Origin of the sequence: Bacillus sp. ILBB4 (assembly GCF_035064545.1) — a bacterium.
Classification (GTDB): domain Bacteria; phylum Bacillota; class Bacilli; order Bacillales; family Bacillaceae_H; genus Priestia.
The window spans coordinates 56,803-113,665 of record NZ_JAIQVD010000010.1; the positions used below are offsets into that span (position 1 = coordinate 56,803).

The 56,863-nt window shown below is 33.1% G+C and carries 65 protein-coding genes and 2 pseudogenes (1 of these 67 cut by a window edge); 29 read left to right on the top strand and 38 right to left on the bottom strand.

Annotation, left to right across the window (positions count from 1 at the left end; translation table 11 throughout):
* Positions 1-166: the 5' end (the start) of a hypothetical protein gene (locus LAV82_RS26410; RefSeq protein WP_499717284.1), read on the bottom strand. Its footprint begins 179 nt before the window's first position; the window shows 166 of its 345 coding nt (coding positions 1-166); it begins with the start codon at positions 164-166; its stop codon lies beyond the left edge, outside the window.
* Positions 167-674: 508 nt separating this feature from the next.
* Between LAV82_RS26410 and LAV82_RS26415 the strand changes: the two genes are divergently transcribed.
* The 3 genes from LAV82_RS26415 (at position 675) to LAV82_RS26425 (ending at position 3,056) form a co-directional block, all read left to right on the top strand.
* Positions 675-1,523, top strand: coding sequence for a ComEC/Rec2 family competence protein (locus LAV82_RS26415; protein WP_211079260.1), 849 nt, complete (start codon positions 675-677; stop codon positions 1,521-1,523).
* Positions 1,524-1,525: 2 nt separating this feature from the next.
* Positions 1,526-1,747 carry a DUF3006 domain-containing protein gene (locus LAV82_RS26420; protein WP_211079259.1) on the top strand — a complete coding sequence of 74 codons (222 nt, stop codon included), beginning with the start codon at positions 1,526-1,528 and terminating at the stop codon, positions 1,745-1,747.
* 229 nt (positions 1,748-1,976) lie between these two features.
* Positions 1,977-3,056: a lysozyme inhibitor LprI family protein gene (locus LAV82_RS26425; protein ID WP_499717285.1), complete on the top strand. Its 1,080-nt coding sequence runs from the start codon at positions 1,977-1,979 to the stop codon at positions 3,054-3,056.
* Between the two features lie 226 nt (positions 3,057-3,282).
* On the opposite strand, the gene LAV82_RS26430 is transcribed toward LAV82_RS26425, so the two are convergent.
* Complete coding sequence (locus LAV82_RS26430) at positions 3,283-4,512, bottom strand: NAD(P)/FAD-dependent oxidoreductase (RefSeq protein ID WP_499717286.1); 1,230 nt, start codon at positions 4,510-4,512, stop codon at positions 3,283-3,285.
* A 506-nt stretch (positions 4,513-5,018) separates the two neighbouring features.
* On the opposite strand from LAV82_RS26430, the gene LAV82_RS26435 reads away from it, so the two are divergent.
* Positions 5,019-5,201 (top strand): YolD-like family protein, encoded by a 183-nt coding sequence (locus tag LAV82_RS26435; RefSeq protein ID WP_499717287.1) that lies wholly within the window; start codon positions 5,019-5,021, stop codon positions 5,199-5,201.
* A gap of 399 nt (positions 5,202-5,600) precedes the next feature.
* On the opposite strand, the gene LAV82_RS26440 is transcribed toward LAV82_RS26435, so the two are convergent.
* Complete coding sequence (locus LAV82_RS26440) at positions 5,601-6,041, bottom strand: cell wall hydrolase (RefSeq protein WP_499717288.1); 441 nt, start codon at positions 6,039-6,041, stop codon at positions 5,601-5,603.
* Positions 6,042-6,448: 407 nt separating this feature from the next.
* Between LAV82_RS26440 and LAV82_RS26445 the strand changes: the two genes are divergently transcribed.
* Complete coding sequence (locus tag LAV82_RS26445; RefSeq protein ID WP_499717289.1) at positions 6,449-6,634, top strand: hypothetical protein; 186 nt, start codon at positions 6,449-6,451, stop codon at positions 6,632-6,634.
* 148 nt (positions 6,635-6,782) lie between these two features.
* Here LAV82_RS26445 and LAV82_RS26450 read toward each other — a convergent pair whose 3' ends face one another.
* Both LAV82_RS26450 and pdxR read right to left on the bottom strand, forming a co-directional pair.
* Positions 6,783-6,929 carry a hypothetical protein gene (locus tag LAV82_RS26450; protein ID WP_499717290.1) on the bottom strand — a complete coding sequence of 49 codons (147 nt, stop codon included), beginning with the start codon at positions 6,927-6,929 and terminating at the stop codon, positions 6,783-6,785.
* Positions 6,930-7,152: 223 nt separating this feature from the next.
* Positions 7,153-8,565 (bottom strand): MocR-like pyridoxine biosynthesis transcription factor PdxR, encoded by a 1,413-nt coding sequence (gene pdxR, locus LAV82_RS26455; RefSeq protein ID WP_499717291.1) that lies wholly within the window; start codon positions 8,563-8,565, stop codon positions 7,153-7,155.
* Positions 8,566-8,694: 129 nt separating this feature from the next.
* Between pdxR and pdxS the strand changes: the two genes are divergently transcribed.
* Positions 8,695-9,582 carry a pyridoxal 5'-phosphate synthase lyase subunit PdxS gene (pdxS, locus tag LAV82_RS26460; protein ID WP_499717292.1) on the top strand — a complete coding sequence of 296 codons (888 nt, stop codon included), beginning with the start codon at positions 8,695-8,697 and terminating at the stop codon, positions 9,580-9,582.
* 467 nt (positions 9,583-10,049) lie between these two features.
* On the opposite strand, the gene LAV82_RS26465 is transcribed toward pdxS, so the two are convergent.
* The 3 genes and pseudogenes from LAV82_RS26465 to LAV82_RS26475 form a co-directional block, all read right to left on the bottom strand.
* Positions 10,050-10,226: a DUF8096 family protein gene (locus LAV82_RS26465; protein ID WP_499717319.1), complete on the bottom strand. Its 177-nt coding sequence runs from the start codon at positions 10,224-10,226 to the stop codon at positions 10,050-10,052.
* Between the two features lie 100 nt (positions 10,227-10,326).
* On the bottom strand, positions 10,327-10,449 hold the full coding sequence (locus tag LAV82_RS26470; RefSeq protein WP_499717293.1) for a hypothetical protein: 123 nt from the start codon (positions 10,447-10,449) through the stop codon (positions 10,327-10,329).
* Positions 10,450-10,500: 51 nt separating this feature from the next.
* A pseudogene (locus LAV82_RS26475) lies at positions 10,501-10,719 on the bottom strand (YolD-like family protein); the annotation flags it as partial.
* A gap of 1,064 nt (positions 10,720-11,783) precedes the next feature.
* Here LAV82_RS26475 and LAV82_RS26480 point away from each other — a divergent pair.
* Both LAV82_RS26480 and aspA read left to right on the top strand, forming a co-directional pair.
* Positions 11,784-13,055 carry a cation:dicarboxylate symporter family transporter gene (locus LAV82_RS26480; protein ID WP_098598880.1) on the top strand — a complete coding sequence of 424 codons (1,272 nt, stop codon included), beginning with the start codon at positions 11,784-11,786 and terminating at the stop codon, positions 13,053-13,055.
* Positions 13,056-13,092: 37 nt separating this feature from the next.
* Positions 13,093-14,535 carry an aspartate ammonia-lyase gene (aspA, locus tag LAV82_RS26485; RefSeq protein ID WP_499717294.1) on the top strand — a complete coding sequence of 481 codons (1,443 nt, stop codon included), beginning with the start codon at positions 13,093-13,095 and terminating at the stop codon, positions 14,533-14,535.
* A 99-nt stretch (positions 14,536-14,634) separates the two neighbouring features.
* Here the strand turns inward: aspA and LAV82_RS26490 are convergent, their stop codons facing one another.
* The gene (locus LAV82_RS26490) at positions 14,635-14,787 is read right to left on the bottom strand and encodes a DUF8096 family protein (protein WP_098240108.1); all 153 of its coding nucleotides are present in this window, start codon (positions 14,785-14,787) and stop codon (positions 14,635-14,637) included.
* Positions 14,788-14,896: 109 nt separating this feature from the next.
* Positions 14,897-16,102, bottom strand: coding sequence for a hypothetical protein (locus LAV82_RS26495; RefSeq protein ID WP_499717295.1), 1,206 nt, complete (start codon positions 16,100-16,102; stop codon positions 14,897-14,899).
* Between the two features lie 500 nt (positions 16,103-16,602).
* Here LAV82_RS26495 and LAV82_RS26500 point away from each other — a divergent pair, with 500 nt between their 5' ends.
* From LAV82_RS26500 to LAV82_RS26510, 3 genes are all read left to right on the top strand, one after another.
* Positions 16,603-17,193, top strand: a complete 591-nt coding sequence (locus LAV82_RS26500; RefSeq protein ID WP_499717296.1) for a TetR/AcrR family transcriptional regulator — start codon at positions 16,603-16,605, stop codon at positions 17,191-17,193.
* Positions 17,194-17,260: 67 nt separating this feature from the next.
* A complete protein-coding gene (locus LAV82_RS26505; protein WP_499717297.1) occupies positions 17,261-17,617 on the top strand; it encodes an MmcQ/YjbR family DNA-binding protein in 357 nt (118 codons plus the stop codon).
* Positions 17,598-18,575, top strand: coding sequence for an NAD(P)H-dependent flavin oxidoreductase (locus LAV82_RS26510; RefSeq protein ID WP_499717298.1), 978 nt, complete (start codon positions 17,598-17,600; stop codon positions 18,573-18,575). The genes LAV82_RS26505 and LAV82_RS26510 overlap by 20 nt, the downstream gene beginning before the upstream one ends.
* 307 nt (positions 18,576-18,882) lie before the next feature.
* Here LAV82_RS26510 and LAV82_RS26515 read toward each other — a convergent pair whose 3' ends face one another.
* From LAV82_RS26515 to LAV82_RS26550, 8 genes are all read right to left on the bottom strand, one after another.
* Positions 18,883-19,086 (bottom strand): twin-arginine translocase TatA/TatE family subunit, encoded by a 204-nt coding sequence (locus LAV82_RS26515; RefSeq protein ID WP_499717299.1) that lies wholly within the window; start codon positions 19,084-19,086, stop codon positions 18,883-18,885.
* Positions 19,087-19,167: 81 nt separating this feature from the next.
* Entirely contained in the window at positions 19,168-20,370 is a 1,203-nt protein-coding gene (efeB, locus tag LAV82_RS26520) for an iron uptake transporter deferrochelatase/peroxidase subunit (RefSeq protein ID WP_499717320.1), read from the bottom strand.
* Positions 20,371-20,427: 57 nt separating this feature from the next.
* Positions 20,428-21,591: an iron uptake system protein EfeO gene (efeO, locus tag LAV82_RS26525; protein ID WP_499717321.1), complete on the bottom strand. Its 1,164-nt coding sequence runs from the start codon at positions 21,589-21,591 to the stop codon at positions 20,428-20,430.
* Between the two features lie 19 nt (positions 21,592-21,610).
* Complete coding sequence (locus tag LAV82_RS26530) at positions 21,611-23,098, bottom strand: FTR1 family iron permease (RefSeq protein WP_499717300.1); 1,488 nt, start codon at positions 23,096-23,098, stop codon at positions 21,611-21,613.
* Between the two features lie 514 nt (positions 23,099-23,612).
* Positions 23,613-23,768, bottom strand: coding sequence for a DUF1540 domain-containing protein (locus tag LAV82_RS26535; protein ID WP_075422865.1), 156 nt, complete (start codon positions 23,766-23,768; stop codon positions 23,613-23,615).
* Positions 23,769-23,916: 148 nt separating this feature from the next.
* Positions 23,917-24,426: a DoxX family protein gene (locus LAV82_RS26540; RefSeq protein WP_499717301.1), complete on the bottom strand. Its 510-nt coding sequence runs from the start codon at positions 24,424-24,426 to the stop codon at positions 23,917-23,919.
* 436 nt (positions 24,427-24,862) lie between these two features.
* Positions 24,863-25,093, bottom strand: coding sequence for a cold-shock protein (locus LAV82_RS26545; protein WP_140457151.1), 231 nt, complete (start codon positions 25,091-25,093; stop codon positions 24,863-24,865).
* An 85-nt stretch (positions 25,094-25,178) separates the two neighbouring features.
* A complete protein-coding gene (locus tag LAV82_RS26550; RefSeq protein ID WP_499717302.1) occupies positions 25,179-25,490 on the bottom strand; it encodes a YesK family protein in 312 nt (103 codons plus the stop codon).
* Positions 25,491-25,672: 182 nt separating this feature from the next.
* Between LAV82_RS26550 and LAV82_RS26555 the strand changes: the two genes are divergently transcribed.
* Entirely contained in the window at positions 25,673-26,140 is a 468-nt protein-coding gene (locus LAV82_RS26555; RefSeq protein ID WP_211079240.1) for a hypothetical protein, read from the top strand.
* 132 nt (positions 26,141-26,272) lie between these two features.
* Here the strand turns inward: LAV82_RS26555 and LAV82_RS26560 are convergent, their stop codons facing one another.
* The 7 genes from LAV82_RS26560 to LAV82_RS26590 all read right to left on the bottom strand — a co-directional run bounded on the left by LAV82_RS26560 (position 26,273) and on the right by LAV82_RS26590 (position 33,689).
* Positions 26,273-26,839, bottom strand: coding sequence for an RBBP9/YdeN family alpha/beta hydrolase (locus tag LAV82_RS26560; protein ID WP_074683640.1), 567 nt, complete (start codon positions 26,837-26,839; stop codon positions 26,273-26,275).
* A 278-nt stretch (positions 26,840-27,117) separates the two neighbouring features.
* Positions 27,118-28,122, bottom strand: a complete 1,005-nt coding sequence (locus LAV82_RS26565; RefSeq protein WP_499717303.1) for a DUF3231 family protein — start codon at positions 28,120-28,122, stop codon at positions 27,118-27,120.
* Positions 28,123-28,714: 592 nt separating this feature from the next.
* Complete coding sequence (locus tag LAV82_RS26570) at positions 28,715-29,359, bottom strand: LysE family translocator (RefSeq protein WP_499717304.1); 645 nt, start codon at positions 29,357-29,359, stop codon at positions 28,715-28,717.
* 53 nt (positions 29,360-29,412) lie between these two features.
* A complete protein-coding gene (locus LAV82_RS26575) occupies positions 29,413-29,790 on the bottom strand; it encodes a RidA family protein (protein WP_057242745.1) in 378 nt (125 codons plus the stop codon).
* A 146-nt stretch (positions 29,791-29,936) separates the two neighbouring features.
* Positions 29,937-30,791 carry an alpha/beta fold hydrolase gene (locus LAV82_RS26580; protein WP_499717305.1) on the bottom strand — a complete coding sequence of 285 codons (855 nt, stop codon included), beginning with the start codon at positions 30,789-30,791 and terminating at the stop codon, positions 29,937-29,939.
* A gap of 427 nt (positions 30,792-31,218) precedes the next feature.
* The gene (locus LAV82_RS26585) at positions 31,219-32,412 is read right to left on the bottom strand and encodes a YbfB/YjiJ family MFS transporter (protein ID WP_499717306.1); all 1,194 of its coding nucleotides are present in this window, start codon (positions 32,410-32,412) and stop codon (positions 31,219-31,221) included.
* 398 nt (positions 32,413-32,810) lie between these two features.
* Positions 32,811-33,689, bottom strand: coding sequence for a LysR family transcriptional regulator (locus tag LAV82_RS26590; protein ID WP_211079234.1), 879 nt, complete (start codon positions 33,687-33,689; stop codon positions 32,811-32,813).
* A 221-nt stretch (positions 33,690-33,910) separates the two neighbouring features.
* On the opposite strand from LAV82_RS26590, the gene LAV82_RS26595 reads away from it, so the two are divergent.
* Together LAV82_RS26595 and murI are read left to right on the top strand one after the other, a co-directional pair.
* Positions 33,911-34,996 (top strand): NAD(P)H-dependent flavin oxidoreductase, encoded by a 1,086-nt coding sequence (locus LAV82_RS26595; protein WP_074898578.1) that lies wholly within the window; start codon positions 33,911-33,913, stop codon positions 34,994-34,996.
* 131 nt (positions 34,997-35,127) lie between these two features.
* Entirely contained in the window at positions 35,128-35,919 is a 792-nt protein-coding gene (gene murI / locus LAV82_RS26600; protein ID WP_211079232.1) for a glutamate racemase, read from the top strand.
* 674 nt (positions 35,920-36,593) lie between these two features.
* On the opposite strand, the gene LAV82_RS26605 is transcribed toward murI, so the two are convergent.
* Together LAV82_RS26605 and LAV82_RS26610 are read right to left on the bottom strand one after the other, a co-directional pair.
* Entirely contained in the window at positions 36,594-37,409 is an 816-nt protein-coding gene (locus LAV82_RS26605) for a MerR family transcriptional regulator (protein WP_499717307.1), read from the bottom strand.
* A 176-nt stretch (positions 37,410-37,585) separates the two neighbouring features.
* Positions 37,586-38,671, bottom strand: a complete 1,086-nt coding sequence (locus LAV82_RS26610; protein WP_499717308.1) for a cytochrome P450 family protein — start codon at positions 38,669-38,671, stop codon at positions 37,586-37,588.
* Between the two features lie 546 nt (positions 38,672-39,217).
* On the opposite strand from LAV82_RS26610, the gene LAV82_RS26615 reads away from it, so the two are divergent.
* The gene (locus LAV82_RS26615) at positions 39,218-39,427 is read left to right on the top strand and encodes a cold-shock protein (RefSeq protein WP_074898582.1); all 210 of its coding nucleotides are present in this window, start codon (positions 39,218-39,220) and stop codon (positions 39,425-39,427) included.
* 407 nt (positions 39,428-39,834) lie between these two features.
* Complete coding sequence (locus LAV82_RS26620; RefSeq protein WP_499717309.1) at positions 39,835-40,209, top strand: DUF5412 family protein; 375 nt, start codon at positions 39,835-39,837, stop codon at positions 40,207-40,209.
* A gap of 160 nt (positions 40,210-40,369) precedes the next feature.
* Here LAV82_RS26620 and LAV82_RS26625 read toward each other — a convergent pair whose 3' ends face one another.
* Entirely contained in the window at positions 40,370-40,837 is a 468-nt protein-coding gene (locus LAV82_RS26625) for a hypothetical protein (protein WP_211079226.1), read from the bottom strand.
* A gap of 65 nt (positions 40,838-40,902) precedes the next feature.
* Positions 40,903-41,907 carry a DUF3231 family protein gene (locus LAV82_RS26630; protein ID WP_211079225.1) on the bottom strand — a complete coding sequence of 335 codons (1,005 nt, stop codon included), beginning with the start codon at positions 41,905-41,907 and terminating at the stop codon, positions 40,903-40,905.
* A gap of 277 nt (positions 41,908-42,184) precedes the next feature.
* Here LAV82_RS26630 and LAV82_RS26635 point away from each other — a divergent pair, with 277 nt between their 5' ends.
* Both LAV82_RS26635 and LAV82_RS26640 read left to right on the top strand, forming a co-directional pair.
* Complete coding sequence (locus tag LAV82_RS26635) at positions 42,185-42,649, top strand: GNAT family N-acetyltransferase (protein WP_499717310.1); 465 nt, start codon at positions 42,185-42,187, stop codon at positions 42,647-42,649.
* Positions 42,650-42,986: 337 nt separating this feature from the next.
* On the top strand, positions 42,987-43,631 hold the full coding sequence (locus LAV82_RS26640) for a DUF7010 family protein (protein ID WP_499717311.1): 645 nt from the start codon (positions 42,987-42,989) through the stop codon (positions 43,629-43,631).
* 484 nt (positions 43,632-44,115) lie between these two features.
* On the opposite strand, the gene LAV82_RS26645 is transcribed toward LAV82_RS26640, so the two are convergent.
* Positions 44,116-44,409, bottom strand: a complete 294-nt coding sequence (locus tag LAV82_RS26645; protein ID WP_141524708.1) for a hypothetical protein — start codon at positions 44,407-44,409, stop codon at positions 44,116-44,118.
* 464 nt (positions 44,410-44,873) lie between these two features.
* Positions 44,874-45,056, bottom strand: a complete 183-nt coding sequence (locus LAV82_RS26650; RefSeq protein WP_211079222.1) for a hypothetical protein — start codon at positions 45,054-45,056, stop codon at positions 44,874-44,876.
* Between the two features lie 245 nt (positions 45,057-45,301).
* Here LAV82_RS26650 and LAV82_RS26655 point away from each other — a divergent pair, with 245 nt between their 5' ends.
* Together LAV82_RS26655 and LAV82_RS26660 are read left to right on the top strand one after the other, a co-directional pair.
* Entirely contained in the window at positions 45,302-45,487 is a 186-nt protein-coding gene (locus LAV82_RS26655; protein WP_211079221.1) for a hypothetical protein, read from the top strand.
* Positions 45,488-45,658: 171 nt separating this feature from the next.
* Positions 45,659-45,829, top strand: a complete 171-nt coding sequence (locus LAV82_RS26660) for an aspartyl-phosphate phosphatase Spo0E family protein (protein ID WP_164795350.1) — start codon at positions 45,659-45,661, stop codon at positions 45,827-45,829.
* A 433-nt stretch (positions 45,830-46,262) separates the two neighbouring features.
* Here LAV82_RS26660 and LAV82_RS26665 read toward each other — a convergent pair whose 3' ends face one another.
* On the bottom strand, positions 46,263-46,736 hold the full coding sequence (locus tag LAV82_RS26665) for a hypothetical protein (RefSeq protein WP_057245202.1): 474 nt from the start codon (positions 46,734-46,736) through the stop codon (positions 46,263-46,265).
* A gap of 1,736 nt (positions 46,737-48,472) precedes the next feature.
* Here LAV82_RS26665 and sigH point away from each other — a divergent pair.
* Positions 48,473-49,120, top strand: coding sequence for an RNA polymerase sporulation sigma factor SigH (gene sigH, locus LAV82_RS26670; protein ID WP_499717312.1), 648 nt, complete (start codon positions 48,473-48,475; stop codon positions 49,118-49,120).
* Between the two features lie 200 nt (positions 49,121-49,320).
* Here sigH and LAV82_RS26675 read toward each other — a convergent pair whose 3' ends face one another.
* The 3 genes from LAV82_RS26675 to LAV82_RS26685 form a co-directional block, all read right to left on the bottom strand.
* Entirely contained in the window at positions 49,321-49,476 is a 156-nt protein-coding gene (locus LAV82_RS26675) for a hypothetical protein (RefSeq protein ID WP_164795353.1), read from the bottom strand.
* 67 nt (positions 49,477-49,543) lie between these two features.
* Complete coding sequence (locus LAV82_RS26680) at positions 49,544-49,774, bottom strand: hypothetical protein (RefSeq protein WP_499717313.1); 231 nt, start codon at positions 49,772-49,774, stop codon at positions 49,544-49,546.
* Entirely contained in the window at positions 49,774-50,097 is a 324-nt protein-coding gene (locus tag LAV82_RS26685) for a YbjQ family protein (RefSeq protein ID WP_057245205.1), read from the bottom strand. The genes LAV82_RS26680 and LAV82_RS26685 overlap by 1 nt, the downstream gene beginning before the upstream one ends.
* 519 nt (positions 50,098-50,616) lie before the next feature.
* On the opposite strand from LAV82_RS26685, the gene LAV82_RS26690 reads away from it, so the two are divergent.
* From LAV82_RS26690 to LAV82_RS26705, 4 genes and pseudogenes are all read left to right on the top strand, one after another.
* A complete protein-coding gene (locus tag LAV82_RS26690; protein WP_274588516.1) occupies positions 50,617-50,745 on the top strand; it encodes a hypothetical protein in 129 nt (42 codons plus the stop codon).
* 440 nt (positions 50,746-51,185) lie between these two features.
* Positions 51,186-51,326, top strand: a complete 141-nt coding sequence (locus LAV82_RS26695) for a hypothetical protein (RefSeq protein WP_179866274.1) — start codon at positions 51,186-51,188, stop codon at positions 51,324-51,326.
* Between the two features lie 611 nt (positions 51,327-51,937).
* A pseudogene (locus LAV82_RS26700) lies at positions 51,938-52,087 on the top strand (stress protein); the annotation flags it as partial.
* Between the two features lie 280 nt (positions 52,088-52,367).
* On the top strand, positions 52,368-52,727 hold the full coding sequence (locus LAV82_RS26705) for a hypothetical protein (RefSeq protein WP_499717314.1): 360 nt from the start codon (positions 52,368-52,370) through the stop codon (positions 52,725-52,727).
* A 159-nt stretch (positions 52,728-52,886) separates the two neighbouring features.
* Here LAV82_RS26705 and LAV82_RS26710 read toward each other — a convergent pair whose 3' ends face one another.
* On the bottom strand, positions 52,887-53,132 hold the full coding sequence (locus LAV82_RS26710) for a hypothetical protein (protein WP_499717315.1): 246 nt from the start codon (positions 53,130-53,132) through the stop codon (positions 52,887-52,889).
* A gap of 318 nt (positions 53,133-53,450) precedes the next feature.
* Between LAV82_RS26710 and LAV82_RS26715 the strand changes: the two genes are divergently transcribed.
* Positions 53,451-53,741, top strand: coding sequence for a hypothetical protein (locus tag LAV82_RS26715; protein WP_211079217.1), 291 nt, complete (start codon positions 53,451-53,453; stop codon positions 53,739-53,741).
* A gap of 191 nt (positions 53,742-53,932) precedes the next feature.
* Here LAV82_RS26715 and LAV82_RS26720 read toward each other — a convergent pair whose 3' ends face one another.
* Positions 53,933-54,370, bottom strand: a complete 438-nt coding sequence (locus LAV82_RS26720) for a hypothetical protein (RefSeq protein WP_211079216.1) — start codon at positions 54,368-54,370, stop codon at positions 53,933-53,935.
* Between the two features lie 628 nt (positions 54,371-54,998).
* Positions 54,999-55,133 (bottom strand): hypothetical protein, encoded by a 135-nt coding sequence (locus LAV82_RS26725; RefSeq protein ID WP_274609615.1) that lies wholly within the window; start codon positions 55,131-55,133, stop codon positions 54,999-55,001.
* A 482-nt stretch (positions 55,134-55,615) separates the two neighbouring features.
* Here LAV82_RS26725 and LAV82_RS26730 point away from each other — a divergent pair, with 482 nt between their 5' ends.
* The 3 genes from LAV82_RS26730 to LAV82_RS26740 all read left to right on the top strand — a co-directional run bounded on the left by LAV82_RS26730 (position 55,616) and on the right by LAV82_RS26740 (position 56,708).
* Positions 55,616-55,891 carry a hypothetical protein gene (locus tag LAV82_RS26730; protein ID WP_211079215.1) on the top strand — a complete coding sequence of 92 codons (276 nt, stop codon included), beginning with the start codon at positions 55,616-55,618 and terminating at the stop codon, positions 55,889-55,891.
* 216 nt (positions 55,892-56,107) lie between these two features.
* Positions 56,108-56,455 carry a hypothetical protein gene (locus LAV82_RS26735; RefSeq protein WP_211079214.1) on the top strand — a complete coding sequence of 116 codons (348 nt, stop codon included), beginning with the start codon at positions 56,108-56,110 and terminating at the stop codon, positions 56,453-56,455.
* A 46-nt stretch (positions 56,456-56,501) separates the two neighbouring features.
* Positions 56,502-56,708 (top strand): hypothetical protein, encoded by a 207-nt coding sequence (locus LAV82_RS26740; RefSeq protein ID WP_211079213.1) that lies wholly within the window; start codon positions 56,502-56,504, stop codon positions 56,706-56,708.
* Positions 56,709-56,863: the final 155 nt, after the last annotated feature.

A 56,863-nucleotide genomic window follows, 5' to 3' on the forward strand; every position in this document is an offset into this window, starting at 1 on the left:
ATAGTAGTGGGAGATTGTCATATAGGTCAGTTCCACACTTAACAAAAAAAAGTTGTCGCCATAATCGTCCATATTGTGTGATCATCTCGTGTTCGATGATGTTTACTAGTGCTATTTCAATTTCAAACAGTAACATATAAGACTTAAACATGAGCTCTTTTTCCATTTGCATTCCTCCTTTTATAGGACTTTTAAAATAAGTTAAATTATATCCTACGGTCTACTGTGCCTGCCTAGGTATACATCGAAGGCATAGATGCGTTTCTTGGTACTTTTTCATCACCACTACCCATCTCTATTTGACCATCGTTGATTCCTTATCACCTATTAGTGCAATCATTTGAGAAAGGCAAACAACTCTTTGTTTTGAGTTTCGGTCTCAATATAAAAAAAAGCTAAGAATGACTGTTTGAAACTAATGTTTCTGTATCTTATAGATAAAAAGATAAGGTCATTTTAAAATGTCAATCTACTAAAATTCCTAAAACAGTACATTTCATTACTATTTACCTCCATTTTACTACTAATTCTTATATATAACATGACTTTTTACACTTTTATAAGTAAAAATATTCAATTTATTTTATATTAAAGTATGGTTTCGTGTAGTAAAATTAATTTTGCTATAAATGAACAATACAAATGAAAGTATATTTATAAAAGGGGATAAAACAATGAAAAGTCGTCTTATTAAGGTTGTCTCTTCTCTAGCCATAGGAATAGGGATCACTGTAGCTCCAGCTTCATCTTACGCAGCAACACCTAAAACCATGAAAGTACACTACATTGATGTTGGTCAAGGAGATAGTATCTATATTAAGGCTCCTAATGGTGAGGACATTGTAATTGATGGGGGAAACAAAGGCAAAGGAAATGCCGTTGTAAGTTATTTAAAAAAACAAAAGGTCGATGATATTGAAGTATTGATCTCTACTCATCCTGACGCTGATCACATTGGTGGGTTAGATGAAGTCATTAATGCTTTTAAAGTAGAAAATGTTTATGCACCGAAAGTAAGTAATAACACGCAAGCTTATAAAGACTTTTTAAATGCAGTTAAGAAGAAAAAATTAACGATTAAAACAGCACAAGCAGGCGTAAAACTCCCTGTTAAAGATGTAAATGCTCAAATTGTAGGGCCTACTAAAACATATGCCAACAGTGATTTAAATGACTGGAGTGCTGTTATACACATGGCTTATAAGAAGAATACATTTTTATTTACAGGTGATGCTGAAACAAAAGCAGAAGCAGACATGATTAAGGCGAAGAAAACATTGCGTGCAGATGTACTTAAAGTAGGCCATCATGGAGCTAAAACGTCTACAAGTAAAAACTTCTTAGATGTTGTAAAGCCTAAGTATGCAGTCATTAGCGTGGGTAAAAATAGTTATGGACACCCTACTTCACAGGTTGTGAACTTATTAAAAAATTCGAAAGCAAGTATTCTGCGAACAGACCAAAGTGGTACGATTATTATCACTGGCGATGGAACAACTTATTCTGTTAAAAAATCGAGGTAATTATGAAAAAGATAAAAGGAATTATTGATCGATTTGAAGAGGGATTTGCGGTTGTTGAAATTGAAGGCATAACAAAAGATTATCCAAAAGATATCTTCCCTGAGGATGCACAGGTTGGAGATGTTGTTTACATTACAGGAAATAAAGTAACGGTTGATAGGCAAGAAACTAAGAAAAGAGAAGAAGAAATTGAAGACTTGATGAATGAGCTGTGGGAAGATTAAAAACTAGTTCCTATTCATGAAGTATTCTTGCTCTAACATAAGGAATAAGATGACAGTCTCTTACTTTGAGACTGTTTTTTACGAGTTAATTATTAATAAACTGTTTCGAAAAATTTATAATATGTCACTATTAAATAATATCCTTATTAAGGAATAAAACATTGTTATACCATCTTTTATTATTGGTAAAATACACATAAAATTAACAACTTTTAGAGGGGGAACAACTATGTATAAAAAAGGTGTTTTTTTATTAATAACAATAACTTCTTTACTGGTTTCTGGCTGTCAACAAGAAGAAAAAGTCGATTCAAAACCAGTAAAAACTGGAGAGGTTAGTAGGCAGGAGACCAGTGATAATAGTGCTACTAAAACAAATCAAGATAGTAATAATGCTAAAGAAAACAATACTGGGGAATCTTCAACTATAAAAGGTAGCGATCACGCGAGTGCTGTTCACAAAAATAGTAATCAGCAAAACGCAACTAATTCAAATACAGTCTCAAATGACGATTTTGTTACTAAAGATACGGCAGCTCTAGTAATGGCTGACTACATAAATGGACTAACCACTGCAATTAATACTGGACAGTTCAGTAACGTTTCACATGTTTTAAGAGGTTCATTATATAATGACCAACAATCATTGGTAAGCAACTTATATAAGAAGGGTATTAAAGAGAACTGGGTAGATTATTCTGTAGTGAATTTTACGAAAGCAGGTAACTCTTCGGATGGGCCTCTTTATAAAATACAAACTCTAGAGACTGTATCTGTTATACAACCAGATGGATCTCAAAAAACAAATAAATACAATTGGATGTACACAGCAGTGCTTATCAATAATCAATTATACTTAACTGATATAGCTAAAAATGGGCCAATTACTACTGTTTCAAAGACTGGGCCAACTACAAGCACTCCATCAACAAATAGTTCAGGTACAACTATAACTAATAGCAAAAAAGCTTATTATTTAGATTTACTAGAGCAAACTAGAGCTAGTGAAGTACAGCCAGTTAATGATCAGATTGATGGTGACAGAAGACAAGCTTCTGGAGCCAATTATCAAATGTGGGATCAGGTGTTGAACGATATCTATGGTGAATTAAAAAAACAATTAACTGCATCAGAAATGAATGATCTAAAAATCAAACAACGTCAATGGATTAAAGATAGAGATGCTGCTTCTCAAAAAGAGTTGAAAGAAGCTGGAGGAGGAACTTTAGCCTATGCTGAAGAAGCTCGTATTTTACACGAGATGACTAGAGAACGTTGCTACGAGCTAGTTACTTATTATATGAAATAATGAGAAAGTACTATATTTACATGTAGGAATGATTTAATGTATTCAACGTAACAAAGAGCCACTTGTATGAAACAAGTGGCTTTTTATATTGAGTATGTTTTAGATAAAATGTACTAATCGTAACAGAATAAAATCTTTGTTTTTGATATATCCCTTCCTACCCTCTGTTTACCTTCCCCCTCATTGCTAATTCTTGAAAACTCTTAGGTCAATTTCAAAATTATTACTAGATTGACTGCATAATTCGTGTGAGTTCTTTTTCTAAAGCATCGGGCTCGTTTGAGTAATTATAAATCCCTAAAAACTTCTCTATAGCCTCTGGATGGGAACTGATTAGCTTATAGACAGCATTCTGTTGTTCAGAGATGCGTTCATTCTGCGAAATTTGACATCCCATGTGAAACCGAACCATAAACTCGTCTTCTATTGCCTTTTGATATTCTTCAGACATTTGATTTGATTGATTGGATTGTCCCTTATATTTTGAGAGAATATTGGATAATATACGTGCTCCACATATAGCATCATGGATACCTTGTGCCATGCCAGGATCTTTAAAACAAACTGCATCTCCAACCAACGCCCACCCTTTTCCCATTCCTTTATACCAGTAATTATCATATCTGAGAATGCCTTTAACCGGTTCTACTAATTTCGCATTTTTTAAACGCGTCCCTATTGTTGTGTTCGGAAAGTTATCTGTTAAGAAATTGCGTAGACAGCTTTCCGGATTTAATTTCAATCGTCCTATCAATTCCTTATTTTCTAACGGGAAAATGCCGGCGATAACATATAAATTATCATTCGTTGGAAAGAGAATGGCTGTGTTATCTTTTATCTTGTATACTTCAAATTTAGGGACATTGTCATGGCGAAATTCAGAGAAGTACCCGAAATAGATGCCGACTTTAGCCGAAACGCTTATTTTGAGTTCACTTTTTACCAGCTTGCGAATAATTGAGGATCGGCCGTCTGCCCCGACTACCAGGCGAGCTAAAAATTCTTGTTTCTCGTTATTGCCATCTAGACCCTCCACCCCTACTACTGTATCGTCAGCATGAATAACATCCGTCACACGAAACCTTTCTAGAACGGTTACATTCATTTGTGATTTGGCTTGTTCAAGTAGGATCTGATCGAGATAAGTTCTTCTAATGCAGTAACAACTTTCTTCTCCGTCAACCTTTGGGATGAGTCCTTCTATCGCGGTATCTTCAAATTGAAATTTAATATCCTGTACCGGTGGGGCGTTTGTTTCCAATAATTTGTCCATGACACCGATTTCTCGAAGAAGAGCGACAGTATTATTGAAAAAAGTATGGGTTGATAATGTGTCCTTTGGAAAGGTCGCTTGGTCTACTAACAACACATGGAAACCTGCCTTCCCAAGATAAATAGCAAGGGTAGAGCCGGCAACTCTAGCACCGGTAATGATGACATCATACGTCTTATTCATCGTATCGCTCCGTTTCCAAGTACAATTATTAATTTGCGTATCCATTAGAAGGATTCCAAAACTAATGCTCTTACGAGTTAAAGCAATGAGGTAAATTGATAAGGGGATGCTACATACATAAAGTAAGGAAGTTAAAACGAATTAAGTACAGGGAATTTCCACCTGTTAAACAATCAAAAAGAATTTGCGCTAAAAATCGGAATGATATTTTAAGCATTAAATAAAAGCTCATTTACAAGAAGGTACAATAGATGGATTGAAACATAGATATAGATTCTAGACATATATTCCTTTTCCTCTTTTATTCTTTGAGCTTCCTTCCTGTTGAAAGTTCACAAAGTTTAAACAATAAAATGTAAGCGCTTCCATCAGGGGTGTTGTATACTAAATAATATAAAACAATATAACTTTTAACTTGTATGATTTTCTCACAAATTCTGCATGATAATTACTTATTTGAATAACAAATTCCTACATTAGTTATTAGGAAGAAAGGAGAACCGATCGTGATATTGAAAGCATTAAGAAAGAAAGGTGTCATTACCATTAACTATTATCAAAACGCTTTTTTACAAACATGTAAGGGACGTGTAAATGGTCTTAATCTTCATGATCAAACTCTTTCTCTAGAGGATGAACAACACAATATATTCTCTATTCGTTTATCAGGTATTACTGAAATTCATTAAGTCTATCATCATGTAGTTACATTATTTAATATGCTTATTACAGGGAATGTTAATGATAACGCTATAAAAAAGAGGAAGAGAACTCTCTTCCTCTTTTTTATGATTTATTTCCCTTATTAGTACTATTTCTTGTTTCATTTGATTAACTTATTATGCGAAACAAGGGAACACCTACTAACCAGGAAGTTCCCTTGTTATTTCGCTAGATAAAAATTCATCAAAATAAAGATTAAAGAAATAGGCTACAGTGGGGAGAAAGTTTTTTTAAACGGACTACTGTCACATGATCTATAGGAGTTGCATTGAATAAATAGCGCTAGCTACCAGCACTTACGACTAAAATGTTGTATTCGCAGCTCCCCCATACTACTCCAGAATTAATCATAACTCCTCAATAATCTAACCTCTATAAACACTAGCACATGTATCAGGTTTTGGTTCATAATAACAATGATTTTTAAATTGACCAGATGCAGGTTGATCGTACCATGTTGGAGGGCACGGAGCATGTGGATTAAAATACCAAAGAGCAAATTTCGCTGGGTGTTGTCTCCAATAATCCAAATTCTGCTTTGCTAATCTTTTTTCAACACCTCTCGCTCTTTGATAAAAAACATTGCCTTTTTGAACAGCTTCAAACGAAAAGTTCCCCCCCTGTACTTGATAAATGACTTGTGAAACAGTTCTTAAATTTTTAAAGTCTATACAATTTGCTGCAAGACGATTAACAATTACATTTCCGACATATAACATCCCTAGTCTTCCTTCACCTTCAGCTTCTGCTCGCATCATCCTTGCCATTAAGTTTATATCTGCATTTCGGTAACTTACTCTTGCCATTTACTCACCCCAAAAATATAGTATGGAAAAAAGCCTATATTGATGTCATTGTTTATAAGATAGCAATGCTTAGTTTTTATATATTATCGCGCATATTTAAGCATTCCCATTAAATAACTAGATACTGATTACCAAACGAAGTAGTTATTCTTTTGATACTAAGTGGCTACCGTAGTAAGCTTACCTGTCCACTCGAAAAATAAAAAAGAACCCCTTACTACAGTGGGGTAAGATGTTCTAGGCTTTTAGCTACCAGGAGTTGTCCCAAGCGTTTGTTCTTTTTACAAAGCTTACATAGCGTAGATAGCCCTAACATATTTGAATAATAAGGAATACCGTTTTCTTCTTGAATAAAATGGGAATTAGTTAAAAGAAAGTTTTAATCATTTTGAATAGGAGGGAATGTCATGTTTAATGATCATAAAGAAGAAATTCAGGCCTATTTAATTAAAGAGGGTTATAGTGTTAGTAAGTTTTTAAGAAAAGATAGGAATTGTTATTACTTCAGGGTCAATAATATTTGGTTAGGTGATCATATAGTCAAAGTTCAAAATGGATTTCTAGGCTTTTTAAAAGAAAGGGTTAGTGGATAAAGAATAAATGGTCTAGACGCAAAGAGTATATTAAAAAGAATGGTAAAGGAGCAGCCATTTTCGTTGTTATCTCTGTTGATAAAATTAAAATTTTATCAACAGAAAAAGCATTCCTTTTTGAGGAATGCTTTTTCTTAATGTTGAGAAATTATAAATAACCTTTTTCGACCATTTGCGCTTCTGTTAAAACAGGTTGAGCTAGTTCTGCTTGCTTATTTATCATTTCCTTTAATCTTATGTATTGCTCTGGCATTGTAGCAAAAGGGCACCATTTTTTCATTCCTGTATGTTCCATATCTTTATCCTTCTTAGGATTTATGGCCACCTATACCTGAATGCTGGTATTTGATAATGAAATGCCAATGGAGCGAATCGGCATGTCACTATCGTATGTATGTAAGATGGTTAAGCAATACGAAGACTCAGTATCTTAAAAGAGCTTTTTCGCCTTTTTGGAAATTTTATATCATTTTACTAATATTTAAAATAATACTAAATACGAATAACTTATATTTATTTTATGAACTAATATTAAATCCCCAGCATTTTAACAATAATTGAACAGCATCTTCTAACTCACCTTCAGGAATTCCAGCAAAACCAAAAACAATATTAGGAGGTTTTTCTTGTTCTTTTTCAAATGAGTAAGTAGATAATGGATATACCTTTATAGCTTCATCACCTGCTCTTCGAACCAATTCTTTTTCGTCCATCCCATTATTAACCATAAGAACGATATGAAGGCCAGAATGCCCACCAATAATAGAGAGCTTATCTTGATATGGTTTTAATAATTCTAATACTCTTTCAAGCTTACGACGGTAAACCTTTCGCATTCTGTTTAAATGTCTCTCAAAATCACCTTCTTTTAAAAATTGAGCTAAAATATGTTGGTCAATTCTTGAGACAGAAGAGGAGTTATAGAAAGATGGTTTTTCTTTATATTGTCGTAGAAGAGGCCTTGGTAGCACCATATAGCTAATCCTAATAGATGGCATTAGAGATTTTGAAAAAGCGCCCAAATAAATTACTTTTTCGCCAAGATCCATGCTCTGCAAGGCGGGAATGGATTTTCCACTATAACGAAATTCACTATCATAATCATCTTCTATTATATAACGGTTCTTATCTTCTGCAGCCCATTTTAATAGCTTAGTCCGTCGATTTATTGATAACACAGTGCCATACGGAAAGTGGTGGGAAGGGGCTAGATAAACGACATTAATATTTTTTCGATAAACATCTTCTACTTTTACACCCTCTTCATCTACTCCAAGAGGATAAACTTCATTTTGAAAAATCTTGAGCATCTTTAAAATTAAATGGTAACCTGGGTCCTCTACACCATAAATCGTTTCTTTGTTAAAAAGGAGCAAGAGTTGGTGTAATAAGTTTTCAATCCCGGCCCCAACAATAATTTGATTAGGTGAACATTGTACTCCTCTAGCGTGGTACAAATAATGAGCAATTTCCTCCCGTAATTCTATTTCTCCTTGTGAGTCTCCAAGTAATAATAAGGACTGATTATCCTTGTGAATTGTGTCTTTGGCATACTTACGCCAAATGGAAAAAGGGAAATTCTCAGTATCAATGGAGCTTGGATGAAAGTTGTATTTTATGTCTTTCTTAGTTATTTCAATATTCTCTCGCAAATGGTGGTTTACTTGTATATATTCTAAGTCGTCATAGGCCATAACAAAGTATCCTTTACGGGGAGATGCCTCTACATATCCTTCTGCAGCCAGTTGCTCATAAGCTGTCTCAACAGTATTCCGACCTATTTTTAGAAAACTAGATAGCTTCCGTTTGGACGGTAATTTTGTTCCGTAAGAAAGGCGTCCTTCTATGATTTCTTTTTTTATATGCGAATATAATTGTTCATATAATGGTATACCATTTAGTCTATTTAATTGACATGATAACATTTCCACTTCTAACAACCTCCCTGTAACTGGACCTATTGTTTTTTGAAAAACTGGCACTTCCAATAAAGTCAATTACTTTTTATACTATTTCATATATTCGTAAAATACAAGAGTTAGTGAAATGGAGTGTATGAAATGAAGAAATCATTAGGTACTGATCGTGTAAAACGAGGAATGGCAGAAATGCAAAAAGGTGGCGTTATCATGGACGTTATCAATGCAGAGCAAGCAAAAATTGCAGAAGCAGCAGGTGCTGTTGCTGTTATGGCATTAGAACGCGTTCCAGCTGATATTCGAGCAGCAGGTGGCGTGTCTCGTATGGCAGATCCGACAATTGTAGAGGAAGTAATGAATGCTGTATCTATTCCGGTTATGGCAAAAGCGAGAATTGGGCACATTGTAGAAGCACGTGTACTAGAAGCAATGGGTGTAGACTATATTGATGAAAGTGAAGTACTTACACCTGCGGATGAGGAATTTCACCTTAACAAAAGCACATTCACGGTGCCATTTGTTTGTGGATGCCGTGATTTAGGAGAAGCAGCAAGACGAATTGGTGAAGGTGCTGCCATGCTTCGCACAAAAGGTGAACCAGGAACAGGAAACATTGTAGAAGCAGTACGCCATATGCGTAAAGTAAATGCGCAAGTACGTAAAGTTGTGGGTATGGACGAAGATGAGTTAATGACAGAAGCTAAACTATTAGGCGCACCTTATGAGTTATTACTGCAAATTAAACGTGAAGGTCGTTTACCAGTTGTCAACTTTGCTGCAGGTGGTGTAGCTACACCTGCAGATGCAGCATTAATGATGCAATTAGGAGCAGATGGTGTGTTCGTTGGATCAGGTATCTTTAAATCGGATAATCCAGAAAAATTTGCTCGTTCAATCGTAGAAGCAACAACCCATTACCAAGATTATGAGTTAATTGCGAAACTCTCAAAGGGCTTAGGGAATGCGATGAAAGGCATTGAAATTTCTTCGATTTCACTAGAGAATCGCATGCAAGAACGAGGCTGGTAATTTATAAATAAATAATGTCTCTTACAGAAAGCTATTCTTTTTGCTGACTCAGTTTTTTCCTTGAAATACAAAGATCATTTCTGAAAACTAATTTTTGTTATTGAAAAGACCATTGCATAGAATGAGCAATGGTCTTTTTTCCTTCTATATCCTTAATGATTTTATCATTATCTAATATATTGTATTCTTCTAATATGCATGTGTAATTAATACACAAAAGAAAAACAGGGGCCAAACAGTCCCGAAAACTATAAGTGAGATACGCATAACTTTTTCTGCCGAAATCTTAAATAGTTTTTCAATGATAACAAAGAGGATTTTTAATATCCATATATCAGGAGCCGAACTAATTTCGTCATATGGACGCTTCCACCCTCCATAGATAAAGATAAGCCCTACTAAAATTATATAACAAATAATAACAACTGCCATTCAAGTCCTATCTTCATTTATGGTCTAAATACCGCCTAAATACTTTTCTTCATGCCACAATCCCGGCATTCACGCAAGAAAACGCCACCTTTTACCGAACTTTTGAAGTAAGATGAATTGCAATTATCGCATCGGCCACTCACCTTATCCGGAAATTCAGCATAGTCATACACTTTATCAAGATCGATTTCTTGCTCTTTTATTTCTTCCAGGTTAATCACTCTTTTCTATTTGGCTTTTCTTAGACTAACGCAATTACACCTATATAATAGGGTTATGTTAAATTCACTCTGGTTTTTCCACTAGTTGCATCTAGAAAATTTGCGCTTCTTGAATACCGGCTCTTTGGAGTTCCTGTTTAAAGGATTCTCCTTCTTTTAGTTTAATGATTCTCTTCGAACCGTGACGTAACGTGTATACTCTAAAATTGTACATGAATGTACCTCCACCAAAATAAATGCTTCCTGTACATGATTTTTTTAGGAACTAAGCCAAGCGAGCATCGATTAGCTCGCTTAATCTCATTTTATTCTTTAACTCAAATACGTCGTCAATGAAAATAAATAAATCCCCTAAAGAATCAACAAACTGAATGAATCCTGTCGCTGTTATGCATTGGCCTCTCTTATAATATGTAAGGTACACTTGTTTATTTGTATGTAAGGCTTCAATTAAGGTGAAATTCATCTGTTCCATTTGCTCTTCTGTTAAAACAGGTTAAGCTACTTCTGATTGCTTATTTATAATTTCCTTTAACCCTATGTATTGCTCTGGCATTGTAGCAAAAGGGCGCCATTTTTTCATTCCTCTATGTTGATGCATGGTATCTTTCCTTTTAAGAATATCAAAGAGACGACTTCGTGCTTTTCTCCCTTCCTTCTTTAATAAGGAGTGGCAGCTAATATTTAAATAACAGTTCGTCATTATTAAAATATCACTCACTTCTATGAGACCTATCTAAATAAAACGTACGCGGAATGAATAATAATTCTCTTGATTTATCTATTATATATAAATATAATGTAACTGAAGTACGCAAAAAGAGAACATCAGATTTAAAATATAGTTTTCGTTATTATAGTTTTTTCGATTCCATTCATTACCTATATACAAAAAAAGGATGTTCATTATAATGAAATTACAGTATGAAGAGGATAAAGAAGATACTCCAACTTAATGCTGTAGGTCGTTAATTAAGTTACAAATGGAATAAATCCTAAATTCCTTTAGCTTTCGGAGAAGATATATGCAGTTATTACGGTTAAGATTTTTGAAAGCGATATCATTTTAATTAAAGAAAAACATTTTAACAAACTATAGAGATATATAGTGTTATTGCTGCCTTATCTCTAGACACTTGATAAAGGAGAAGATATTTCTTTATAGGAAATGAGGGAATAATAGATTAGGATACTATTGTCCAATTGTAGAGGCATAAATATAGAATTGACTGTTACTATTTTTATATGAATGTTAGACAAAAGACAGAACTCCAAAAAGGTTAAAAGGATAATGGAAAAACTCTTTAAAAACAATCTTATATACTCAAGTATATAAGGTGAGCCGAAAAAGTGTATTTTTAAAACGAAGATTATGAAAACGCTTTACTGAGAGGAGCGCTAATTCCAAATCATATGATTACCATTTATGTTCAAGATTATCCATCCATTAGACTTATTTTTAATTATTGTCTTTTTTATAGAAGCTAGCCTAAGCATAGGCACTCTATAATTACATTAATGAACAGAGAATTGAAAGGGGTTACAAATATGAAGAAATTCGGATTAGCTACACAAATATTTATTGGACTTGCGTTCGGGATTGCTATAGGTGCTATTTTTTATGGAAATAGTACAGTGATGGCCATTCTTCAACCTTTAGGTGATATTTTTCTTCACCTCATTAAAATGATTGTTATTCCTATCGTTGTATCCGCACTCATCGTATCTATAGCTGGTGTGGGTGATATTAAAAAGTTAGGAAGACTAGGTGGAAAAACCATTCTTTATTTTGAAATTGTTACTACAATTGCATTAGCAGTGGGCTTATTAGCCGCAAATTTATTCCATCCAGGTACCGGTATAGATATGGGGAACCTTGAGAAAGGTGATATATCCAAATATGAAGAAACATCTAAAACAACGGAGAGTGCAGGTGTAGCAGCTCAAATCGTTCATATTATCCCAACTAATATATTCCAATCGTTGACTGAAGGGAATTTATTAGCGATTATCTTTTTCTCAGTCTTATTTGGTCTAGGAGTTGCAGCCATTGGAGAAAAAGGCAAACCAGTCTTAAACTTTTTTGAAGGTGTACTGGAATCCATGTTTTGGATGACAAACTTAGTTATGAAATTTGCCCCATTTGGTGTATTTGCTTTAATTGGTTTGAATGTGGCGAAGTTTGGAATTGGTTCATTAATCCCTTTAGGAAAGTTAGTACTCGTTATATACCTGACCATGATTTTCTTTGTTTTTGTAGTATTAGGTATTATTGCAAAAATGGCTGGAACTAATGTTTTAGTGCTTATAAAAATCTTAAAAGATGAGTTAATTTTAGCGTTTACAACCGCAAGCTCTGAAGCAGTATTACCAAGGTTAATGACTAAAATGGAGAACTTTGGGTGTCCGAAAGCTGTCACATCATTTGTTATTCCGACAGGCTACACGTTTAACCTTGATGGATCATCAATTTACCAAGCCATTGCTGCACTTTTCATTGCACAAATGTATGGCATTCATTTATCTTTCATAGAACAAATTACACTTTTACTTGTGTTGATGTTGACTTCTAAGGGAATGGCAGGAGTTGCAGGAGCATCATTTGTTGTTGTATTAACAACACTGGGTTCAATGGGATTACCTCTAGAAGGTATGGCATTCATTGCTGGTATTGATCGCATTTTAGATATGCTTCGTACATCTGTCAACGTAGTAGGTAACGCATTAGCTGCTATTGTGATGTCTAAGTGGGAAGGCGGATTCGATAAAGAAAAAGCAAAGCATTATACAGATTCTATTAGAAAATCGGACGTAGCTTAAAATAATTTATTTGTTTATAAAGAAGGAGATCAATATTATGACAAATATAGGAACACTTGAAAAACAAGATGTAAGAATTGAAAAAGATTTCCTAGGTACAAAAGAAGTTCCTACTTATGCTTATTATGGGATTCAAACATTACGTGCAGTTGAAAACTTCCCAATAACAGGTTACCGAATTCACCCGGAACTCATTAAAGCATTAGGAATCGTTAAAAAGGCTGCTGCTCTTGCTAATGTGGATGTTAAACGCTTATATGAAGGTTTAGGAAGTGTAATTGTTAAAGCAGCAGATGAAGTTATTGAAGGAAAAAAAGATGAGTATTTCATTGTTGATCCAATACAGGGTGGTGCCGGTACTTCAATAAATATGAATACAAATGAGGTTATTGCAAATCGGGCTTTAGAATTGCTTGGTCATCCAAAAGGATCCTATTCGGAATTAAGTCCAAATAGTCATGTGAATATGTCGCAATCTACAAATGATGTATTCCCAACAGCGATTCATATAGCAACGCTCAATTTATTAGAAAAGCTGTTAAAAACGATGAGCGAGATGCAATCCGTATTTCAAGAAAAAGCCCAACAATTTGACCACATTATAAAAATGGGACGTACTCACTTACAAGATGCTGTTCCAATCAGACTTGGTCAAGAGTTTGAAGCTTATAGTCGTGTTTTAGAGCGTGATATGAAACGTATTAAACAATCATTTGACCACTTATATGAAGTCAACATGGGAGCCACAGCCGTAGGAACAGGTTTAAACGCAGATCCTCGTTATATTGAATGTGTTGTGAGACATCTAGCTCATATTAGTGAGTTACCATTACGAGGTGCCGACCATCTTGTTGATGCTACTCAGAATACCGATGCTTATACAGAAGTCTCTGCTAGCTTAAAAATTTGCATGATTAATATGTCTAAAATTGCGAATGATATCCGATTAATGGCATCTGGCCCTCGTGCAGGATTAGCTGAACTTATTTTACCAGCTCGTCAACCTGGTTCATCCATTATGCCTGGAAAGGTCAATCCTGTCATGCCTGAAATGATTAATCAAGTAGCTTTTCAAGTTATAGGTAATGATCATACAATTTGTCTGGCATCAGAAGCAGGTCAACTTGAACTAAATGTGATGGAGCCTGTTCTTGTGTTTAACTTGCTTCAGTCAATCAGTATTATGAATAACGCATTCCATGTCTTCACAAACCATTGTCTAAGAGGCATTGAAGCAAATGAGGGACGTTTAAAAGAGTATGTAGAAAAAAGTGTAGGGATTATTACAGCCGTAAATCCCCATATCGGATATGAAGTAGCAGCACGAATTGCTAGAGAGGCTATTTTAAATGGAAAGTCGGTACGAGAACTATGTTTGCAATATGACGTGTTGACTGAGGAGGAACTTGAATTAATTTTGAATCCCTATGAAATGACGAACCCAGGTATATCTGGCAGCTCTCTTTTTGACAGAAATTAATTTTTAAAAGCGTACTCCATATTAAGTTTATCGTATAAGCCACCTACTTTGGATATCCCTAGGTGGCTTATTTTCTGTATACACATCAAAAAATACCACCTAAATGCTTTTCTTCATGCCACACTCTCGACATTCACGTAGAAAAATGCCACCTTTTACAGAACTTTTGAAGTAGGATGAATTGCAGTGATCGCATCTTCCACTCACCTTATCCGGGTATTCGACATAGTCATACACTTTATCAAGATCTATTTCTTGCTACTGTTTTCTTCCAATAAAGCACTCGTTTGAACAACAAAAAAGGACATTAATACATTTGTTTTCAAGGGACCCTGATTCCTATAAAGTGCGTCTCTACAATTTAATTAACAAACAAATTGATGGTATCTTCCTGTATTGTATACTGCCCCATTATTTCTCCAACACCAGTGATTAAAAGGGAATTACCAGTTTCCAATGGTTTATCCTTTAATACGATTAGTAATTTATTTATATTTTTTAATCCTTCTGCACAATAGGTAAGAGATGGTTGTTGAACAAGGTATTCTTGGTTATTTATCCTTACTTTTATATAATTTTTATGTAATAATTTGCATTCAAAAGGGACAATATTCATCGGATCAAAAGATAAAGCAATGATTTCTCCTTCGATAAAAAGATGGGTTCCTATCTGTGCTTCGAATTCATCAAGTTCTTTCTTCCTTGATTCAACCGCAAAATTTACTGCTGCTTCTGTTTCCGGGCTTATTTGGACCCCTTCAATTGCCTGTTTTCGAGGAGCAATATCAAGAAGTTTAATTAACTCAAATAGTGTTGTTTTAGTCCCCAAAAAACTTTCCTTCCAATCAGGTGACAATTCATCCAACAACAAACACATAAATAAGCCTGAACTATAACAGCTCCGCCTTGTATTAGAAGTGGATTCAACGGCGTTTATTAGATTTTTTCCATATCTTTTTAAAACTAAATCATCAGCGAGCGAAGATTTTTCTGAAAAAGCCTTTAGTTCAACGTACCAGGCAGGACCTTCAACAGATTCAATTAAATTTTCATATGTTAGATGCTCTTTTATTCCTTCTGCCCTTTTTTCCCTTATGCCGATAAACTTCTTTAAATACTTTTTCTTTTTACTGATATCAGTTTCTAATAATGCATTATAAAGATTTTTTCTTTCGCGATTTCGAATTTCTACATTCTCTTTTGTTAAGGGATAGGTTATTCCCAGCGTTTCATCAGGAAAGCGTTTTTCCCCTTTTACATATTGATTTCCGTGGAATAATTCGTGAACCAATATTGAAAAAAGTCCTTCATAGTCATCGTACAGTTCCATATCAGCAATAGCCGTAGGATAGCCATCAAATAGAATAAGCGTATTTCCCGCAAACTGCTCGTCCCGTTTTAAGATTTCATATGATTTAGGAGGAATGTTATTATACCTAGGATGATTGAACAGGAATACACTGTTTTCGTCGTACAATGCATAAGCAACAAGTTCGAAATTTGGCCAATACGTTTCTAAGTTCGTATTAGTTAAGTCTTTGGCAATCCGACTCGGAAAATGATTCATTCTTTTCATCCCCTATACTAAATTTCCTTCATTGTTAATTCCGGAAGGAAAGAGAATATTCTTTTTTTATAAAAAAAGATTTGCTCAACTCTACTCTCCTGTTACTTGAACAAGATTACTGTTATCATACTTATTTTAACACAAAGTTCCAATAATTGGTTTTTTTGTTGGCGAGCTTATATCAAAATTTTGCACACTAAAGAAGCCGTTTTATATACATTTTATTTTCCTTCTATATCAAAAAAAAGTTCGTAAATATGTGTGTTTTTCAGAAGACGTTCGGAATTTATTTTTAAACTTTAACGAACAACAAAAACGATAGGTTTCTTATACAAAATAAAGTCCGTAAACGTATACTTTTACTGACTTTTTAAGTCTATTTATATCTTTTTGTTGATTATAATAACTAGTGTAAATGAGATATGAGGTCTATCTATGATTGACCAACAAGATAAATATTGGTAACATAAACTGACGAACGTTCGGAAGGAGATGAGATTGTGACATTTAATCAGCTTAAAGAAGCAGCTCTAAGACAATTTGCACTAAATGGTTATGAAGGAACTTCGTTATCATCCCTTGCTAATGAAGTTGGGATTAAAAAGCAATCTATATATACATATTTTAAAAGCAAAGAAGAGCTTTTTGTTCACTCTTTTAACGAATCTCTATCACGTGAACTATATTTTATAGAACACTTTTTTCAAGGAACCAATCGTACTTTATCTTTAGAGAAGGTATTATATAAGTTCTTAATAGAGTATTTAGATCGTTATGAAAGAAATTTCAACACAAGCTTTTTTATCCGAACCTCATATTTCCCCCCACAGCAGCTTAGGGAGCTGATAGTACGTGACTCCTACCAAATAACAAATAATTTAGAGTGTTTATTAGAAACATTATTTAAAGAAAAAGAGCATTTATTAAATTCTCAATTTAGCGCTGATACTGCTACAGCAGCCTATCTGACTATATTAGATGGTTTATTTGTAGAAATGTTGTATGGAGGAAGGTCAGAGCGTTTAGATAAAAGAATCTCTTCAACTTGGAATGTCTTTTGGCAAGGAATTAATGGTAGTAAACGAGCATAGACATCAAGCTTTTTTAACTTTCATTTACGTAAATCTTTATTCCTACCAAATGAAAGGAGGAAAAATCATGAAAAGTAGGCAAGAAGCTATCAATTATTGCATGAAATATGAAAATGTATTTGAAGACAAGCCATTTCGAGATAAAAATTGGACTACTATCAGGCATAAAGAAAATCAAAAGGTTTTTGCATGGATTTTTGAGAGAGACGATCATATTTGGATCAACTTAAAGGGTGAACCAGAAATAAATAGTCATTCACGCGAAATTTATCATTCTATAGTACCAGCTTATCACCTTAATAAAGAACATTGGAATTCTATCATTCTAGACGGTACTGTACCAGAAAAAGAAATATATGAAATGGTTAAAACAAGCTATTATTTAACAAAGGAGAGGAAAACTTATGAAAACAAGAATAACTGAAATTTTTGGAATTCAATATCCAATCGTTCAAGGAGGATTAGCCTACTTAGCTTATGCTGAATTAGCTTCAGCTGTCTCTAATGCTGGCGGACTTGGGCAAATTACAGCTGCAACTCTAGGAACTCCAGAAAAGCTTCGTGAAGAAATTCGTAGAGTACGTACCATGACCGATAAGCCATTTGGGGTGAATTTTGCAATTGCGAGGCATGATGGGCATTATAAAGACTTGCTTGAAGTGGCTATCGAGGAGAAGGTACCTGCTATCTCTATAACAGGAGGGAACCCTCAACCCGTTTTTGAACGAATAAAAGGGGAAAATATTAAAACTCTTGTTCTAGTTTCAGGAGTTAGACAAGCACAAAAGGCTGAGGAACTTGGGGCTGATGCCGTAATGGCAGTAGGACAAGAAGGAGGCGGCCACTTAGGGCGGGATGATATTGGCACAATGGTCCTTATTCCTCGTGTAGTTGAATCTGTTTCAATTCCTGTACTAGCTAGTGGAGGGATCGGAGATGGAAGAGGCTTATTAGCAGCCTTCGCCCTTGGAGCAGAAGGAATAGAAATGGGAACAAGATTTATTGCTACGCAAGAGTGTGTACATGCAAACCCTGTATACAAAGAAGCACTTGTGAAGAGCAAAGAGACAGATACCGTTATTATCAAGAAAACTTTAGGGCATCCTGGGCGTGTTTTAGAATCAAAATATACTAGCGATATTATTGAACGTGAGCACAAAGGGGCAACTTATGAAGATTTAAAAGATATGGTCAGTGGTAAGGCAAACTGCAAATATATTTACAACGGGAATGAAGGAGAGGGATTTGGTTGGGCTGGACAGGTTATCGGACTAATTAATGATGTTCCTACGGTTCAAGAATTATTTAATGAGATGATTTCTACAGCTGAACAAGGAAAGCAGCGTTTGATAAACATTTTAGAAACAACAAAGAACTTTTAATAGTGTTCCAGCTTTAAGTAATATATTAACTAAAATCGGAAATTTTAAATTATGTTTGTCTTATTATCGATAACAAAATAAAAAGCCACCCAGTGTTTGCAGGACAGGTGGCTTTTTATTATAAAATGCATGTGCAAACCTATAGTAACACGTTTTTACGTACGAGCATATATATAACTTGCGCTTTTTATACATCAAATCCTTATCCACTTATCCAAGGAAACCTGGTTATATCAAGGATATATAAAAAGCTACATATAAAGGACTTGGCTTCTGTATTTATTAAAAAATAACTTATCTCAATCTATTAAAGGGATGTTTTGTCATCTTTCGCTTCGTTTTTTAATGGTTTTTTATCCTCTTTATCGTGGTCCTCCATAATTCCTTGAGTTGCATTCTTAAATTCACGAAGTGTTTTACCAGCAGAACGTCCTAATTCGGGAAGCCTTTTGGGACCAAATATAATTAAGGCTGTTACACCTATTAAAACCGCACTTCCAGCTCCTATCATTATAATCACCTCATTTCTTATCTATATTAGTCTTAAAACAAACATTGGTATCTATCCTGATAAAATTAAATTCTTGTGGGCCTATTCTAATAAAGACTGAGCAATGTACTCTCCTTTACGGATTCCGCGAGCACAAGCAAACATTGCACTGCCTATATGTTTTGTATACTCATTTAATTTATCCTGTTGAGATAATACCTTAAGCATTGGTATAAATTGTGTATCAGGATTCTTTTGGTAACTAATGAACATAAGCCCTGCATTTATATTCCCTGTTTTAGGATCTACCCCATCTGTATAAGAATATGCTCTTCTATAAATCTCTTGCCTTGTTCCTTTTGCCAAAGCCGTATGAGAAGTAGGAGGCATTTGCATAAGACTTACTTTATCGTGTTCTTTTACTTTGCCGTAAGGAGCCCCACTATCCTTTTTTCGACCAAACGTGTCCTCTTGGTCTTTAAGAGATGATCGATCCCATACTTCTAAAAACATCTGAATTTTTCTAAAAGCCATATAAGTACCACCCTGCATCCATGCTGGCTCTGAATTATTCGCCCAAATAATTCGATTATGAGATTCAGAATCCGTAGAAGAAACATTTGCCGTACCATCTTTAAAGCCAAATAAATTCCGTGGCGTTTTTTCATCTGGAGCACTAATAAAACCAGATTGCATCCATTTTACTTCTGCTACGCCTACTGCTGATTTAATAAGGTTGCGTACAGCGTGAAATGCCACTTGTTGATCATCTGCACAAACTTGTACAGAAATGTCTCCTCCTATAAAAGGCTCTTGCAAATCATCTCTTGGCATTGCCGGAATATCCTTAAGGTGCTTCGGCTTCTTATCAGCTAAACCAAAACGATCTTCCCCATTCTTAGAAAAGAAAGAAGGACCAAAGCCAAATGTTAAGGTTAATTTGGAAGGAGTTAAATCTTTTGCTTCTCCTGTGTCTTTTGGTGGAAGCCAATCATTATTATTGTCTTCGTTAACTTTTCCCTGAGTCATAGATTGACTCAACACCGTCCATTTTTTGAAAAGATCTATAACTTTATCTTTTTGATCTGTTAGTAAATCAAAAGCAGCTACATAAGCATATGTTTGCTGAGGCGTTACAATTCCTGCTTGGTTTTTTCCATTAAAAGAAATAATAGAATCATCTACAGAATTGCTTAAGGCTTTCTCGCTTGAATTTCCTAGCCCATTAGCCATATTAGCTAAAACGCCGATACTACTTGTGCTTACCGCAACACCTACACCCGTTAATACTGACATTTTTAACATATCACGACGCGTGTATTGTTTGGGCCTCTTCGATTCTTTCACGTTCATTCTCCTTTTTTATTGAAATATCTCAGCTGTTTGGGCCATAGATTCCGATAAGGTGTTTAACTGTTGACTCAGTTCCCGAATCTGTTCCTTCGTTAATTCTGTATACGGGAGATACGTTCCATCTTTTTGATATTTCCCTAAGGTAGCTGTTAGTTGATTAAATTCTTTATCTAATTGCTCTGAAAGGTCTGGACTTTTTTCATTCAGAATTGGTAAAACAGCATGATAGACAGCTAGAGAACCTTCTACATTTGAAGCTAAATCTACTAAGTCAATATGAGAGTATCTTTCCTCTTCTCCAGTCACTTTTGAAATAGCAGCCTCATTTAACAGCTCCATTGAACCAGCGACTACTTGTGTAGGTTCTAATTTAACTTCTTTTACTCTTTGCTGTAGATCTTGTACGTCTTTATTTAATTGAGCTGCATATTGGTTCATTCCTTCTAAAGAAGAGTCTTTCCAAATTGCTTTTTCAATGCGATGGAATCCTCCCCATTCTGAAGTGTCAACATCACCCTCACGCGCATCAATTTTTGGATCTAAGTCACCAAAGCTTTCGGCAATTGGTTCAATACGTTCATAATACACACGAGCTTCTGCATAAGAAGCTTTGGCCTTTTCTAGATCACCTGCATTCACAGCATCTGTAAAGGTCGTAGTCGTTTTTACTAACTGTTCTGTTTGGTCATTTACGTACGTTTTGTAATTATTAACAGCTTTTTTCAATGCTTCTGATGTCTTTGTCGCTGTTTCTTTCGCATTTTTTAGATTTTCCAACGAACGATCTAGCTGAACACTTAGTTCTTGCACCTTTTTCTGATCGATTGAGCTTTTTTCTATTTCAGTAGATAGTGGAAGGATATATTTTTCTGTATCTGTGTATAGAAGTGGGTATTTCTCACGAATGTTATTTTCATAAGATAACCACTGATTATAGAGCTCTTTCCCATATTTCTTAATTTGTTTTTGATCCTGTTTTTCTAAACCACTCTGCAGTTTATCAAGCGTAGTTTGCATCTTCTTTACGTTACTTTTTAAAGTATCTTGTTTACTTTCCTTCTCTTGGCTAGTTGCTTGTTTCGTATCATCCTGAGCACTAGAATTTGTTGAATTACTGCATGCACCTAAGGCTGGTACAGTGAGTAGAGATAGGGTAAGTGCAGTGTAAGTAATTTTTTTAGATAAGAACATGTTAAATAACCCCCTGGTTTTTTTGATCTGTATTGTTTGTATTGTTTTGTTTCTTTTTCTGAACGATAAGTATTAATAAAGCAAATCCAATTATAAGAAGTTGTGGCAATGTACTATACCAAGAAGGATATACACTTAACACATCAATGGTTGGAATGGCATTTGTACTTAATGAAGGAACTATTCCTGATAACTGCAAACTATGTACACCTGACCCCATAAATTTGAGACACATATAAAACACGATAATACTAGAAATAAAGAAAAATGGTTTTAATGGCAATTTGATACCAATCTTCAACATGAAAATTCCAATAGCAATTAGAACTCCAAAACCAATTGCTATCCCCAAAATTAATTGTGAGGAGGACATTTGACTAGCCATACCAATTAAAAAGAGAACTGTTTCAATCCCTTCTCTTAAAATTGCTAAAAATGCTAGTATTGCGAATGAAAACATCTTTCCATTACTAAGAGCTTGTGCTGTTTTTCCGTTGATAAATTTGTTCCACTTTTCAACATTTGAGTTGCTGTGTAGCCAATAGCTAACATATAAAAGCATGAGACTGGCAACCACTCCTGAAAAACCATTAATTAGGAAGTTGTTTTGTCCGAAACTTGCAGAGTTTAAAACATAAGTAACTAGAAAGCCAATGACTAGACTGCACAGAATGCCTAGTGAAGCTCCTCCCCAAACCCAACGGTTTCCTTTAGCTGAAGGTCCTTTTTTAGTAATTGCAAGGAGAGCTCCAATAACTAATAAAGCTTCGACTCCCTCTCTAATTGGAATAAGAGCCGCATCCCACATGCTGTACGAGGTGTTAACTAATGGTTTTAAATCAATAATCATTTTATCTATAATTTCAATACTTTTGTTAACCTCTTTAGGATTACTTAAAGATGAATCCAACTCTACTAATCTTCTTTCTGAATTATTGTAAACAGTCTGAGACTTTCCTACAACATTTCCTTCCACACTTAGCCATTGGGATGTTAACTCCTGGACTTGAGCCTTTCCTTTTGCTACATCTTTGCTTTCTAAAGTTTTTTTAGTGTTTTCTAAAAGTTTTACATATGACGCTAGACTCATTTCTTTATCTGATTGTGGTTTATCTGTCAATTGGCCCTTGCTATATTGATTTAAGAAACTCTTAAGTGATTCTAGAGATTCTTCGACCTCTTGTTTATCTTCATTTAATAAGGCTATAGATATGGCAGCTATTTCTCTTTCAATTTTGCCATGAGCATATAAAGAATCTTTTTGAATGCCTGCCTTCATTTGTGTCCATTCTTGTTTGAATAACTGAAACGATTTATTAGCTCCCTCTAAATCTTCCTTCTTTATATCGGAGATAGCCTTATCTATATATTGAATAGATTGCTTTGCTGTTTCTCTCGAATTATTTTCTTTTGCAAAGGAATTAGTAGCAGTTCCGGAAATGACTATCAGCCCTACAACTATTAAACTAATGAAGATTTGTTTTATCATGCCTAACACTCCTATGTAGTAATGAAAATCATTATCATTGACTTCTTAATTATCGTTAGAATATAATAACTTGTCAAACAAATTTTAAAGGAAAAAATAAATAAATTCTCATTAAAAAAGTTATGTAGTTCAGCTTTTAGCTACATAACACCATAGGAGTGAATTTAAACTTGGCTCAATTTATTTGTCAGATATGTAATTCTGAGTTTAAAAGCTATAATAAGAATGCAAAATACTGTTCTCAATCATGTAAAGGACAAGCCTATATTAAACATTCAATTAAAGAGTGTAAAATCTGCAAAAAAGAATATAAACCTATACGAGCGACAAGTAAATTCTGTTCTCTTAAATGTTGTGCTGTGGATAAGAAAAATAGAGTTGTTCTTATCCCTCTTTTCTTATCGTCACAATATACGGAGTTAGTTACTATAATGAAATTTCCAGAACTATAAGAAACGTTCAATGAACCTTCACTTATAAGATTTATTGAACGTTTCTTATATTACCTTATTTATTAGGCTTCTGGTATAAATGTTTTACAATCTGTATCCTCACTATTTGATGCCTGTTTGCCTTTATGGCTGACAACATATATCTCATCCGCACTACATTTGTTGCCAGAATGCCAATATTTACAGTTGTTTACCTCACAAAGAATATTTTGCTCCATATTATCACACCTCCTCTTTTGTTATGATTAACAAATTGGAGATAGTTGATACTGACGTACTATCAAGTTTGCCTACATCCATAAACCCTAAGATCAGTAACAAAAAAGACCGCCTATATCAGCGATCTTTTAAACCTATGTAAAGAAACTAAGCAACATCTTTGATTTCAATGGTTTTATTAATAAATAGTTTATCTTTAAGTCGTGATAGCAAGACACCATCTACTCCATATCTACCTGCATTTAAAGCAGAAACGAGAATAAACATAGACAATAAAACAAGTTGTACATTGGTACTTGTTGAACCACTAAACAAATAAGAAAAATTCATCACAAGACCAAAGAATACGGCTGTTTTAGTAAAGCAACCAATCAATAAACCTATTCCGACTAGTAATTCTCCCCAAGGTACTAATGTATTAAATAGTTCTACATGAGGAATGGCTAAGTTTTCTAAAAAGACAACCCACCATCCCTGCACTGCGGGGTGATCTCCAGCTGCTTGTGCTAATGCTCCTTTCAAGAAGCCAGAAGCATCAAACTGTCCACTTGCTATCTTCCCCCAGCCAGCCATTACCCATGTATATCCAAGATATACACGTAATACAGCCAAAAGTATAGAGACCTTCTTGTTTTGTCTTAAAACTTCAATAAACATGTTGTTTCCTCCAATATACAAAATATAAGTTCTAAAATATAATAGCACAATTGAAAATGAATATCATTATCGTTTTAAAAGAGTATGTAAAAACTTCGACAGCTTCATAAAAAGAAAAAGGACTGCCCAATTTGGCAGTCTCTTTTTGATTTTCATTTTACTTCTTATTGGTTAGTTTCTTGAATTCCTAGAAAATCCATTACGGTAACTAAAAATGTATCCTTTAACACACAAGATATTTAAATCTATTATAAGAGGTCAAAGTATTTATTATCGTTAACAAAATAAAAAGCTGTATAAGACAGAAACACAATCTTAGCGAAACCCCTTCTACCACAAGGGGTTCTTTTTGGGTTGTGTACCGGAAAGAGGTATTATGTTAACTAATTTTGCATATGATATACATTTTTTACTGTGTAATAATTCCCTTAGAATATTAGCCTAGGACCCGTACCATTTCTGCTTGCATACCTCTTTGGCCATTCACTACTACAAAAGTAACCTTTTGCCCTTCTTTTAAGCTTTTAATAACAACTCCTTCAGTCCCTTTAGTCCGTTCAATAGCTGTAAAATGGACAAAAAGATCAGGTCCACTTTCTGGTGTAATAAAGCCAAATCCTTTCTCATGATTGAACCACTTAACTGTTCCAACCTGTCTTTCTGCCATATAAATCTTCCCCCTAAAGTATCAGTATTTTTTTGTTTCAATAATGGTGATTATGTTTATTGAATTTCTATATTATATACATGCTTTATTGGTGAATATTCTTATTACCTTTTCCCTTTAAAGCTTCCACTACAGATATGATTATTAGGGAGATAAGTGATGAGATGAAAGCCGTAAAACTAATTGCTCCTACTCCCATACCAGTCCATCCTCCGATAAAGAAACTTATTATAAAAACAATAACACTCAGTATTCCTACAATTAGAGGCACTACATATTTTAGGGTAGAGTTCTTTCTGCCAATTACATATGACAGTATGATTAGGATAGCAATCATGATTACGGAAACTATGTACAAATTATCTATTATTAGCCTCATTCGGTTTACGATATACATATTATCATAATCTTCTAAGGCTTATCGAATGAATAACTGATTTATTTCCGATAATGGTTTTATGTTAACTAAACCTGTACAGGAGATTTATAACAATCTACGTCTCTAGATGTATAGTAATAACAAAGAATTAGTGTTAAAATTTTCCATGTAAATTAATGGATATTACATGGAGGATATTTATGAAAAAAGTTTATATTGGGTTCATAGCAGCTTTGAGTATATCTATACTCTTGTTTGGTTGTAGCTCAAAGGAAAAAGAGATGAAGGAAGACGTAAACTTAGGTTTTGACCAAGCTAAAAAAGTAGAAGTATCATCTGTAAATCATCCAGACGTAGTGTTAAATACTATTGATAAGCAGCAAGATATAAATACATTTATCAATAAACTAAAAGTGGATAAATGGAATGTTGCAGAGATTCCTGCGGATGCTAAAAAAGAGAATGTCTATAAAATGTATCAGGAAGGAACTGTTAAATTGGGAGAGTCATCAAATAAGGGTAAAAAAGATCTTAAACAAGTTGCTACAGTTACTACTTACAAAGGTATTCCTTATATTGACGTTGAAATTAAAGATCTTAATTTAAATCTTAAAGTTCCAAATGATGTATCTGAATATCTGTCTAGTCGAGGTCATCAGGAACAGTAGTTACATACATAATAGGTATAAGGAATAGATCCCTAAAGGTGTTTAATACTTTAGGGATCTATTTGTGCCTATAAGTTACATTATGGTAACTACATATGTACGTAATTTAAATTTAAGGATAGATGCCTTACTTTATACAGTTTTCATCATATTATTTAAAATATCATAAACCAATTTAAAAGTAATGAAACCATCATCTTCTAGAAAATGACCACCCTTCTTAACAGGATAAATTGATGTATCCAATTGTTTTGATAAATTTTCACTTAATTGAAAAGGAACAATATAGTCATCTTTCGCAGCAATAACAGCACGTGAATTAGTTGCAGAAATTATTTTTTGATTATCTACTTTTTTAACCGTAAAGGGATCTAGTGAGGGTAAAGACGATAATTGCTCAGAAAAGCCAGAAACAAGAATAAAGCCTCCAAAGTCTGGTAATGGATCTAATTGTTCCAGATAGTTTAATAGTGTAATAGAGCCTAAGCTATGTGCTACAAAATAAGTGTTGTTATCTAAATCCTTTATTTTATTAGTCAATGTCTTCAACCATTCTTCTTTCTTCGGGTCAGACGAATTTGGCATATGAAGAACTGAAACTTGATGATCATCTGCTAGTAATTTTTCTTTTAGCCAAGGAAACCAATGATTAGATGGTGAGGCTCCGTATCCATGGATGATATATACTTGTTTTCCCATTATTACTCCCCTTTTCTTTTATAGATGTAAAAACAGTATATTACTAATCCAGGTCTATATGGTAGAAGAAACACCTGAATGAGTAGTTAACAGGATCTTTTTCAGTGCCGATAATCCGTTTTATGTTAACTAACTTTGTATATCTTATACACCTTAAAAACAGAACAACCTACTGCTCCTGTACAGTAGGTTGTTCTGTTTGGAATAACGAATATGGTTTTGTATTGGTAGATGCCTCACGGCGTCTTGGCTAGTTTGCTCAAGATATAAAAATTTACTCATTTCTCTTTTGCAATTTCTTTTCTGTTAGGAGCAAGTGGTGGCTGTTCTAACCATTTATTTTTCACCATAATATTAAACCATTTTTTGGTTACCATTAAATTTTTTAGAATAACGCCTTCATAAGCAGCTACAAGATCTGTTCGCATGGCTGATGCTAAACCTGTTCCGTGATACGCTTGTGCAGCTTGGAACAAGAAACCAATATGATACATCATTAACTTATCAGAAAAAGGAGAATCTGTGGAAGTGGTTACTTCTGTCTCCCACGATTTAGGAACGGGTAAATTATCTGCGTGCATTATTTTTGAAAAGGATTGTATTTGTTCATCAGCTGTTTTCTCGGAATCCTCTAAAAATTCCCTTACTTCTTTTGACTGAGAGACCTGACTAAATCCAATAGAAAGAGTTTTAGCCATAATGCTTTTCTTAAGGTTGAAGGAAATACTTATGATTTCTAGTGCCGTTAAGCGTCTGCCTTTTCCAAAAAATCCATCTAAAAAATCCTGGCTAGAAATATATTCAGGGTTTTTAGCAGGATAAAAATAAGGGTCCCTCTGAAACTCCCCTTTTTCAAGTAATAATTCAATCGTTTGATGATACATCCTTTTTGCATCATTATCACATGAATCGTAGAAGTAGCGTAAGTCTTCTCTGATAGAAACACCTAATGAGGTTGTATGTCCTAGCAAGCCATGTAACGTCATGACATGTAAATAATTCAAGCAGAATATATCAGTAAATAATTTTTTAGTACCTTTATTGAGGTCAGACTCAGTAAATCCAATTGGAACTGGAAATCCTTCATTTTCTATAAAAGCTACAATTTGTTTCTTTTGGTTTGCGAAGGTCTTAATAGCATCTTCAAAAACGGCCTTTATTGACTCGTCTTCAATAATAGAGAACATATATCGATTTACTACATCTGTCATTGTTCCGTTTACATACTCTCCCCATAGTGTCCCTATCTCGGAAGATGTGAGTTTTATCTTATTTTTATCCATATGATCACCTCATGGATAATATTTACTAATTTATTAATAGATATGAATATTATCTTAACAAAAATGGTTTTTAGCTTGTAATTTCAGATAACGTACATTATGGTAACTACGATTGTATGTCATATACAGCTTAAAAACAGAAAAACCTATCTCTTCCCAGTCAAAAGAGGTAGGTTTTTCTGTTGCAAAATTTAGTTGTATGAGTCGATATTTAGTAACACCTTGGGTAGTTTGCTCAATTTGCTATTCATTATTCGTTTTATAATCTTAAATAAAAAAAGAAACAGATCTAAAAAGACTGTTTCTTGTAAAATTCCAATCCAACATAATACTTTACCCCTTTGATTGAAAATGAAACATGAAATATGATTATTTTTATAAAACTTATTTTACTTCTGATAAGCCGTTTTATGTTAAGTAAGATTAAAGGGTAATTACTAAAGATAAAGAAAAAGCCCCCTATCTATAAATTCACGGAGAAATTGGGCTCTTTCGTCTCTTCATTAAAGCAACTTTAACAGAATAACTAAACATAAACTTTTAATCATAAAATCAATTTTTCTACTTCACTCTAGCACCTGTTCTTTGATGATTAATCTCTCTTTTCAAAAGCTAACCAAGTTCCTAAACAAATTAAAGTAAATCCACTAACCCTTTTCTGCCATTGCATTACAGTTTTATTTTTTGCTAGAACATTTCTAATTGAATCTGCAATAATCGAATAGCAAACGTCAATTATTAGACCAAGCAATCCAAAAATAACTCCTAGAAATATGAATTGGAAAAAAGTGTTCCCTTGGTCGGGACTAATAAATTGTGGGAGAAAAGTAAGAAAAAACAAAGCAACTTTTGGATTAAAAACATCAGTTATAGCTCCTTGCCAAAAAGCTTTCCACATACCCCCGTGATTTTTTTGAATATTAATGTTTATTCCCTCTTTATCTCGAATAGTTTGTATTCCCAAGTAAATTAGATATGCAGCACCAATATATTTTACAATTTGAAAAGCAAGTGCAGAAGTCATCAAAATAGCCGATAGGCCGAATGCGGCGAGGAGAATATGGAAAAGAATCCCTACTTGCATTCCAAATGCTGTGGCAATTCCGACCTTTTTCCCCCCAGCAATGCTACGGCTTACTACAAATGCTACATCTGGCCCTGGAATAAGTGATATTACCAATGTGGCAAACAAAAAAGCTGTAAAATTAGTAAAATCTAAATTAATAAAATCAAACATAAATATACCTCCGAAGCAAATAGATATTATTACTATAAATGAATTAAGGGATACTACCTTCTAGCTATCATTTCTATTTCAATTTGTGCGCCTAGAGGGAGGGACGCTACACCTATAGTTGTACGAGCAGGATATGGAGCAGAAAACTGTGTTGCATAAACTTCGTTCATTGCTGCAAAATCATCCATATTGGTTAAAAAAACATTTACCTTTTCCACATTATCAGGGGTTAGACCTGATGCTTCCAGTACTTTAAAAAGATTTTTAAAACATTGTTTTGTTTGTTCTACAATATTACCCTCTGAGAGCTTCTGAGTCTGTGGATCAATAGGCGTTTGTCCGGATAAAAACAGTAAATCCCCTGCTTCAACTGCATGAGAGTAGGGACCAACAGCAACAGCGCCATCAGCATTAATACATTTTCTTGTCATATATACTACCTCCTTTAGATATCTAACTTACTGCGATATAGAGGGTTATAAACAAATCATAAACCCCTATGTCCCCTATCTTTATAGATTACGGTGTAATGTTTAGGTAGATTCTTCGTTTTATTCTTTTTCACTCCTTTTTCACTCTAAATATAATTACGTTTTAAGAAATCTACCATCAATTCACCGATTTCATTTGCGTGTGTTTCTAAAGCAAAGTGTCCACTGTCTACTAAATGGATCTCTGCATCAGGTAAATCTTTTTTGAAAGCTTCAGCTCCTTCTGGAATAAAGGAAACATCATTTTTACCCCATACTGCTAATAAAGGTGGTTGATACTTACAGAGATATTGTTGAAATTCGGGATACATCTTTACATTGGTTTGATAATCAAATATTAAATCTAACTGTTTTTCATCATTTCCTGGTCGTTTCATGGAGGCAATGTCAAGCGTATAACCATCTGGAGAAACTGTATTTTCCTGCGTCCCATCGATATACTGATGCTTAATGGTTTCTGCTGCAAAAGCCGTTCGATAACTTTGTCTTTTTTCCAGCGTGGGATTTTCCCAGTATTCTTCTCTAGCCGCCCATTTTGCTCCTAAACCTTCTCGATAAATGTTTCCATTTTGGCTAATAATTGCTGTTACACGCTCTGGGTTATGCATGGCTAAACGGAAACCAATCGGAGCACCATAATCAAAAACATATAGAGCATACTTATCAAGTTCTAATTTATTAACGAAAGCTTCGATTACCTCCGTAATATGATCAAATGTATAGTCAAATTCTTTTCGATCAGGCGAAGTTGTATTTCCAAAGCCAGGATAATCAGGGGCAATTACATAATAATCTTTTTCTAGAACCGGAATAAGATCTCGGAACATGTGGCTTGCAGATGGAAAACCATGTAGCAATAAGATGATTGGTTTATCTGGATCCCCTGCCTTCCTATAAAATATATTTAGATCTTTCACCTCTAAAGTATGATATGTTACCATACAAACACTCCTCTCTAATTTTTAAACGTTCAAGTGACTAAACTCTTTTCTAAACAACTATCATCAATGAAGACTTTATTTCTGCTAAAGTTACTGACTGCTTTCCCCATAGATTTTTAATCAGTACCTACACCTTATAATAGATTTTCCTAGCATGTATAATTCAATACTGAGATGGGGGGTATCTCTAAAAGAGATATCCACTTAAGTGAGGAGGCAATATAAATATTCAATTGCTTCATGTTTCCTTGTTTAAAAAGCTATCATATCAAGGTTTTTTCTTTAAAAACTGATATAATAGCTTTTATTTATTCAACCTGTAGTTACTGAAATTATACAAATAAAGATGTATAAACAAAGCAATGATTTAAATTGTTCTTTTTCTTTCTCAACGACATGCTTTCAATCCTTATTAGACACATAAATGTTAATTTTCTTCATTCTGTATATTTTCTGTAATTACAACTTTAACCGGCTTATTATCAAAGCGAATCCCAGATAATAAAAAGAGAGCACCTATTAATACTACAATTGCAGCCCCAATTAAAGCAGAGTTGTAATTATGACTAGCAGATGCAAGGTACCCTGCAAGCAAGGGTCCTATCATTTGACCAGCAGCATAAATAGCTGTGAGGTAACCGATGATACGGCTACTATTCTTTGGATTAATTCGGCTTGCTAATGTTGTAGCAAGCGTTGTAATTCCCATAAATGTTGCTCCAAACAATATTGCACTGACAATTAACCCCGTTTTAGTCATTAATAATACCGGGACTACAATGCCAAATGCTTGTAATAGCAAGGCAACAACTAAGCATTTCACAAACCCCATTTTTTTGGCAAGTGAAGACCAGATAATACAAGATGGAATCGCAGCTAAACCGACAATCATCCATATAAAGGTTGCATCTCCATTAAAATTTGGTATTTGTCCCGCAATAGATATAATAAAGGTACCAGTTACAATATACCCGAGACCCTCTAGACCATAGGCTATAACCAACCAAGGAATCCAAGTTGTTGGAGGTCCATGAGCAGGTATTTCCTTCTTCTTATTTTGAGTAGAATTAGAGGTCTCATCCTTTAACCAAACCCATACTAGGAAAGTAAAAACAATACTTAGAATAGAGAGTCCAACCCATGCTCCTGCCCATTTAAAATAATGATTTAAAATAGGAATAATGATTCCAGTAAGAAAAATTCCGACTCCAACTCCTCCATAGAAAAGCCCAGACCAATTTGTTTTCCCTTTTTCAGCCAGTTTATCTAATACAATACTTGAAGCTAAAACAAGTACAAATGCACTGGAAAAACCAGATACGAAGCGAAAAACATACCACGCTGAATACATTTGAAATAACCCCATACCTGCCGTGGTAACTACACTAAGAATTAGACTTAATCTCAAAAATGCTTTTCTACGCTGCTTTAAAGGAAGGATACCTACTAAAACTGCCCCAACTAGATATCCAGCATAGTTGCTTGTAGCAAGATACCCGGCAACTTTATTTGAAAATGACAGGTCACTTTGCATAAGAGGTAGAATTGGCGTATAGGAAAACCGTGCAATACCCATTGCAACAACTAACGATAATATTCCACCTACTAAAATTTTAATCAAGTTCTCATCTCCTTTAAAAACGTTACTATTTCAGCATATCTCTATTTGGATATATAATAAAATACTTAAAATAGATAACAGATATCTTTAAAATAGATATAGAAATTCATGGAAGTTTGGATTTTCTCTTAGGCTTCTCATTGAATCTGCTAGCGCGTTCATGACTTTCTAAATCTATAGAGCTTTCTTCACTACCATATTTACACATATGTAAAAGCCCTTTGCTTAATAAGAGCAAAGGACTTTTTATTGAATAAAATATGATAACTTCAATTACTCTGATGGGGTTTATTCCATATAATAGGTACACACTTTCTGACTATGAATCCAAGTTCTAGTTGTGTGGAACTCTTTATCCATATAACGAGGATGCAAATCCATTCTCCCTTTCTGAGATATTATAGAGGACTGATCCTCTCTTCTTGAAACATCTCTATAAATTTAATAAGAGGCGTAGAGAAAGTGGCATCAGTACGATAAATAAAAAGCGTATCGACTAGTGAAAATTTTTCAGGAATAGGATAATGAGTAACCTCCTCTAGATAGCTGTATCTTTGCACAATAGACAATGGCAGTAAAGTAACTCCCAGTCCAGCTGCTATGCACCCCATAAGGGCATCCAAGGAACCAAATTCCATAACTTTAGAAGGTATCACACCTTCTTCATGTAACCAATGCTTTAATTTCTCACGATAAAAACAACCTTTGTGTAAGACTAAAAGTGTCAGATTATCAACTTTATGAGATTTTAAAGATTGAGAAAGTAACGAATTTCCTACCAACACCAATTCTTCAGTGAAAACTTTTTTTGCAATAAGATCAGGATGAGATAGAGGTCCAGATACAAATGCACCGTCTAATTCATAATTTAACACTGCTTCAATATGCTGACTAGTAGGCCCTGTTTTTAAGTTTAAATCTACTTGCGGATAAGCAGAATGGTACCTAGAAAGAAACCTCGGCAAATGAACTGCAGCAGTTGTCTCCATTGATCCGATGCCTAATGGACCTTGAGGCTCTTTTTGGTCCTTCATTACTTCTTTTGTTTCATCTAAAAGACGAAAAATTTTATTAGCATAAGTTACTAATACTTCTCCTTTTGCTGTTAGTGTAACTCCTTTATTATGTCGATAGAACAAGACCGTTTGTAGGCTATTTTCTAACTGTTGCATTCGAGTCGTAATATTAGACTGTGCATAATTTAGCTCTTTCGCAGCCTTTGAGATACTTCCGTACTCAGCAACTGCCTTAAAAATGCGCAAGGATTGAATATCCATGTTTCTTCACACCTAATTTCTCTTTGTTATCTGTTAAAGTGATGGCAAATATCTTTATTTTGAATTATACCATATGGAGAAAAACGTATATGATAAATATGGAGCATCTTTTATGAAGCTCACATGTGCTCTTAATACAAATGAATTAACTACCAGATCACATCACTTATTTAAATCTAAATACAACTCGTGTAGTCTACTTCATAACCTGGGGGAGAAAAATGAACTTGGATAATCGTGTTTGTGAAATTTTAGGTATTAAGGTACCCATTATACAGGCTGGTATGGCGGGAGACAAAATTACAACAGTAGATCTCATTGTAAACGTATGTGAAGCAGGTGGGCTTGGAACATTAGGCGCTGCTTACATGCATCCAGAGGATATCCGACAAGCTGTAAGAGAGATTCGGAAATATACCAAAAGGCCCTTTGCTGTTAATCTTTTTGCTACTGAAATGGCAGATAATACGGGTGGGTTAGAAGAGGTTCAGCAAGTATTGGACACGATGCGGGGTGTTTTATCTATTAAGCGTGTTGAACAAGAAGTTAAGACTAAAAATTTATTTAAAGAACAATTTAAGGTATTGGTAGAAGAACAAGTACCTATAGTAAGCACAGCTTTTGGTGTTCTTCCCCCTTATGCGATGAAAATAGCAAAGGAAAATGACCAAAAAGTTATGACAATGGTTACAACAGTCAAAGAAGCTCTAACTGCACAAGAACAGGGTACAGATGTGATTATAGCGCAAGGAAGTGAAGCAGGTGGTCATCGGGGAACATTTGATGTAAATGAGCATCCTTATGGAGCTAATATCGGGCTCTTTTCACTTGTACCTCAAATAGTGGATCAAATTGATGTTCCTGTCATTGCCACGGGTGGAATTATGGATGGACGAGGATTAATCGCGGCTTTAGCTTTGGGTGCGAGTGGTGTACAAATGGGAACGGCCTTTTTAGCAACAGAAGAATCTGGAGCACATCCTTGTTATAAAGAGGCCCTTTACGAAAGTAATGAAGAAAGCACGGTTCTCACTAAACATTTTTCAGGTCGTCCCGCACGAGGAATAGCAAATACTTTTATTAAGGAGTTCGAAACTTCTAAGATTCAACCGTTATGTTTTCCTACACAAAACACCATTACGGGAGATATTCGGAAAGCTGCAGCTAAGTTAGGTGATAAAGAGTATATGTCTTTATGGTGTGGCCAAAGTACAAGGCTATTAGAAAGAGATCGAACAGCAGCTGATCTAGTGAAAGCTACTATGCAGCAAGCAGAAAATATTCTAAAAACACTCAATTATAGTTAAATTAATAAATAAGCCTCTTTCCATAGTAATTACTGTTTGAATCTATAGAATTGGGCTTTTCCTATTTAATCATTTACTCTAAAGGTATAATAATTGATGTAAAAAAATATTTGAATTGTAAGGTGAACAACATGAGAATTGGTTTTTTTGACTCTGGCATTGGAGGAATATCGGTATTAAATGAAGCGATAAAACATTTTCCAAAAGAAGATTTTTTATATTATGCTGATACACGCAATGTCCCATATGGAACCAAGACAAAAGAAGAAGTAAATAGACATGTCCAAACCGCCGTAGAAGATATTCTGAAACAAGAGGTTAAAGCACTTGTTATTGCCTGTAATACAGCTACTAGCATCTCTATTAACGAATTAAGGTCTACTTACGATATTCCAATCATCGGAATGGAGCCTGCTGCAAAGCCTGCTATTGAATTAAGTAGTTCAATGGATAAACGAGTGCTTGTTTTTGCTACAGACTTAACATTAAAAGAATTAAAATATAGAAAGCTAATTACCAGAATTGATAAAGATTTAATTGTTGACCCAATGCCTCTTCCAGAATTAGTTGAATTCTGTGAAGACTTAAACTTTAGTTGGGATGAATTAAGTACGTATTTTAAGTCAAAGCTAGAAAGATTTGATTTAAACCAATATGGTACAGTTGTTTTAGGTTGTACGCATTTCCCTTATTACAAGCCTATATTAAAAGATTTGCTCCCCTCTCATATTCAACTTATTGATGGCAGTAAAGGAACTGTAGAAAGACTGTCTAGTCTCCTAGAAGAAAAGAATTTATTAAGTAATGATGGAACCAATGATATTTCGTTTCAATGTTCTAATCAGGATAAGAACTATATAACAAAGATGAAGAATGCACTAGGAATTCTTCAAAATACATTAGGTAAAACTGAAAATAACTAAAGTGTTTCCATATCTAAACTAAAAAAAGCTCTCATTCTTAAGAGCTTTTTTTTAGTTTAGATTTCTCTTTATTTTTGGTTATTTTTTATCTTAATAAAGCTCAAATAAGTATAAAACATCGTTTTTTTATAATTTAACAACTCTACTTTGGTTATTAGGTTAACATGTAATCCATTTTATGTTAATTGAAATTAATCCTAGAACGACAACTTTATTAGAAATGAGGAGAGTTTGGTTGTTCTTAGATGCTAGAAGCTAAAATGTTCAAGCTATAATATTAACTATATAGATTTTTCTTCATTAACAAATATAGTTACCATGCATTAGTAAAACCACCTATAGCTATGACAATCACTATCAGACCTATGGCCATGTAAAGAAAGGGTCCCCTTCCTTTCCACTCTAAATAGGTAGTGTAACTATTAAAAACGAGCGATGACCCTAACAAAACAAGGCCAAATGACTTCAAATAAAGTGAATGCTGAAAGTAAGAAACGATTGCTAGAATGGCTCCCACTACAGCCAAAAGCACATAAAATACTTTCAATACTTAGCAATTTTTCTACAAAAAAAGGATCTTTTTGTTATTATTAAGAACAACTTTAAAAAATAGACGACCAAAAGGCCGTCTATTCTTCAGAAATGATATGTTTGTTAAAACTACAAGGCCACCCCTAATTGTATTCTTTTATATAAACCTGAAGTTGACAGGAAAACGCATTTACATCAAAAATATCGGTAAATAGATATAATTCTAAACAGTGAATTACATGTAATTTATTTTCAAGTATAAAGTTCTTTAATTGAACCATTTTCTCATTTCGATTTTTACTTGTGTAGGACAAAGTTAAGTAATTTCCTGTTGGAAGTATAGAGAACAAATCTTTATTTTTAAGATAATCCTCTTTATTTATTAATTCAAAAACAAATGTTGGTGTTGGATGACCTGTTTCATCAATATAATATAGAGTTCCACTTTCATAAATACTTTTTATTTTATAATTCTCCATTAAACAATCTAAAGTCGAATAATCTAGTAAATCCGATGACTCTGTTCCTTCAGTAGAAGGTGTAGTCATCAAGTAACGTTCTTGAAAATGTGTTACTTTAAAATCTTCATCATTCATTATATTGAATGAATCATCGATTCTTTTCCTGAGAATATCGATTTTATTTTTAACAGAGTTTAATTGATTTATTTGTGAATCAATATCTTTCTTCTTTTGCTCTAAGAAATATAGCAATTCTTCAGTATTTGCAGAAGAAAAAATCTTTCGCATTTCTTCAATACTTACATTCAATTGACGTCCAGCCTTAATAATATCAATATGGATAAATTGTTCAGCAGAATAATATCTATAGCCAGTACTCTCATTAATATATGCAGGCATAAGGATTTTTTCTTTATGATAATATCTTAACGCTTTAATGGATAAATTCTTAAGCTTGGAAGTTTCACCTATAGAATATAGTTTAGACCTTTTTTTCATATTGCCCCTCGTATAAAATCTTAATTTGTCATAGTAATTATGATATTGACAGGTTTTAAATAGGAAATTCTCCAATTAAAAGATACAGGTAGGTGTTCAGTGAATTTTATATTGTGATAATCTGACACAACCCAGTTGATAAATACCTTCAACTGGGTCAATCCTAATATATCTCCTTAAAAGAGCTTAACAGGTAACTGTTTTAAACCACGAATTATAAGACTTTGCCGCCATTCTAGTTCAGACAGTTCAGCTGCAAGAGTAATATCTGGGTATTCCTCGAGCAAAACCCGAATGGCAATTTCCCCTTCAAGTCGGGCTAGTGGGGCACCTAGACAGTAGTGAAGACCTTTACCAAATGCAAGATGCGGACTTTTCTCTCTTGTAATATCAAGATTACTAGGTTTTACAAACACCGACGGATCATGATCAGCAGAGGCAAGTGAAACAATAACGTGATCCCCCTTCCCAACCTGCTGACCCATAAACGTAAAGGATTCTTTCGCCCAACGGTCTGTACTGAACTCTACTGGCCCATTAAAACGTAGCAATTCCTCAATAGCCTGAGCCACAAGGGAAGGATCTGCTTTTAGCAACGCAAGTTGCTCTGGATGTGTAAGTAGAGCCAGTAAACCGTTAGCAATGAGATTAACGGTCGTTTCATGTCCTGCCACGATAAGAAGCATGATAACTCCATACAATTCACTTACGGTCAGCCGTTCTCCCCCTTCCTCAACTTGAATTAGATAAGACATTAAATCTTCTCCAGGAGAAACACGCTTTTGTTCTGTCAATTTCTCCAAATAAGCCATAAATTCCAGATTGACTTTGTCATACTCAGAATCATCATTTATATCCACTAATGCGTTGGACCAGCGCTGGAAATCAAGCTGATCTTCAGAAGGAATACCAAGTAATTCACAAATGACTCTAATTGGAATCGGAAACGCATAAGCGTTGATAAAATCAACTGTTCCCTTGTTACTCATAATCTTAGCTTGTTCTCTTGCAATTTCTTCAATACGTCCCCTTAACTTCTCAATCCTTTTGGGTGTAAAACCACTTTGTACTAGGCTGCGTAAACGATGATGATCTGGCGGGTCAACAAAGAGCATACTTTGAGCGATTGGAGGTAAATTCTCATCTGTCATTTCATCAGGAAAAACGGTCCGCATATCTTTTATAAACCTATTATCTTTTAATACGGCTTCTGCTGCCTTATACGTAAAAGCCATCCATGTACTGTGTCCTTCGTTAAGCATCTTCACTTTTGCAAAAGGTTGGTGTGGACGAATTTTCTTATAATAATCATAAGGGTTTTGGTGGAACTGTTGTGAAAATAAATCAAGTGATTTTATATCCATAAGTATTGCCCTCCCTTTCTAAACTCCCTCGTACTAATAAGCTGCTTTATTTCCGGGTAAACACTTTTCCAACCTCACGAAATAATATAACCTATATCCAAACACCCCTTCTCTCAATTTCTAACTTAATTTTAATGTCTACCCTAAGAGGAGAGTCAATCTTGTTTTTTATGGAAGGTTCCGTTAGGTTAAATTTTGAGCTTGCTGTACAAAATTGGAAAGGATTCATTTTTTAGTGAAAGTTTCTTATTATTTAAATTCATAGTCCGTAAACATATGTTTTTACGGTAGGTGTATTAAGGAAAATGAATTTACGTTAATTTTATAGATCAGAAAAACCAGACTTAATAATAAAGATACAATTCAATTTTCCCCATTAAATTCCTCGATATAATACAAATATTATACAATATAAAAAGACTGATAATTTAGGGGGAAGATTATATGGGAAGACAAAATGGAACAATTAAGTGGTACAACTTTAATAGGGGATATGGTTTTATTACAACAGAAGATGAAACTGAGATTTTTGTTTCTTATCGCTCTATTGAAGGGAATGGTTATGCAGATCTGAGAGAAGGTCAAAAGGTTTCTTTTGACCTAGAAACAGGTCAAAGGGGTCTAGAAGCAGTACGTGTACGGGTCCTACACTAATTTCCTAAGATTATCTATTATTTAAAAGGCAACAGGTTATTCTGTTTCCTTATTTGGCTTTATAAAGTTATCTTGACCATTAGTCTAAAATAGGTCGCATACTATTATAGTTTGTAGGAAAAATAAAAAGGAACCTCGACAATTGGCAAGCGAGGTTCCTTTTTACAGCTAATATTTGTCATGAGGTAGAAATATTAGTAAATAAATAATAACATATTTTTTTATAAAGACTACATTTTTCTAATTAAGTATACTTCCCCAAGGGTTCTTTTGCTTGTTTGGTTCCTTTAAGAGGTATTATGTAAACTGATTTTGTATATGATATTTATGATCTTTTAACTCAATTCTGATATATAATCAGATAGGAACAAAATTATAATTGAGTCCATCTGAATAGAGGTTAGAAATTGAAAAAACGATATATAGTGTGTTTGGCTGCATTAAGCTTTCTTCTAGTTATAGGGTTTGTTTGGTGGTTTCTTTTTGCGCCTAGCTATCTACGATTTGCTCCAAAGGGAGAATATATTTCTCAAAGTAAATCTCCTAACGGTGATTACATAGTAAAGATTTATCGTTCGAGTGGTGGAGCGACTACACCTTTTGCAATTAGAGGAGAAGTGACGTATACAAATAAAGTTTTTAATAAAAGGAAAAACATCTATTGGAATTACCCTCAGGAAACAGCTAAAGTTAAATGGGTAAATAACAAAACAGTTAACATTAGTGGTCATATATTAAACGTTACAAAAGATACGTTTGATGCTAATGATGTAGATAATTAAATTCTACTCTTAAACAACAAAAGCTCTTATGAAAGAGCTTTTTATTGTTTAACTACCTATAATTTACATTATGTTAACTAAATTTGAAGATCATATACATCAAAAAATAGAAAAGAACTCACTATTTTCAATGAAGTAGTTCTTTTCACGAACCAAAAAATTAATTGGAGCTTTTTATTTTATAAAGAATTATCTTTTTTATAACGATGCCAATTAGTAAACCAATTGGTAGACAAAGGATAGGGAACCATATCGGTCCCAATAATACATTATTAATTTTAAAGGTAGAAGAATAAATCACTCCAACTGTAACGAAATAGGCAGAAAATACAAATGGTAGAAACATAAGAGGGGAATTTTTGCCGTCTGCATCTTTATAGGCGTCCCACATTGCAAAAAAGTAAAGACATGGATAAAACATTAACCATTGATAATTGGTTTGCTCAATTGCTTTTTCAGTTTCTCCTTGAAAGCTTAACATGATGGCTGTATTAAAATTGGATTGAACATTAATTAATAATTCTAATCCTATAAATAGAATTCCTTTTGTCAGTTTTTTATTCAATATTTGAGGGAAACCTGGCAATGCTATGCTCCAAAGAATACTTTCTAGTTTTTCTTTAGTCATTTTGAATTCACTTCTATGTCTTATTTTTTAGAGAGTAGTTAATCTATACTTTACTTTTGCTCTGCTTATTCTTTTATTAAATTTGGTCGATCCTCCATTTGAGGTGGTTCCTCTAGCCAGCCATTTTTAATCATAATTTTCACTCCTTCATCAGCATAGAAGTAGATATCCTTTGCAATTAATGCTGTTTTCATGGATACATCCTTTCTTAAACTGAAAATTGTCCCGAAACTACTTCCTACAATTCCAAAACCATTCAGGAGGTAAATGCAAAACATCATGAGTTTTTGTGAAAATGGAGCTACTTTAGAAGTTGTCACAGTACTCCCAGAAGTCGCGGAAAACTGAACATCACTTTCAAGAAGTATATCTCCAAATACTTTTATTTGTTTCTTAGCAAGTTCTTTTCCTTTTACAAAATACTGCTTTACTTCTTTGTCTTCTGCACATTGGGCAAAACCAGTAATTAACTGCATGCCAATATTATTTGTCTCTATTCCGTGATGAAGATAACCTAGCTCAAGATCATTCAAAGCCCTTTTGTCATTAAAGGGATTGAATCCATTTAAATAGCTTTTATTTTCAATAAACTCTGAGGATTTAGGCATTGTTACTTTTGGCGGAAGAGTAAGAATTCCTTTTTCCAGTAAATAAAGAGTAGATGATTTATAAATTTTTTGAGTGGTAGAAGTGAGCGCTTCATAAATTTCCATCACATTATCTTGATAGGCCATATTCATATTAAGTGTGTACATACCCATACTAATTTCTTTTAAAATACGTACAAACATAATATCAAATCCATTATCATATAACTTAGGTGCTTCTAAATTTACATCTTCCTGGCTAAATCCAACGGGAATAGCTATACCTTGTTCTTGAAAAATCTTCTTTATTTTTGTTATATAATAACTTAGTTCCTGCCATAAGCCTCCCATTATATTTTTAGCTTGTTGATCATCTGATTTTTCTATGAAATATTCTATTATTCTTAAGATCATGGTTTTTTCTTGATATGTAAGCCAAAGAGTACCTACTTCTGATGCACTTATAGGGTTTTTATCTTTCATCACATAATACCTCCATTTTTAATTTAATTATGTTTCAAATGTTTAGTAATTATTCCATGAATTTTTCTGTTACTGGTATTGCATGAGATGGTTTCGATAACTTTTGGTTTTCTATAACAGGTCCTATTGTAAGCAAAAAATCTATTTCATTTTTAATAAAAAACATTATGTTAAGTTATATAGGTTATACATATTTAAAATCAACAACTTAAATTTAACAAATAACCTAATTAATTTTCTGAAAAATGATACAATTTTCCAGTGAGGAGGATTGTATATGAGTACCTATGTTAAAAATGATTTTACAATTTCAAGTAACAAAAACTATTTAGATGTAGAGCTAATTTATAATTACCTTCATGATGAAGCTTACTGGTCTAAAGGAATACCTTTACGTTTAGTAGGAAAATCAATTCAACATTCAATCTGTTTTGGTGTGTTTGCGGGAGATCCTGAAAAGGAAAAATCGAAACAAGTTGGATTCGGAAGAATTATTACAGATTCATCAACTTTCGCTTACCTTGCTGATGTATTTATACTTAATGAATTTAGAGGGTTAGGTCTTGGCAAATTACTTGTTCAAACTATGATTAATTGTCGAAGTATTAGAGAGGTACGAAGGGTTTTGTTAGCAACAAAAGATGCTCAGGGATTATATAAACAATATGACTTTCAAGCTGTAAAAGATAAAAACTTGTTCATGGAGATTAAACAGAAGGATATCTATAATAAGTTATCCTAAGGACCTTTCTTAATATTATGAGCGACAAAGTCTGTAGAATAATAATTCTACAGGCTTTTATACATATAAATACCGATAAGAGGTATTATGATAACTAACTTTGTATATCTTATACATCTTAAAAACAGAAAAAACAACTGGGTCCAATCAGTTGTTTTTTCTGTTTCATGAATGGTAATCAATGTTTAGCTGACGTTACAGAGCGTCTTGAGTAGGTTGCTCAATAAACAAATTTTTATTCATCATAGATAGTTTCAATAGAATAAGTTATACAATTGGTTTATAAATTATAAACATAGGACAATTTAGATTGAAATAAAAAAGGAGGTTATAATATATGTCCCAAACTACTATTCCCAGAGCTGCTGTGCGTGGTACAGCTTCTGGAGTTATCTTCATGGCTTTTTTTGGAACTCTTTGGGCAGGAATTGGAATTAGAGGAATGCAAGGGTGGGAATTTCCTGTACTTATCACCCTATCTTTATTGATTGGAGTCATATTATTTATCGGTGCAATTGTATTAATAAAAAATTCTCGTCAATTAACTAATGAAGTAATTAAAAAGGATGGGGATCGTTGGAAAAAAAAGAATAGATGGTTCGGTATTATTTTCAGTTTAGAAGGTCTTTTTATTGCTATTGCTGCTTATATTTGCGTATCTACTAATCACCTAAATTTGTTTGTTCCTATTATGGCCTTTATTGTCGGCGCTCATTTTTTCCCTCTAGCATCCCTGTTTCAAGTTCCAATTTATTATATTACTGGGACACTTCTTTGCTTACTTGCAACTATTGTCATATTAACTTTTCCTGTGAAAATAATAATAAGCGATCATCAAGTTATGGCATGGTGGGTATCTGTAGGTTTTGGCTCAGCTCTAATATTATGGGGATCCGGATTAATAGTTTGCCTCAGAGGATTTAGGCTGCTTAGTATGGCCCGGAATGGAGCTAAAAATAATAAAGTATCTACTCGATTATAATGTACTTTTTACTACCGATAATACACACTAAATATTAGATAAGAAAGGGCATGACAAAAGGAACGACAGAAACAACAAAGTATGTAAGAAAAACCTTAGGAAGCTTTTGATGATTAGCTTCAAAGTAAATATAATGAAACCTAAATGACCAAAGGATAGAAAAAGGGCTTTTTAACAAGTTATTGCCGATAACACTTATCATGGTAAGTAGATTTTATACTATCTATAAAAACAAAAAAAGCACAGACCACTATATATGGTTTGTGCTTTGGGCTAAGGAATAACACTAAAAAAAGATTGTCTAATAATACATTAACAATTTAACGCTTTAAAGTAAAGAGTTAAATTGTTCCATATTATATCCTCGTTATTTAAGTAAACAGTAAATTAGCTTATAAAAAATATGAATTTTATTATTTACTCTATCTGACGAAAAATGTGAACTTGTTCTTCAAAATAAATAGTAGTTAAAAGATTTTATTATTTAATTAATGATATAGATTCTCCATATGTTCCTCTTTTTGCTATCTATAAAATGACTCCACCTTTCTCCCTGGCTAATATAATCATTAAACGTAGCATTCTTCATTACAATTTGACCTCCACATTCATCTGCCAATTGTTTAGCAGACTCTTCATCAATGGGAAATGCTACCGATTCATCATTAGTAAATTCGTAACTGGATACTTCTTTCTCTTTTACGTCCTTATACGAATGATATACGTAAAATAATCTACCTAACTTTATAAAATAGTATGGATACTCTCTGTTAGGCAACTTACTCTCCTCCATTTCGGCATCCTTCAATTGTTTTATAAGTCACTATTACTATCTTACTTGGACTTATAAAGGTAAAATCCTTCTACGCCAAAGGTTTTCCTTTTTCATGTGTGCCGGAAAGTTCTATCATATTAACTAAGGCTGTATATCTTAGTCATCTTAAACCAGAAAAACCTATCTCTTCCCAGTTAAAGGAGATAGGTTTTTCTGTTGCAGAATTTAGTTGTATGAGTCGATGCTCGGAAACATCTTGAGTAGTTTGCTCAAGATAAAAAGAATTCATGTAAAGAAAAACAAAGAATTAGTGTTTTCTCATTCTTAGTATTTTACTAACTTTGTTTATAGTTTTTTCTGATTCCTCTAACCGTTTTTGGGTATTAATTAAAGATTTTTGAACAGATGAAGGTGTAAAAGTATCGAAATATAGAAAAACCATCTCTGGATGAATACTATGTCGTAAATTAAGCTAGTTCATTGTTTTGTTTCTTTAGCAATTTATTTTCTAAATCTAATTGCTTCATTCTTCTCTGTAATCCCAAATTTTCTAAGTCCTGCTCTAACTCATAAGATAAATCAATTCGTTTCTTAGCATTCTCCATTAGTTCTCTAGTAATTGCTAACCTCTTTTTTTGTTTTTGATCCATATTAACAGCTCCTTTCCCACGTTTTTGTTAGGTTCGACATAGCAAATGAAAAGTCCTGTAAAAACATATTTATCCATAAATACCATATAAGTATAATAAAAAAGTTCATCAATCATTAGATTTTAATGTCCAATAATTGGACTACGGTTCATAATTTACCACTATGACATATTTAAATAAATCATGTAAAATAAATTGATTATTCCTATATGGTTACCCTATTTTATTGTAAAGGATGAACTTCGTTGAAAGAAAAAGAACTTGAAGCTTTAACTCAACGGCTTAATGATCTCTTTAATAAATTAATTAAAGGAATTATTACGGAAGATGAGTTTAAAGATCTATCTGATGAACTTTATAAAAGACAAACAAGATTAAGATATACAATTGAATTACAAAAGGGTTTACGTCAGAGAGAAAGCTCTAAATAATATAAGAAAGCAACCTAACTCTACTGCTAGTTACTAGAGTCAAGGTTGCTTTTTTTTATGAAACAAATACCTCATATAAATTGGAATATATTAGTCGTTGATACACGAAATAAATACATTTAATGTTATATTAATGGAAAAATTAACAGGAATAGTAATGGGTGATGATGATTGAATGCATACAAAGGAGTTACCAAGCAGATTTTAATTACAGAAATAGAGATTATGAGAGAAAGAATGATTGTTACAGGGCTAAAAGAAGGATTTAATAGCAATAATACAATTAAAATGAGTAAGTTGATGGATTATTTGTTAAATGAATTGTATAAGGTAGATAAATAAACCTTGTTATCCTATATAAATTAAAAGGCAACCTAGGCATTGGCAAGCGAGGTTGCTTCTCTGGGATTAAAACTATGCAATATTAACGACAAGTCGATAGTAACATATCTTTATAACAGCACTATTTCATGTGGGTTACATATGTAGAAAAAATATCTACATCAAAAAAGAAAGCAACCTCATTCACGGGCATTGAAGTGAATGAGGTTGCTTTCTGATCGTTTAACAAATTAATCCGTTAATAGATCATCCTCTCAATTTTGAGTATTATCAGAATATCTTGTTAAAGTGTACTAAAAAAAAGGGGTAATTTTACCTTAAAATGCTATATTTTTAAAAATTAACATATATCTTATGTTTGAGTACGAATGCCTCACGCCACCTTGATTGGTTTTACTTATAATTAAAACTTTATTCCTTTTATTCGAACGTTTTAAGATCTTTTGCCAGATAAAGTGTTATCTTTTACATACATTTCATAATGTCCATTTATGTAACTAGATACCTTTAAATTAAGTAAAAGAGCTTTGAGGTTAATTGTTTTTTCAGTATCTAATCCGCACTCTTTTGCTATATCTTCGATTTCTCTTTTACTAATTTGTATGTTATTCTCCAAATTGCTCACTGTTTCTTTACTGTACTGAAAAGGAACTCCATCTATAACTTCTGTAATTAATTGATCCTGTCCTCCATATTCTGATCTGCCCTTGGCTGCAGAGTGTTTTCCAATTAATACAGCCTGCTCTTTTATATCAGATAGAAGAATCATTAATCTAATTCGTTGATTCATTAGAATACGTTGTTTATCAAAAATAGAGATAATGTTGGTTTGATAATCATCCATGGTCATGTGAAGTTGATATTTTGCTTCTCTTATTACTTCTTCACTGTTTTTAATAAGTATCATATTTAAATTCTCTGCCCTCCCCGTACCATATATACTTTCATTATAACAAACTAGAAAAAGGGAACATCATTTTTCACTATTTACTAATATCAATAATGTATATAAACATCATTATCATGGATTCATTAATCATTGATATTGATTATAAGAAAATATATTGACCCATGATTTTTAAGGATTTACACCAATAATAAGCGACCTCATTAATTGAAATTAGAATTATGAGGTCGCTTATAAAATACTCTAATTTAGTTTTTTGTATTTTTCTGTTCTTTTATTGCAAAGCAATTATTTTATCATTAAGCTCTTATCTCATTTTCAACATATTTATCAATTGTAGTGAGCAAATAGAGAATGACCAAGTTAAGTTTGAATAGATTCTCTTTAATAAAATTAGATCACATTAGACTAATATTATTAATCCCTCTAATTTAAATTTTATCTCTTTCACATGCATAATGACCATGATTATTCTTTTAACTAAATAATTAGTCCGATAATTTCGACAACGATGGGAAACCCACTCAAAACAGATCCCCACTCTCCAAAGATAAGCTCACCTAACCAAACGTCAATAAAGTCTGCAATAAGATGACCAATAATACTTCTGGGAACATCATTTCTTATCATTAAACCAGCGAGTCATCCAATAATTCCACTGATAATTAACATCTACAATATTTCCATTAAAGGTCATCTTCTTAATAAAAGATTTAGTTGGCTCTATCCCTCTAAAGAAAAAAGCTGAGTCCGCCTTTTCTTATTTAAGGGTTTTCCCCTCAGTTAGGAGAAACTTTGAGAAAATTTCTCCACATAGCGATGAGATACTATATTATTCAATAAATAAGTTACTAAATTAAAATGTTCCCTCTATTAAAACTTACATGTTATTAATTCCCTTATTATTCTTTATGTAAACTAGAAAGCATTTAAATATTATCTAGAATAGGCATGTTAGGGATGATATATTTTATTTCATCTTTATTACTTCCTTATTTCGTTTGAAAGACTAAAAGTCTATTTGTCTAAAAAAGAGGAAAACAATTCAATTCGAGAGATAAATCGTTTTCCTCAATAAATAGGTGGCCTATATCATCTTGAGACCTTATTCCGTTTATATTTAAGTACTTTTTTTAGAAGTACTATCTGATGATATAATTCATTCTTAGTGGCTAAATCTCTACACTTATTATAATCTGCAATTAAAACTTTAATCTCCCTATGAAATAGGGAACGTTCATAGTTATCTAGCATGTCCTCCCCTCCTGATGTTACTTCTTTTATATTACCCGTTCGACACATACTGACACTTATTTTTCAATAAACCTCACTACATAAACCTTACAGTTTTAACCTTAGTTATAGCTTCGCCTATTTCATTTATAACTTAAAAAATATTATTTAAAGTTAAAAACAATTAATAAATTAAAAATCCCTCCCTTAAATTAAAGAAGGATTTTTATTTATCTTATACATCATTGTAAAGTACAAAAGATTAGATTTTTTGAAAGCATTAACAAGGTTCGACAACATTTTTATTTTCAGTTTCTTATACTTTAGAGGGATGGAGAAATAATAACCAAAAATCAAAAGTATATAGAGAAGCGCCAGGCTATACTAGGCGTTTTTTGTCTTATAAAAAATCTTTTTTACTGACTAAGATAAGCTTAAAAGAATTAAGCTTGCTATTCCAAGAATACTTTTAAAATTCACCTAAGATTGGCGGAGGGATATGAGTGAGTACAAATATCGGAACTAAATTGATCGAGAATTACGATAGATATAAAGATGAAGATTTACTCAACCTAATTCATTATGGGAACGAAGAGGCATTAAACTTTTTAATTAAAAAATATCGGGGGAATATTCAAGCGAAGGCATCAACCTATTTTTTAAAAGGGGCCGATAAGGAAGATCTTGTTCAAGAAGGAATGATTGGTCTATATAAGGCCATTCGTAATTTTAAAGGGAATAAAATGTCCTCTTTTAAAACATTTGCCGAGCTCTGTATTAAGAGACAGATATTCACCGCGGTTAAAGCAGCTACTCGTCAAAAACATGAACCTCTAAATGCCTATGTTTCCCTATACAAGCCTTTATCTAATCAAGAATCAGCTTATATGCTTCTGGATATGATAGCCGAAAAAAATACAACAAATCCAGAATTATTACTTATCAATCAAGAAGAATTCAAAGAAAAGAAACAAAAAATAGCCGAATTACTTAGTAAATTAGAACAAAGAGTATGGGCTTTATTTATAAATGAATATTCATATATAGAAATTTCCAAAGTATTAAGTATGTCCGAAAAGTCTATTGATAATACTATCCAACGAATAAAAAGAAAAGCAGGATGGTACCTGAAGGTAGAAAAAGCTATGTAATCTTTCTGCCTTCATAAAGGACTTAAGTTTACAGTATACAAAAAGCCCTTGATAAAAGGGCTTTTGAGCATATAGTTGCCGATAAATTACATTGGGGTAACTAGTTTAATGCTGGATAGAGTGACAATTACTAGAGAAAAATAATCAATAAAAACCCCGTTTCAAATAAACGGTGTAATAAAAATTTGTTCTAAGTTAATTTAGCTTGGATCATTTTCGTCTAACGAGAGAGTCGTTACGTTAGTATATTCTCCTTTAGAAATTTCCTCCGAAGTTGCACCTTTTTGCAATTCATCTTCAGTATTCATTCCTTCTGCAATTGTTGGTTTATCAGTTGAGTTTTTTTGTTTTTTCATTTAGTACACTCCTTTCGAGTTTATTTTTCCCAAAAATAAACAGCATTATGTAAAGTAGAAATAGAGTTCATTTTTCTGCCTTATAAAACTGTTCTCCGGTATGATAATTGTAGTATACGCGCAATTTTTTGTTTGTCGTTGGATCAACCATAACTTCATCCGTGCGGATAAACCCATTCGGTATATCCTGCCCATGTCGGTTTCGAAAGCGTTTATCCCAAATAAGCCATGATAGTAGGGCTAAAATTAAGATACCAAGACTCATCACTACATAATAAATAATGATTATATTCACCATTATTTTATCTCTTCTACAATCACTGCAGTTCCGTATGCCACAATTTCACTCATGTTGTTTCCAATTTCGCTAGAATCAAAGCGCATCATAATTATTGCATTGGCACCCATCACTTGGGCGTTTTTCACCATACGGTCTAACGCATGCTTCCTTGCGTCCTCAAGCATTTCTGTATATTGACTAATTTCGCCACCAATGAGTCCCTTTAACCCAGCAAGAATATCATTCCCAATCCCTCTCGCTCGTACAGTTAATCCAAATACAGGCCCCTTTACTTCTACTGTTTTATAGTTTGGTACATTTTCTGTTGTGACAATAATCATCAGCCATTTCCCCTTTTATTTATGATATTTACGAAAGAGTTGTATAGCAATCCTGAATCAATGTTTCTTTGTGTGTTTTTTTCAATCTTTCTCTATTGTACAGGTCTTTATATATTGTTTATTTACATTATTTATAATATGTCTAAGTTCCATCTCTTTGCATAAAATTAGCCTTCTTACACAAGGTCTAAATTATTTATTTTTATTCTGCTTTTAAACTATAACTATTCACTAACTGAAACATTTACTAACCTAATTTTTTTGTGTTAAAATATATTTATGCAAAAATCCAACGTTGCATAACACATAAGAATGTAAATCTTAACCTTTTTCTAGGGAAAGTCCTATTGTCAGTTTTCAAAACTGCTTTGGGGCTTTTCTTTTCTATAACATCAGTAGTCTCCATTTATTTTTTATGCTTTTTAAAAGTTCCAATATTAAAACTAAACAAAATTTCACAAAACAAAAACCTTAATCCTATTCTATACTTAAAAATAAACTCAAGGAGTTATAACATAAATGGATAACATACAGCGTTTTATAGAGTTAGTCTCAAAGTTTGAGCAATCTTTAAATAGAAAGCTAACTCATCAAGAAAAAGAATTCTTAATGTGGGTTGTCAAAAAAGAAAAACAGGTAGAAGCGTAATTCTGAATTAATTACTCCTATCTGTTTTAGTAATGAAGGGTATATCCCTTCTCTTCAAGGATTCACTTAGATTCATGTTGATATATCCTTTAGAATCTATTTAATTATTAAAAATGTATAATTTTGCGGACAGCTAATTTGATTTGGATCCAATACTTAACATATAAAGACACATTCCACTTACTTAATTTTTTAGCTATTCATAAGAATTTTTCATGATTACCCTAACATTGTTCTTAAATCATAATATTCTGTTATTTAATTTTAAAATTGTAAGCGATTTCATTTATAATAAGAATTAGATTGGATAGCAAGCGTGACTGTCATTGTATATGGCGTAGGCGGGGCTAGTACAAAATACTTTGGTAATTTGTATGTATAAGAGATTGCTAGTTGGGCAAGAATGAAAAATAGGAACTTACATAAAGGAGGTTAAGCTATTGGGCGAATATAAAAAGGTTTTTTCTACGTTTATTGAGGAAGAACGATTTGACTTACATTCATACCTTACTTATCTATTTATTAATAAATGCCAGGAGGATGTAGTAGATCAGTTAGAACAGGAACATGTAAATCAATAAATGTATAAATAAGAACAACTGAAAGGATAACTAATAATGAATAGAAAAACTTTGTAGGTGACTTTATCTTTCTACACAGAAGGATTGAGTCGCCTATTGATGTTTCTTCTAAATATTTACTATCGTTGGGAAAACTACTAATTTTACTTCTTATCATTCACTATTTCAACTTCCACTTTCTTTATAAGAAATTATTAAAGATGTAGTTACAAAATATAAATTCTACAATTACTTATATTTTATAAGTTTTGAACAACGTAACTTTTATTTAAAACAAATGGATAATGTATTCTACAAATAAAAATAAATGTATAAACTAACTTCTAAAAATTAAAGTTTTACTATTTACTTTAAGTGACGACAAATAAGACCTTTTTCTACAACATGTGTAAAAGATAAAACATTTTTTGATGAAGTAAGTTTACAATTTCATTTTTAGATAAGATAAAATAAATAGTTGATAAATACAGTAAATAAATGAAATACGTATTTATCATTAAAAATGGTTGCTATTTTATTTTTATATTGATATCTTTCAAAAAAGTTATTACCTTAAATATAACCATTAATAAGTTTTCCAATTACAAGGTGTATAATACTTTGATACTGTAGGTTACGATGGCATTACGTATGGAGTTTGGGTGTTTGAAAAAGGAACATTTATTAATGAAGGTGATGGAGGCTATGATAATTGGGCGATGAGAGACTGGTTTGAATGCATAGGAGATGACGAGAAAACGGTCAATTTTCATAAACCTTAATTTAACATAAAGACAAAGATAGTAAAAAGAACTTATAAGTAAAAATAATAAGAAGAGCCTTGACCTTGATGGTAAAGTCTCCTCTCATTATATAAGTTTTTACTATGTAATATCGCAAATACCATTGTTTTTGTGACGGGTGCCTGTGTCTGTAGAAGTCATCACTACATGAGCAATTAACAAATAGTAAATTATATAGATGGTACCTTTATTATTTTTACAAATACTAAAAAAATGGTAGTATAAAGAACCATAAGCTAAATCTAATATAGAAGAGGTGATGAAAGTGATAACAAAAGGTGGAACTCAATCTACGTTTGCCAAAGAACTAGTTGCTTTACCTACGCCGTGTAATGATGTTGTCTACTATCCTGCTAAGTTAGCTGACTTAGCAACCGAAGAGGGCTACACAGTTTTCCAAACTCTAAGTCAGAAAAGTGGCCTAGCTTACCTCGTTGTTACCAACCCTCGTACAGCTAAAATTGTATTAGCAGGATCGAAAGAGTCAATAAATGAAGTATATCAAGCTATTCCTTGGTCTACCTATGAAATAGCAGATGGAGATAACAAGTTTGATTACAAGGAATTACCTTCATTGCAAGCTTTAGAAGATTATTTTCTTCATCTTAAAGAACAGTAATTTATCTTATGGATACGATTATTAATTATTCAAAAGATCCTCCTATCCATAGACTTTTCTAAAAAAAAACTCCCTACTACTTATGCAGGGAGTTTTTATGTATCAGTAATGTTAGTGTTGTGCAGGAGCTATATTGGTAAGTGATGTTTTATCGTTTGTTCAAGGATCTGTATTAATCTTTGTTGCACCAGATTCTATAATCTGAAGTAAAGCTAAAGAAACACTTTCAAGGTCTTTATAGTTTTCAATTTGTTTTGTTTCTATATTTTTTAATTGAAAGGTATGTGATTCCTTCGCATAGCTGAGGGAAAAGGTATGATGTTCACCACGAATCTTATGGACAATTTCACAGTTATCATAATACAGTAAGGTTTTTAACATTTCCTGTATTTTTTCCATTGTCATTTATTCAGGTCCCCTTTCTCATTAGCTTATAAAAGTTTATTTTTTATGTTTACTTTATTCTAGCATAGGGTATACAGACCAGTTACTAGATATCATGAAATGAAATATATTTGTAAAAAATACAAGATACTTTTGTTTACTAGAATAAATTTTGATACATGTCAATATAGTTGGATTACATCAGAAAGTATCTTCGATCAACACTAACATAAGCTTTAGGGAGAACATTATTCCTTGAGAATAGTGGAGCTTTCGGTTCTTAATGTACGTAAAGATGTTTACAAGAAGACTAAATGAAAGAAAGAGGGGGGCTTACATGTGAATAACACACCTAGATTTAAGATACACATTTACAGCCCTAAGTCGGGGCATAACGACCTTTATTCTTTTACCAAAACGAAAGCTGGCTGGAAATTTGAAAACTATCGATGTAAAGGTGATGTAGATAAAAGTGGGAATCCGTTATTTTATAAAACACTAAATGCTGAATCTATTTCTAATCCTAATCATTTAGCAGCTTGTATTTCTGAGGTCTGGGAACAAGCTGAAACGTTAGATGAAAAACAGATTCAGCATATTTTTGATGAACTTTCTAGAATGAATCTATAAAAAATACTAGCATTGCCAAAAACTCAATAAAATAGGGATAAAACGTTAATTTATAAAAAAATCTCTCCAATAAAAATAGAGAGATTTTTTAGTATGCATTCTTTTATAGTTACCAAGGTGGCTGAATTTAACTTACTTGCATGTAAATACACAGCACTCAGGTTCTGTGGTTTTACTTAAGAATGAACGGTCTATTTACCCGCATCTGATTCCAATGTTTTAATTAATTGATCCATAGACTTAAGTAATTGATTATTAGATTTTATTAGCGCTTGTTTGGTTTGTAACACCTGTTCCTCAACTTTTAACTGTCTTTCGACCTTCATAGCCTCAGCTGTTGTTTCTGTACAAACAAGATGACCAATATTACCTTCCCATTTAACCGTACATGCAAACAAACCATACAAATCATGGTGAATGATTAACTTTAGGCTGACCCTTATGGGGGGTGAAGTAGTCTGCACGAGTAGTTGTCTAGCTAAGAGTCGATCATCTAGATGAACAAGATCTAAAAAGTGATTAGCAGGTGTGAAGAAGGTCATGGCTTCCTTTGAATGACGAAGAATTTCTCCATTGGGATTTAGTTTGAAATATGGAACCGGAATCCATTCCATTTCATTTATTTTCATGTGTATTCTCTCCTAAATCAAGACATACCTTCTTGTAACTGAATTCTTGTTTTGTTTTAGATAGTAATCATCGATAACCTATTTTTACACTCAATCAGTAGAGAAAGGAATCCATTCATCGTTGTAAATTATTTCTTTACTTAGGCATGATAGAATTTCCGCACTTTTATTATGCGAATTCTATATGTTCTTAAATTTTCTGTCTAACTAAGTACATTAAATCCATATTATGAAACTGAAAGTGGAGAGATTTTAAAAGGAAAGGAATGATTCGTGTGGAATACAAAGGAAACCGGTTGCGCAAGGATAGGAGGGATGTAAGATATGAATGCTACATTTAATCAACTCTTGTCAATGAAAAATCTACGCGACGTTCGAAAAACATAAATTTTGGTACAAATGGAACAAGCTTCAAAGAACAAAGATAAAGAAACTCTCTTACGATTAAGTAAACAGCTCCGAAGTATTACATAGATTGTCCTATGTAATAGAATGAACCTCCTAACAGGAAACTTTTCCATGCGAACAATAATAAGCGACTTACCTATCCTAATTCCAACAATAAGGTCGCTTATCCTATTTTTTATTCATATATTTATCCTTCTACTTTCTAATATGCGTCCATTTATTATGTTAGGTGTTCATCTTCTAACTGAATTAAATCTTTCTCCTGAGATTGATTGAATAAATAAGAAAGGTATGAATGTAGTTCGAATTGGTCTTCGTCAATAAAATCAGAAAACACCTGTTTATATTCTTTCAACATTTTTTCCTCCTTTATTTATGTTTCTTACCTCTATCATTCCCATAAGAGATTACTAGATCTAGTAATCTCTTATACATATAAATTAATGTATTCATTGATTATATTAATTGTTATGTAACACAACACAGAGTTAAGAAAAGTTCATTCTTTCTTTTAGTATGGGCCCCACCTACGCCAAATACAATGATAGCCACGCATGCTATCCACCTAATTTTATTATAACAGAAAGCGCTTACATTATAAATGGTTATATTTTAAATAATAAAAAGTAATTATATTATTTTTTATAAACTTTTTGAACTATGCATAGGATTCTGAGAGCGTAAAGTATCTTGTGTATATAAACATATTCTTCAATGTAAAGAGATAATTAGTTATCAATCAATAGGGTAAATTCGTGTGCAGTACTCCCTGGGAATTATTCTAAAGGAATCCCTCTTTTTATGTCGAAAATTAGTAAGTATTAAGGAGGGTTTTAGATGCCTAAAGATTTAGTGAAAGAACTGTTAGATAAAGGCTTTAAAGTAGTGGACTTAAAATGTGTAAGCACTATAAATATCATTTCAGCAAAGGAACTGTATTTAGAAGAAATCAGTACTGACGCCATAGTTGATATGTTATCACTAGATGAAAACAGCATTAAATTTTCCCTTGATGAAAAACTTCCCTATTTTGAGGCAAGTACCAAACCATTAGCTGGATATATCAATTCAGAAAGCGAGCTGCCCATAATGGAGGATGTAATTATTGACTAAAAAGTATATGTTAAAGAAGCCATTCTTTAGTCTAATTAGTCAGCGAAAGAGCAGTTTATATTTGGAAACTTCCTTTTTATTTACGGGAGGTAATTGACTACTTTTAGTTGAATACGATAGGGAGTTCTAATTGTACTAATGTTAGCAATCTAAAAATGAAACTAACATCCGATACTATATATAATAGAAAAAAACTAATACTAGGGGAAATGAGTGATGGAAGAAATAAAACAAGAAGATCAAAGTGCAGATAAACTATATGAGAAAGGGTTTAAGTGGATGCGTTTTGTAAGCTTTTTTATGGCTGTGAACCTGATTTTCACCGTAGCTTTAGTAGTTGTTGTCTTAATATCCCCTCAAATTCAAGAAACTTTTCAATGGGTAGCATTTGGCATATATGCGTTTACAGTACTTTATCTCATCTTTATGCGTGAAGTAGCCTTCAGAAAGACATATGGCTCTTTGGCAGTTTGGATGCGAACTGTATGGAATTTCAGCTTTATTGCTAGTATGTTTGGAGCAGTCAATATGTTCGTGGGTAACACTCACTGGACCCTATTTTAAAGGAGTTGCCTGTTTATGTTGAAAGTAAAAATAAAGGAGAATACATATGAATCCATACGAACAATTCCAATTAAATAAAGAAGTAGAAGAGATGGCTAAACAACGAATTGAAATCCATAAAGAGCGAATAGAATTATCTGAAGAGCTGGAAAACAACTGGGATAATAAAGACCTCCAAGATAGAATCATTGAATTAGAGGAAGAAAGTCAAAAACTCAAGAAAAAAATTGAAGCTTTACAGGCTAACTTTTAGCATCCTTTCAGGATGGTTTGTTGGTATTAAAGTTAGTCTAATACACCAATACCTTAAAATCATTTTGTCTTCTGCAGCAGGCTGTCTAACAGGCCTGCTGTTTCTTCTCGTTTCAGCATTGTATATTGTATCTCTTATGATTGTCTTGTTACATT

Bases quoted from the DNA above. Each gene is read 5' to 3' on its own strand.
- LAV82_RS26415 (WP_211079260.1), top strand. From the start codon at position 675: ATGAAAAGTCGTCTTATTAAGGTTGTCTCTTCTCTAGCCATAGGAATA.
- LAV82_RS26420 (WP_211079259.1), top strand. From the start codon at position 1,526: ATGAAAAAGATAAAAGGAATTATTGATCGATTTGAAGAGGGATTTGCG.
- LAV82_RS26425 (WP_499717285.1), top strand. From the start codon at position 1,977: ATGTATAAAAAAGGTGTTTTTTTATTAATAACAATAACTTCTTTACTG.
- LAV82_RS26430 (WP_499717286.1), bottom strand. From the start codon at position 4,512: ATGAATAAGACGTATGATGTCATCATTACCGGTGCTAGAGTTGCCGGC.
- LAV82_RS26440 (WP_499717288.1), bottom strand. From the start codon at position 6,041: ATGGCAAGAGTAAGTTACCGAAATGCAGATATAAACTTAATGGCAAGG.
- LAV82_RS26445 (WP_499717289.1), top strand. From the start codon at position 6,449: ATGTTTAATGATCATAAAGAAGAAATTCAGGCCTATTTAATTAAAGAG.
- LAV82_RS26450 (WP_499717290.1), bottom strand. From the start codon at position 6,929: ATGGAACATACAGGAATGAAAAAATGGTGCCCTTTTGCTACAATGCCA.
- pdxS (WP_499717292.1), top strand. From the start codon at position 8,695: ATGAAGAAATCATTAGGTACTGATCGTGTAAAACGAGGAATGGCAGAA.
- LAV82_RS26470 (WP_499717293.1), bottom strand. From the start codon at position 10,449: ATGTACAATTTTAGAGTATACACGTTACGTCACGGTTCGAAGAGAATC.
- LAV82_RS26480 (WP_098598880.1), top strand. From the start codon at position 11,784: ATGAAGAAATTCGGATTAGCTACACAAATATTTATTGGACTTGCGTTC.
- aspA (WP_499717294.1), top strand. From the start codon at position 13,093: ATGACAAATATAGGAACACTTGAAAAACAAGATGTAAGAATTGAAAAA.
- LAV82_RS26495 (WP_499717295.1), bottom strand. From the start codon at position 16,102: ATGAATCATTTTCCGAGTCGGATTGCCAAAGACTTAACTAATACGAAC.
- LAV82_RS26505 (WP_499717297.1), top strand. From the start codon at position 17,261: ATGAAAAGTAGGCAAGAAGCTATCAATTATTGCATGAAATATGAAAAT.
- LAV82_RS26510 (WP_499717298.1), top strand. From the start codon at position 17,598: ATGAAAACAAGAATAACTGAAATTTTTGGAATTCAATATCCAATCGTT.
- LAV82_RS26515 (WP_499717299.1), bottom strand. From the start codon at position 19,086: ATGATAGGAGCTGGAAGTGCGGTTTTAATAGGTGTAACAGCCTTAATT.
- efeB (WP_499717320.1), bottom strand. From the start codon at position 20,370: ATGTTAAAAATGTCAGTATTAACGGGTGTAGGTGTTGCGGTAAGCACA.
- LAV82_RS26530 (WP_499717300.1), bottom strand. From the start codon at position 23,098: ATGATAAAACAAATCTTCATTAGTTTAATAGTTGTAGGGCTGATAGTC.
- LAV82_RS26535 (WP_075422865.1), bottom strand. From the start codon at position 23,768: ATGGAGCAAAATATTCTTTGTGAGGTAAACAACTGTAAATATTGGCAT.
- LAV82_RS26540 (WP_499717301.1), bottom strand. From the start codon at position 24,426: ATGTTTATTGAAGTTTTAAGACAAAACAAGAAGGTCTCTATACTTTTG.
- LAV82_RS26545 (WP_140457151.1), bottom strand. From the start codon at position 25,093: ATGGCAGAAAGACAGGTTGGAACAGTTAAGTGGTTCAATCATGAGAAA.
- LAV82_RS26550 (WP_499717302.1), bottom strand. From the start codon at position 25,490: ATGTATATCGTAAACCGAATGAGGCTAATAATAGATAATTTGTACATA.
- LAV82_RS26555 (WP_211079240.1), top strand. From the start codon at position 25,673: ATGAAAAAAGTTTATATTGGGTTCATAGCAGCTTTGAGTATATCTATA.
- LAV82_RS26560 (WP_074683640.1), bottom strand. From the start codon at position 26,839: ATGGGAAAACAAGTATATATCATCCATGGATACGGAGCCTCACCATCT.
- LAV82_RS26565 (WP_499717303.1), bottom strand. From the start codon at position 28,122: ATGGATAAAAATAAGATAAAACTCACATCTTCCGAGATAGGGACACTA.
- LAV82_RS26570 (WP_499717304.1), bottom strand. From the start codon at position 29,359: ATGTTTGATTTTATTAATTTAGATTTTACTAATTTTACAGCTTTTTTG.
- LAV82_RS26575 (WP_057242745.1), bottom strand. From the start codon at position 29,790: ATGACAAGAAAATGTATTAATGCTGATGGCGCTGTTGCTGTTGGTCCC.
- LAV82_RS26580 (WP_499717305.1), bottom strand. From the start codon at position 30,791: ATGGTAACATATCATACTTTAGAGGTGAAAGATCTAAATATATTTTAT.
- LAV82_RS26590 (WP_211079234.1), bottom strand. From the start codon at position 33,689: ATGGATATTCAATCCTTGCGCATTTTTAAGGCAGTTGCTGAGTACGGA.
- LAV82_RS26595 (WP_074898578.1), top strand. From the start codon at position 33,911: ATGAACTTGGATAATCGTGTTTGTGAAATTTTAGGTATTAAGGTACCC.
- murI (WP_211079232.1), top strand. From the start codon at position 35,128: ATGAGAATTGGTTTTTTTGACTCTGGCATTGGAGGAATATCGGTATTA.
- LAV82_RS26605 (WP_499717307.1), bottom strand. From the start codon at position 37,409: ATGAAAAAAAGGTCTAAACTATATTCTATAGGTGAAACTTCCAAGCTT.
- LAV82_RS26610 (WP_499717308.1), bottom strand. From the start codon at position 38,671: ATGCTTAACGAAGGACACAGTACATGGATGGCTTTTACGTATAAGGCA.
- LAV82_RS26615 (WP_074898582.1), top strand. From the start codon at position 39,218: ATGGGAAGACAAAATGGAACAATTAAGTGGTACAACTTTAATAGGGGA.
- LAV82_RS26625 (WP_211079226.1), bottom strand. From the start codon at position 40,837: ATGACTAAAGAAAAACTAGAAAGTATTCTTTGGAGCATAGCATTGCCA.
- LAV82_RS26630 (WP_211079225.1), bottom strand. From the start codon at position 41,907: ATGAAAGATAAAAACCCTATAAGTGCATCAGAAGTAGGTACTCTTTGG.
- LAV82_RS26635 (WP_499717310.1), top strand. From the start codon at position 42,185: ATGAGTACCTATGTTAAAAATGATTTTACAATTTCAAGTAACAAAAAC.
- LAV82_RS26640 (WP_499717311.1), top strand. From the start codon at position 42,987: ATGTCCCAAACTACTATTCCCAGAGCTGCTGTGCGTGGTACAGCTTCT.
- LAV82_RS26650 (WP_211079222.1), bottom strand. From the start codon at position 45,056: ATGGATCAAAAACAAAAAAAGAGGTTAGCAATTACTAGAGAACTAATG.
- LAV82_RS26665 (WP_057245202.1), bottom strand. From the start codon at position 46,736: ATGATACTTATTAAAAACAGTGAAGAAGTAATAAGAGAAGCAAAATAT.
- LAV82_RS26675 (WP_164795353.1), bottom strand. From the start codon at position 49,476: ATGAAAAAACAAAAAAACTCAACTGATAAACCAACAATTGCAGAAGGA.
- LAV82_RS26680 (WP_499717313.1), bottom strand. From the start codon at position 49,774: ATGGTGAATATAATCATTATTTATTATGTAGTGATGAGTCTTGGTATC.
- LAV82_RS26685 (WP_057245205.1), bottom strand. From the start codon at position 50,097: ATGATTATTGTCACAACAGAAAATGTACCAAACTATAAAACAGTAGAA.
- LAV82_RS26690 (WP_274588516.1), top strand. From the start codon at position 50,617: ATGGATAACATACAGCGTTTTATAGAGTTAGTCTCAAAGTTTGAGCAA.
- LAV82_RS26705 (WP_499717314.1), top strand. From the start codon at position 52,368: ATGAAAGTGATAACAAAAGGTGGAACTCAATCTACGTTTGCCAAAGAA.
- LAV82_RS26710 (WP_499717315.1), bottom strand. From the start codon at position 53,132: ATGACAATGGAAAAAATACAGGAAATGTTAAAAACCTTACTGTATTAT.
- LAV82_RS26720 (WP_211079216.1), bottom strand. From the start codon at position 54,370: ATGAAAATAAATGAAATGGAATGGATTCCGGTTCCATATTTCAAACTA.
- LAV82_RS26730 (WP_211079215.1), top strand. From the start codon at position 55,616: ATGCCTAAAGATTTAGTGAAAGAACTGTTAGATAAAGGCTTTAAAGTA.
- LAV82_RS26735 (WP_211079214.1), top strand. From the start codon at position 56,108: ATGGAAGAAATAAAACAAGAAGATCAAAGTGCAGATAAACTATATGAG.
- LAV82_RS26740 (WP_211079213.1), top strand. From the start codon at position 56,502: ATGAATCCATACGAACAATTCCAATTAAATAAAGAAGTAGAAGAGATG.